This is a genomic window from Pseudomonas sp. lyk4-TYG-107, from assembly GCF_030209055.1.
GTDB classification, from domain to species: domain Bacteria; phylum Pseudomonadota; class Gammaproteobacteria; order Pseudomonadales; family Pseudomonadaceae; genus Aquipseudomonas; species Aquipseudomonas putida_A.
The window spans coordinates 109,258-166,928 of sequence record NZ_JARVST010000033.1; the positions used below are offsets into that span (position 1 = coordinate 109,258).

The 57,671-nt window shown below is 59.9% G+C and carries 39 protein-coding genes (1 of these 39 running past the window's edge); 16 read left to right on the top strand and 23 right to left on the bottom strand.

Annotation, left to right across the window (positions count from 1 at the left end; translation table 11 throughout):
* The first annotated feature begins 221 nt into the window (after positions 1-221).
* On the top strand, positions 222-1,346 hold the full coding sequence (locus QRN61_RS25620; protein WP_285376081.1) for a GNAT family N-acetyltransferase: 1,125 nt from the start codon (positions 222-224) through the stop codon (positions 1,344-1,346).
* Positions 1,347-1,504: 158 nt separating this feature from the next.
* On the opposite strand, the gene aqpZ is transcribed toward QRN61_RS25620, so the two are convergent.
* The 5 genes from aqpZ to QRN61_RS25645 all read right to left on the bottom strand — a co-directional run bounded on the left by aqpZ (position 1,505) and on the right by QRN61_RS25645 (position 6,720).
* Positions 1,505-2,200: an aquaporin Z gene (aqpZ, locus tag QRN61_RS25625; RefSeq protein WP_027614546.1), complete on the bottom strand. Its 696-nt coding sequence runs from the start codon at positions 2,198-2,200 to the stop codon at positions 1,505-1,507.
* Positions 2,201-2,490: 290 nt separating this feature from the next.
* Positions 2,491-4,323, bottom strand: coding sequence for an ABC transporter ATP-binding protein (locus QRN61_RS25630; RefSeq protein WP_285376082.1), 1,833 nt, complete (start codon positions 4,321-4,323; stop codon positions 2,491-2,493).
* A gap of 88 nt (positions 4,324-4,411) precedes the next feature.
* On the bottom strand, positions 4,412-4,975 hold the full coding sequence (locus QRN61_RS25635) for a peptidylprolyl isomerase (protein WP_027614548.1): 564 nt from the start codon (positions 4,973-4,975) through the stop codon (positions 4,412-4,414).
* Positions 4,976-4,978: 3 nt separating this feature from the next.
* Complete coding sequence (locus QRN61_RS25640) at positions 4,979-5,782, bottom strand: alpha/beta fold hydrolase (RefSeq protein WP_285376084.1); 804 nt, start codon at positions 5,780-5,782, stop codon at positions 4,979-4,981.
* A 14-nt stretch (positions 5,783-5,796) separates the two neighbouring features.
* On the bottom strand, positions 5,797-6,720 hold the full coding sequence (locus QRN61_RS25645; RefSeq protein ID WP_027614550.1) for a PA3225 family LysR-type transcriptional regulator: 924 nt from the start codon (positions 6,718-6,720) through the stop codon (positions 5,797-5,799).
* Between the two features lie 49 nt (positions 6,721-6,769).
* Between QRN61_RS25645 and QRN61_RS25650 the strand changes: the two genes are divergently transcribed.
* From QRN61_RS25650 to QRN61_RS25660, 3 genes are all read left to right on the top strand, one after another.
* Positions 6,770-7,084 (top strand): 3-phosphoglycerate kinase, encoded by a 315-nt coding sequence (locus QRN61_RS25650; protein ID WP_202369388.1) that lies wholly within the window; start codon positions 6,770-6,772, stop codon positions 7,082-7,084.
* A 230-nt stretch (positions 7,085-7,314) separates the two neighbouring features.
* Positions 7,315-7,914 carry an FMN-dependent NADH-azoreductase gene (locus tag QRN61_RS25655; protein WP_096796629.1) on the top strand — a complete coding sequence of 200 codons (600 nt, stop codon included), beginning with the start codon at positions 7,315-7,317 and terminating at the stop codon, positions 7,912-7,914.
* A 346-nt stretch (positions 7,915-8,260) separates the two neighbouring features.
* Entirely contained in the window at positions 8,261-9,127 is an 867-nt protein-coding gene (locus QRN61_RS25660; protein ID WP_285376085.1) for a carboxylate/amino acid/amine transporter, read from the top strand.
* A gap of 110 nt (positions 9,128-9,237) precedes the next feature.
* On the opposite strand, the gene QRN61_RS25665 is transcribed toward QRN61_RS25660, so the two are convergent.
* Complete coding sequence (locus QRN61_RS25665; protein WP_285376087.1) at positions 9,238-10,536, bottom strand: mechanosensitive ion channel family protein; 1,299 nt, start codon at positions 10,534-10,536, stop codon at positions 9,238-9,240.
* Positions 10,537-10,727: 191 nt separating this feature from the next.
* Between QRN61_RS25665 and QRN61_RS25670 the strand changes: the two genes are divergently transcribed.
* Positions 10,728-12,068: a DEAD/DEAH box helicase gene (locus tag QRN61_RS25670; RefSeq protein WP_041070247.1), complete on the top strand. Its 1,341-nt coding sequence runs from the start codon at positions 10,728-10,730 to the stop codon at positions 12,066-12,068.
* 62 nt (positions 12,069-12,130) lie between these two features.
* Here the strand turns inward: QRN61_RS25670 and QRN61_RS25675 are convergent, their stop codons facing one another.
* From QRN61_RS25675 to QRN61_RS25685, 3 genes are all read right to left on the bottom strand, one after another.
* Positions 12,131-12,730 (bottom strand): hypothetical protein, encoded by a 600-nt coding sequence (locus tag QRN61_RS25675; protein ID WP_285376091.1) that lies wholly within the window; start codon positions 12,728-12,730, stop codon positions 12,131-12,133.
* A gap of 12 nt (positions 12,731-12,742) precedes the next feature.
* Complete coding sequence (locus QRN61_RS25680) at positions 12,743-13,327, bottom strand: papain-like cysteine protease family protein (RefSeq protein WP_097086739.1); 585 nt, start codon at positions 13,325-13,327, stop codon at positions 12,743-12,745.
* Between the two features lie 262 nt (positions 13,328-13,589).
* On the bottom strand, positions 13,590-13,865 hold the full coding sequence (locus QRN61_RS25685; RefSeq protein WP_097086740.1) for a hypothetical protein: 276 nt from the start codon (positions 13,863-13,865) through the stop codon (positions 13,590-13,592).
* A gap of 444 nt (positions 13,866-14,309) precedes the next feature.
* Between QRN61_RS25685 and QRN61_RS25690 the strand changes: the two genes are divergently transcribed.
* Together QRN61_RS25690 and QRN61_RS25695 are read left to right on the top strand one after the other, a co-directional pair.
* A complete protein-coding gene (locus tag QRN61_RS25690; protein ID WP_285376094.1) occupies positions 14,310-27,686 on the top strand; it encodes a hemagglutinin repeat-containing protein in 13,377 nt (4,458 codons plus the stop codon).
* Positions 27,686-27,988, top strand: coding sequence for a hypothetical protein (locus QRN61_RS25695; protein WP_096797480.1), 303 nt, complete (start codon positions 27,686-27,688; stop codon positions 27,986-27,988). The genes QRN61_RS25690 and QRN61_RS25695 overlap by 1 nt, the downstream gene beginning before the upstream one ends.
* Positions 27,989-28,064: 76 nt before the next feature.
* On the opposite strand, the gene QRN61_RS25700 is transcribed toward QRN61_RS25695, so the two are convergent.
* A complete protein-coding gene (locus QRN61_RS25700; RefSeq protein WP_183781720.1) occupies positions 28,065-28,799 on the bottom strand; it encodes a DUF899 domain-containing protein in 735 nt (244 codons plus the stop codon).
* A gap of 176 nt (positions 28,800-28,975) precedes the next feature.
* Between QRN61_RS25700 and QRN61_RS25705 the strand changes: the two genes are divergently transcribed.
* A complete protein-coding gene (locus tag QRN61_RS25705; RefSeq protein WP_096797478.1) occupies positions 28,976-29,368 on the top strand; it encodes a transcriptional regulator in 393 nt (130 codons plus the stop codon).
* Between the two features lie 113 nt (positions 29,369-29,481).
* Here the strand turns inward: QRN61_RS25705 and QRN61_RS25710 are convergent, their stop codons facing one another.
* From QRN61_RS25710 to QRN61_RS25720, 3 genes are all read right to left on the bottom strand, one after another.
* A complete protein-coding gene (locus QRN61_RS25710; protein WP_285376099.1) occupies positions 29,482-30,351 on the bottom strand; it encodes a DUF6279 family lipoprotein in 870 nt (289 codons plus the stop codon).
* 71 nt (positions 30,352-30,422) lie between these two features.
* Positions 30,423-31,142, bottom strand: coding sequence for a TorF family putative porin (locus tag QRN61_RS25715; protein WP_027614565.1), 720 nt, complete (start codon positions 31,140-31,142; stop codon positions 30,423-30,425).
* 206 nt (positions 31,143-31,348) lie between these two features.
* The gene (locus QRN61_RS25720; protein ID WP_016985943.1) at positions 31,349-31,537 is read right to left on the bottom strand and encodes a PFL_1563 family small protein; all 189 of its coding nucleotides are present in this window, start codon (positions 31,535-31,537) and stop codon (positions 31,349-31,351) included.
* A gap of 350 nt (positions 31,538-31,887) precedes the next feature.
* Between QRN61_RS25720 and QRN61_RS25725 the strand changes: the two genes are divergently transcribed.
* The 3 genes from QRN61_RS25725 (at position 31,888) to QRN61_RS25735 (ending at position 34,348) form a co-directional block, all read left to right on the top strand.
* On the top strand, positions 31,888-32,724 hold the full coding sequence (locus QRN61_RS25725; protein ID WP_103369203.1) for a CvfB family protein: 837 nt from the start codon (positions 31,888-31,890) through the stop codon (positions 32,722-32,724).
* Between the two features lie 45 nt (positions 32,725-32,769).
* A complete protein-coding gene (locus QRN61_RS25730) occupies positions 32,770-33,174 on the top strand; it encodes a DUF2177 family protein (protein ID WP_103369204.1) in 405 nt (134 codons plus the stop codon).
* Positions 33,175-33,415: 241 nt separating this feature from the next.
* Positions 33,416-34,348, top strand: coding sequence for a DMT family transporter (locus tag QRN61_RS25735; RefSeq protein WP_123586846.1), 933 nt, complete (start codon positions 33,416-33,418; stop codon positions 34,346-34,348).
* Here the strand turns inward: QRN61_RS25735 and QRN61_RS25740 are convergent.
* Complete coding sequence (locus QRN61_RS25740) at positions 34,293-35,474, bottom strand: MFS transporter (protein WP_285376103.1); 1,182 nt, start codon at positions 35,472-35,474, stop codon at positions 34,293-34,295. The two genes, QRN61_RS25735 and QRN61_RS25740, sit on opposite strands and share 56 nt — an antisense overlap.
* A gap of 104 nt (positions 35,475-35,578) precedes the next feature.
* Here QRN61_RS25740 and ptrR point away from each other — a divergent pair, with 104 nt between their 5' ends.
* Entirely contained in the window at positions 35,579-36,472 is an 894-nt protein-coding gene (gene ptrR / locus QRN61_RS25745; protein WP_097090493.1) for a putrescine utilization regulator PtrR, read from the top strand.
* A gap of 142 nt (positions 36,473-36,614) precedes the next feature.
* Positions 36,615-36,743 carry a PA1414 family protein gene (locus QRN61_RS25750; protein ID WP_003184145.1) on the top strand — a complete coding sequence of 43 codons (129 nt, stop codon included), beginning with the start codon at positions 36,615-36,617 and terminating at the stop codon, positions 36,741-36,743.
* Between the two features lie 86 nt (positions 36,744-36,829).
* Here the strand turns inward: QRN61_RS25750 and QRN61_RS25755 are convergent, their stop codons facing one another.
* The 6 genes from QRN61_RS25755 to speB form a co-directional block, all read right to left on the bottom strand.
* Positions 36,830-37,078, bottom strand: a complete 249-nt coding sequence (locus tag QRN61_RS25755; RefSeq protein WP_097090492.1) for a phosphopantetheine-containing protein — start codon at positions 37,076-37,078, stop codon at positions 36,830-36,832.
* 42 nt (positions 37,079-37,120) lie between these two features.
* Positions 37,121-37,846: an MBL fold metallo-hydrolase gene (locus tag QRN61_RS25760; RefSeq protein WP_285376104.1), complete on the bottom strand. Its 726-nt coding sequence runs from the start codon at positions 37,844-37,846 to the stop codon at positions 37,121-37,123.
* A gap of 86 nt (positions 37,847-37,932) precedes the next feature.
* Positions 37,933-39,312, bottom strand: coding sequence for a sodium:solute symporter family protein (locus QRN61_RS25765; protein WP_115987990.1), 1,380 nt, complete (start codon positions 39,310-39,312; stop codon positions 37,933-37,935).
* Positions 39,313-39,474: 162 nt separating this feature from the next.
* Positions 39,475-40,977, bottom strand: coding sequence for a purine-cytosine permease family protein (locus QRN61_RS25770; RefSeq protein WP_285376108.1), 1,503 nt, complete (start codon positions 40,975-40,977; stop codon positions 39,475-39,477).
* 56 nt (positions 40,978-41,033) lie between these two features.
* On the bottom strand, positions 41,034-41,456 hold the full coding sequence (locus tag QRN61_RS25775; RefSeq protein WP_027614575.1) for a YybH family protein: 423 nt from the start codon (positions 41,454-41,456) through the stop codon (positions 41,034-41,036).
* A 10-nt stretch (positions 41,457-41,466) separates the two neighbouring features.
* Complete coding sequence (gene speB / locus QRN61_RS25780; RefSeq protein ID WP_003222717.1) at positions 41,467-42,417, bottom strand: agmatinase; 951 nt, start codon at positions 42,415-42,417, stop codon at positions 41,467-41,469.
* Between the two features lie 358 nt (positions 42,418-42,775).
* Here speB and QRN61_RS25785 point away from each other — a divergent pair, with 358 nt between their 5' ends.
* Both QRN61_RS25785 and QRN61_RS25790 read left to right on the top strand, forming a co-directional pair.
* Complete coding sequence (locus tag QRN61_RS25785) at positions 42,776-43,669, top strand: LysR family transcriptional regulator (RefSeq protein ID WP_007956593.1); 894 nt, start codon at positions 42,776-42,778, stop codon at positions 43,667-43,669.
* A gap of 5 nt (positions 43,670-43,674) precedes the next feature.
* On the top strand, positions 43,675-44,271 hold the full coding sequence (locus QRN61_RS25790; protein WP_097090487.1) for a tRNA-uridine aminocarboxypropyltransferase: 597 nt from the start codon (positions 43,675-43,677) through the stop codon (positions 44,269-44,271).
* A 144-nt stretch (positions 44,272-44,415) separates the two neighbouring features.
* Here the strand turns inward: QRN61_RS25790 and QRN61_RS25795 are convergent, their stop codons facing one another.
* The 3 genes from QRN61_RS25795 to QRN61_RS25805 form a co-directional block, all read right to left on the bottom strand.
* Positions 44,416-45,777 carry an HlyD family type I secretion periplasmic adaptor subunit gene (locus tag QRN61_RS25795; RefSeq protein WP_285376112.1) on the bottom strand — a complete coding sequence of 454 codons (1,362 nt, stop codon included), beginning with the start codon at positions 45,775-45,777 and terminating at the stop codon, positions 44,416-44,418.
* A 195-nt stretch (positions 45,778-45,972) separates the two neighbouring features.
* Positions 45,973-48,135: a type I secretion system permease/ATPase gene (locus tag QRN61_RS25800; RefSeq protein WP_285376115.1), complete on the bottom strand. Its 2,163-nt coding sequence runs from the start codon at positions 48,133-48,135 to the stop codon at positions 45,973-45,975.
* 157 nt (positions 48,136-48,292) lie between these two features.
* Positions 48,293-49,651 (bottom strand): TolC family outer membrane protein, encoded by a 1,359-nt coding sequence (locus tag QRN61_RS25805; protein WP_007962570.1) that lies wholly within the window; start codon positions 49,649-49,651, stop codon positions 48,293-48,295.
* 531 nt (positions 49,652-50,182) lie between these two features.
* On the opposite strand from QRN61_RS25805, the gene QRN61_RS25810 reads away from it, so the two are divergent.
* Positions 50,183-57,671, top strand: partial view of a retention module-containing protein gene (locus QRN61_RS25810; RefSeq protein ID WP_285376118.1) — the 5' portion only. Its footprint extends 1,118 nt past the window's final position; only the first 7,489 of its 8,607 coding nucleotides appear in the window; it begins with the start codon at positions 50,183-50,185; its stop codon lies off the right edge, out of view.

Here is a 57,671-nt window from a genome sequence, read left to right on the forward strand (position 1 = left end):
GTCGGAAAACAGTGTCCGGGTAGACCCCGGCGCTCTAAAAACAGGAGCGAGTATCGCGATGGTTTATGACAGAGCAGTGGCTAAGTGATGTCATGTCGATGACGATACAAAGTCCTCGTGAACTATTGAGCTAGAGCACTGTCGTCCGATTGCTCGTGTGCAAAGGGCAGCGATAAGCGATACTCGCGGGGCTTTGAAGCCCGGAAGTGGAGAGTCAGTTGATGCCGTTGCAACGCCTGCAAAGCCTGTCAGAAATCGCCCCGGCGACATGGGACGCGCTGGTGCCCGAGAACCAGCCGTTTTTGCGCCATGCGTTCCTCAGCGCACTGGAAGACAGCGGTAGCGTCGGACCCCATACCGGCTGGCAGCCCGAGCATCTGCTGCACGTTGAAGGCGGTCGGTTGATCGCCGCGCTGCCCAGTTATCGCAAGTGGCATTCCTACGGCGAGTACGTGTTCGATCACGGCTGGGCCGATGCCTGCGCCCGGGCCGGCATCGATTACTATCCCAAACTGCTGACGGCGGTGCCGTTCAGCCCGGTCAGCGGACCACGCTTGCTGGCCGCCCGGGTCGAGGACGGTTTCGAACTGCTCAAGAGCCTGCCGGGTTATCTGGAAATCGAGGAGCTTTCCAGCGCGCACATCAATTTCACCGACCCGTTCACCGATGCCGCCATGGCCGAGCAGCCGGGCTGGCTGCAACGTATCGGCTGTCAGTATCACTGGCAGAATCGCGGTTATCGGGACTTCCAGGATTTTCTCGACGCGCTCAGTTCGCGCAAGCGCAAGCAAATGCGTAAAGAGCGCGAGCAAGTGGCGGGGCAGGGCTTCGAATTCGAATGGCTGGAAGGGCGTGAGCTGGACGAGGCGCAATGGGATTTTGTCTACGCCTGCTATGCCAACACCTACGCCGTGCGCCGCCAGGCGCCGTACCTGACGCGCGAGTTTTTCAGTCTGCTGGCTGCGCGGATGCCGGAGGCGATTCGGGTGGTCTTCGCCAGACAGGGTTCACGGCCGGTGGCGATGGCCTTCAGTCTGGTCGGGGGCGACAGCTTCTATGGGCGCTATTGGGGCTGTCTGGCCGAGTTTGACCGGCTGCATTTCGAGACGTGTTTCTATCAGGGCATGGACTATGCGATTGCTCAGGGGTATCAGCGCTTTGATGCCGGCGCTCAGGGCGAGCACAAGCTGATTCGCGGCTTTGAACCGGTGATCACCCACTCGTGGCACTACCTGCGTCATCCCGGTCTGAAAGCCGCAGTCAAAGACTTCCTGCAACAGGAACGTGCTGGCGTCCTTGCGTACGCCGAGGAAGCCAGAACAGCCTTGCCATACCGCCAGGCCTGAGCTTGCCTTTAAACGGGGCCGACATCGATTCTCGGGCGTGGTTGATTTATTACTGTGGGAGGGGGCTTGCTCCCGAATGCGGTGTGTCAGTACGGTAGCTATGACTGACACGACGCCTTCGGGAGCAAGCCCCCTCCCACAGGGGATTTCCAGTGGGTTCAGGATTGCTCTTTGCCCAGCCAGCGATAAATCGTCCCGCCCACTATCGCGCCAATCAGCGGCGCGACCCAGAACATCCACAACTGCGCGATCGCCCAGCCGCCGACCATCAGCGCCGGCCCGGTGCTACGAGCCGGGTTGACCGAAGTGTTGGTGACCGGAATCGAGATCAGGTGAATCAGCGTCAGCCCCAGGCCGATGGCAATCGGTGCGAGGCCCGCCGGGGCGCGTTTGTCGGTGGCGCCGAGGATGATGATCACGAACATCCCGGTCATCACCAGCTCGGTGACAAAGCCTGCCGCCATCGAGTATTTGCCGGGCGAGTGCTCGCCGTACCCATTGGACGCCAGACCTGCTGCGATGTCGAAACCTTCCTTGCCGCTGGCGATGTAGTAGAGCAGCGCGGCGGCGAGTATCCCGCCGAGCACCTGGGCGATGATGTAGGCGGGTAGCTCTTTTGCTGGAAACCGTCCGCCGACCACCAACCCGACCGATACCGCCGGATTGAGATGACATCCGCTGATGTGGCCGATGGCGAACGCCATGGTCAGCACCGTCAGACCAAACGCCAGGGCCACCCCCAGCACTCCGATGCCCAGAGGCGAAGACGCGGCGAGCACCGCACTGCCACAACCACCCAGAACCAGCCAGAACGTACCCAACAACTCAGTAACTGAACGTTTGAACAGAGACATGAGAGAGTCCTTGATAGGCGTGCTATCGAGACTGTATCGAGTTGTGCTTCCCTGCAGATTTACGACAGGTTCCGTGCTGGAACCTTGGCTGAGTACAGCACGCTTTGGATGGATTTCCAGCAGCCATCAAAAAACCGCCAGAGCCCGTGGTTAGAGGGCTGTGGCGGTTCTCAATATATTGTGGGAGGGGGCTTGCTCCCGAATGCGGTGTGTCAGACAAATGTTCGGTACTGACACCCCGCTTTCGGGAGCAAGCCCCCTCCCACATTGGAGTTGTATTGATTCAATGATCAATCGATCCCGACAAATCCCCCGGTCTGGTGCGCCCATAACCGCGCATACAATCCGCGATGCGCCAGCAGTTCGGCGTGGGTACCGCTCTCGGCGATCTTGCCGTTTTCCAGCACTACCAGCCGATCCATGCGAGCGATGGTCGAGAGACGGTGAGCAATGGCGATCACGGTTTTGCCTTGCATCAGGGTTTCCAGGCTTTCCTGGATCGCCGCTTCGACTTCCGAGTCGAGTGCCGAGGTTGCTTCGTCCATGATCAGGATCGGCGCGTCCTTGAGCAGCACCCGGGCAATCGCGATGCGCTGACGCTGGCCGCCGGACAGTTTCACCCCGCGTTCGCCGACGTGCGCGTCGAAACCGGTACGGCCCTCAGCGTCCGACAGCAGCGGAATGAACTCGTCGGCGCGAGCCTTGTGCACCGCGTCCCAGAGCTCGGCGTCGGTGGCGTCAGGCTTGCCATACAGCAAGTTGTCGCGGATCGAGCGGTGCAGCAGGGAGGTGTCCTGCGTGATCATGCCGATGCGTGCGCGCAGGCTTTCCTGGCCGACTTCGGCGATGTTCTGCCCGTCGATCAGAATGCGTCCGCCCTCTACGTCATACAGGCGCAGTAGCAGGTTGACCAAGGTCGATTTGCCAGCGCCGGACGGTCCGATCAGACCGATTTTCTCGCCGGGTTTAATGGTCAGATTGAGGTCGCCGATGATGCCTTTCTTCTTGCCGTAGTGAAAATCCACGTGCTCGAAACGCACTTCGCCACGAGCCACGGCCAGCGGTTTGGCCTGCTCGCGATCAGTGACGCTGACCGGTTGCGAGATGGTCTGCAGACCGTCCTGCACCATGCCGATGTTTTCGAAGATGCCGGTGACTACCCACATGATCCAGCCGGACATATTGACGATACGAATCACCAGACCAGTGGCCAGGGCGATCGCGCCGACGCTGATCAGCGACTGCGTCCACAGCCACAGCGCCAGCGCGGTGGTGCCAACGATCAGCAGACCGTTCATGGTGGTGATCGCCACGTCCATGCTGGTCACCACGCGGCCGGCCATCTGCGCCTTGACCGTCTGTTCTTCGATGGCTTCCTTGGCGTAGTGCTGTTCGAAGTTGGTGTGGGCGAACAGCTTGAGGGTGGCGATGTTGGTGTAGCCGTCGACGATCCGTCCCATCAGTTTCGAGCGCGCGTCGGAAGCTTCCACCGAACGCTCTTTCACCCGTGGCACGAAGTAATACAGCGCACCGATGTAGGCGACGATCCACGTCAGCAGCGGGATCATCAGGCGCCAGTCGGCTTCGGCGAACAGCACCAGCGAACTGATCGCGTAGATCACCACGTGCCACAGCGCATCCACCGCTTGCACCGCCGAATCGCGCAGCGAGTTGCCGGTCTGCATGATGCGTTGGGCGATGCGCCCGGCGAAGTCGTTCTGGAAGAAATTCAGGCTCTGCTTGAGCACGTAACTGTGGTTCTGCCAGCGGATCATGCTGGTCATCCCCGGGCTCAGGGTCTGATGCACCAGCAGATCGTGCAGGCCGAAAAAGATCGGCCGCAGCACCAGCGCAACCACCACCATCCACGTCAGTTCGAGGGCGTGGTCGCTGAAGAAATTAGGGTTGGGCGTGCCTTGGGCCAGGTCGATGATGCGGCTCAGGTAGCTGAACAGCGCCACTTCGATCAACGCGGCAAACAGGCCGACGACGAGCAGGGCGGCAAAACTCGGCCAGACCTGCTTCAGGTAATAGGTATAGAAGGGCCAGACACGATCCGGCGGGGACGCCGTGGGGGCGTCGCGGAATATGTCGATCAGTTGTTCGAAACGGCGATAGAGCATCAGATAACCGCCCGGATCTCGGGCTCTCCTTTTATCGGTGTGAGCGGCGTGGCGTCAGGCCAGCGCCGCTCGAAACGCCCTGTACAGCTTAGTCGATGACTTTGGCCGACTTGATGATCACAGGGTCGACAGGCACGTTTTGCATGCCCTGTTTGGTGGTGGTCTGCGAGTTGACGATGATGTCGACCACGTCCATGCCTTTGACCACTTTGGCGAATACCGCGTAACCGGCATCACGGCCCGGATCGAGGAAGGCGTTGTCGGCGACGTTGATGAAGAACTGGCTGGTGGCCGAATCAGGGTTGGAGGTACGGGCCATCGACAAGGTGCCGCGAACGTTGTGCAGGCCATTGCTGGCTTCGTTCTTGATCGGTGCCTTGGTCTCTTTCTGTTGCATCTGCTGGGTGAAACCGCCGCCCTGAGCCATGAAACCCGGGATCACGCGATGGAAAATGGTGTTGGTGTAAAAGCCGCTGTTGACGTAATCCAGAAAGTTTTTGGTACTGATTGGCGCCTTGACCGGATCCAGTTCGATTTCGATCTGGCCGTTGGTGGTGTCCAGCAGCACGTGCGGTGCTTTTGCAGGCGTGGCAGCCATCAGGTTGGCAGCAAACAGCACGGTGCCGGCGGCGAGGGCGAGTTTTTTCAACATGGGTCAGTAATCCTGAGATTGAGTATCGGCTGTGGCAAGGAACGCCAGCAGCGTTTGGTTAAAGCGTTCGGGTTGATCGAGCGGGGTGGCGTGGCGCGAATCGGCGATGACCACCAGCCGCGCATCGGGCAGCAGTTTTACATAGGTTTCTTTCAGTGCCACCGGTGTGTAGTCACGGTCGGCAGTCACGATGAGCGTTGGACAGGTCACCCGGGAAAGTCGTTCCTGAACGCCCCAGCCAACAATCGCATCGAAGCTGGCGAGATAAGCACGTTTGTCGTTTTTTGCCCAGCGTTCGGCCATTTCCTGCCGCAGATCAGCTTGTTCAGGCTTGGGAAAAAGTTTGCCGCCCAGCGCCTTGCCGATGGTCGCCAGACTCAGCACGCGCATCAGGCTCCAGCGCTTGAACCACTGCCAGTAATCGTCGCGGCTGCGGAGTTTGACCTCGGGGGCGCTGTTGACGATGGTCAGGCTTTTCAGCATTTGCGGCTGATCGACGCCGAACTGAAAGCCGATCATCCCGCCCATCGACAGCCCGACGTAATGCACCGGGCCGAGTTTCAGGTGTTCGATCAATGCCAGCAGATCGGCGCTGAACCCGGCGATGCTGTAGCGCTCGCGAGGTTTGTCCGAGCGACCGTGACCACGTATATCCGGAACGATCACCCGGTAGTGCGCCGACAGCACCGGGATCTGCATTTCCCAGTCCAGGGTGCTCGAACCCAGTCCGTGAACCAGTAGCAACGGGGTGCCGTGGCCATATTCCTCGTAGTGCAGGTTGCAACCTTCATGTTCGAAATAGGCCATCGGTGAACTCCGTGTCAGGCTTGCTCGGGGGCGGCGAACGGTGCGTCAAGCGGCAAAGTGTCGAAGGTGCGCAACAGTTCGATGAGGATTTGTGTGGCCGGGCCCAGCGGTTTGTCCTTGTTCGAATATAGATAGAAGCTCGGGTTGCGGCTGCCGCCCTGATCCAACGGTAGCAGCTTGAGCGTGCCTTCCTTCAATTCCCGTTCGATCATGTGTCGTGGCAGCCAGGCAAAGCCCAGGCCGCTGCTGACGAACGTGGCCGCAGTGGCGAGGCTGCCGACGGTCCAGCGCTGTTCGGCGCCGAGCCAGCCGACGTCGCGTGGTTGCTGGCGGCCGGAGTCGCGAATCACCACCTGCATCTGGGTTTCCAGGTCCTGGAAGCTCAGTTCGCGGTTGAGCCGATGCAGCGCGTGATCAGGGTGGGCGACCGCGACAAATTCGACGTCGCTCAATTCCGCGCCGAGGTAGCCGGGGATGCTCAGGCCGGTGATTGCCAGATCGGCCACGCCTTCGAGCAAGACCTCTTCGACCCCCGACAACACCTCCTCGCGCAGACGCACGCGGCAGCCGCGACTCTGCGGCATAAACGCGGTCAGCGCGCGCACGATGCGTGCGCTCGGGTAAGCCGCATCGACCACCAGCCGCACCTCAGCTTCCCAACCTTGCTCCATGTGGTGGGCGAGGTCTTCCAGTTGGCTGGCCTGTTTCACCAGTTGTCGCGAGCGGCGCAGCAGTACGCCGCCGGCTTCGGTGAGCACCGCTTTACGCCCGTCGATGCGCAGCAACGGCACGCCGAGCTGGTCCTGCATGCGGGCGACGGTATAACTCACCGACGATTGCGAACGGTGCAGAACCTCGGCGGCCTGGGCGAAACCACCGTGGTCGACCACGGCCTGCAATGTCCGCCATTGATCAAGGGTCACGCGGGGCGCTTTCATCAATAGCTCCTCTTGTCCTAAGCTGGCCGTCCCTCATGGAGACTGGCGAATGAAAAAATTCTGTTGTGTGGTGCTCGCGTTGCTGCCGCTGACTGCGTTTGCTTACCCGATCGATGTGCAGAAGAACCTCAATGGCTTGAAGATCGACTACGAGACCTTCGACACCGACAAAGACATCGGCTCCATCCGGGTCGCCAACTACGGTGATGTCGACGCGACCTGCAAAGTCGTTTTCAACAATGGTCCGGAAGCACCGCGTACGCGCAACATCGAAATCCCGGCCCGCAAGCATACGAATGCCACGGCCAAGTTTTCCCGCGAGATCATCAGGCTGCGCATCGACCTGAGCTGCAGCCCGAAATAACGGCAATCCCCTGTGGGAGTGAGCCTGCTCGCGATTGCGGTGTGTCAGTTAAATCCTGATGTACCTGACACACCGCAATCGCGAGCAGGCTCACTCCTACAGGGGTACAAACTGCATCTAAACGAATTATTCGATGCTTTGCAGCAATTATTTGCGCTTTTTCATCGATACGACCCTGTTTAACCTTCACTCCATCGACCTACAACATTCTCGGATGGAGACTACACACCATGTCCCGCGTTCTGATCATCGAAAGCAGCGCCCGCCAGCAAGATTCGGTTTCCCGTCAACTGACCCAGACCTTCATCGGTCAGTGGAAAGCGGCGCATCCCAACGATCAGATCACCGTGCGTGACCTCGCCGTGAACCCCGTTCCACACCTGGACGCCAACCTGCTGGGCGGCTGGATGAAGCCTGCCGAGCAGCGCAACGCCAGCGAACAATCGTCGCTGGAGCGCTCCAACGAATTGACCGACGAGCTGCTCGCTGCCGACGTACTGGTGATGGCAGCGCCGATGTACAACTTCGCGATCCCGAGCACCCTCAAGGCCTGGCTCGACCACGTGCTGCGTGCCGGCGTGACCTTCAAGTACACCGAAACCGGCCCGCAAGGCCTGCTCAGCGGCAAACGTGCCTACGTGCTGACCGCTCGCGGCGGCATCTACGCCGGCGGCCCGGCCGACCATCAGGAACCGTACCTGCGTCAGGTCATGGGTTTCATCGGCATCCACGACGTGACCTTCATTCACGCCGAAGGCATGAACCTGGGCGGCGACTTCCAGGAGAAGGGCCTGAATCAGGCCAACGCCAAACTGTCCCAGGTCGCTTGATATGTTAATCGCCAGATAATCGCCGCTTGTTTAAGTGACCTGGCGCAACCCCTTCAAGGCTCTACGCGCATCGAACCTCCCTTTGCACTTGTTGCTCCTGAGTGCTGTAGCCCGATTGAACGCTTTAGCGAGATCGGGCTTTTTTTTGCCTGTGTTTTTTGAACAACACAAAACTCCTTGTGGGAGCGAGCCTGCTCGCGAAAGCGGTGCATCAGACAAGTATCTGCCGTCTGACACTCCGCCTTCGCGAGCAGGCTCGCTCCCACAGGGGGATTTTGTGTTTCGGGCTATTCGCAGTGAGACCAGAAAACCGCTATCGTCGCCGCCATTCGAAACAGAGGCGACCATGGGCTATCTACTTTTTGTCACGCTGATCCAGGCGTTTTCCTTCAGTCTGATCGGCGAATACCTCGCCGGGCATGTCGACAGCTACTTTGCAGTGCTGGTGCGCGTGGTGCTGGCCGGGCTGGTGTTCATTCCGTTGACCCGCTGGCGCTCGGTGGAGCCTTCGTTCATGCGCGGCATGCTGCTGATCGGCGCGTTGCAGTTCGGCATCACCTACGTTTGCCTGTACCTGAGCTTCCGTGTACTGACGGTGCCGGAGGTGTTGCTGTTCACGATCCTCACGCCGCTGCACGTGACGCTGATCGAAGATGCGCTGAACCGCCGCTTCAATCCGTGGGCGCTGGTGGCCGCGTTGGTAGCGGTGGGCGGTGCGGCGGTGATTCGTTTTGACCGGATCAACCCGGATTTCTTCATGGGCTTTTTGCTGCTGCAACTGGCCAACTTCACCTACGCCGCAGGGCAGGTGATGTACAAGCATCTGGTGGCAAAACACCCGAGCGATCTGCCGCATTACCGGCGTTTCGGCTTCTTCTACCTCGGCGCACTGGCAGTGGTGTTGCCGGCATTCCTGCTGTTTGGTAAAGCCAACTTTCTGCCGGAAGCACCGCTGCAATGGGGCGTGTTGCTGTTCCTCGGATTGGTCTCGACGGCGCTGGGGATGTACTGGTGGAACAAGGGCGCGTGCATGGTCAACGGCGGCACGCTGGCGGTGATGAACAACCTGCATGTGCCAGTGGGCTTGCTGCTGAATCTGCTGATCTGGAATCAGCATGAGGAACTGGGACGGTTGTTGCTGGGCGGGAGTGTGATTCTGGCGGCGGTGTGGATCAGCCGGTTGGGCATCCGCAAATCCCAAGCCACCGCATAACCCCTGTGGGAGCGGGCTTGCTCGCGAAAGCGGTGTGTCATTCAACGATTATGTTGACTGACCTGACGCCTTCGCGAGCAAGCCCGCTCCCACAGTTTTGATCGGTGGCGTTACATGAGGTGTTTCTGCGGCTCGGGAATGCTCGCCGCCCCCAACACCGCCGGCAACAACCCGGTCCGCAAATCCCCGCCACTCGGCTGCTGATACAGGCTCAAGCCAAACTCCGGCAGCACCGCCAGCAGATAATCGAAAATATCCCCCTGAATCCGCTCGTAATCGGCCCACACCGTGGTGGTGGTGAAGCAGTAGATTTCCAGTGGAATGCCCTGCGCCGTGGTCTGCATCTGGCGCACCATGCAGGTCATGTTCGGCTGCACCTCCGGGAGACTCTTCAAATACGCCAGCGCATAAGCGCGGAAGGTGCCGATGTTGGTCATGCGCCGGCGGTTGGCCGACATCGCCGCGACGTTTCCTTGCGCCTCGTTCCACGCCTTGAGTTCGGCTTTCTTGCGGCCCATGTAGCCGGTCAGCAGGTGCACTTGGCTCAACTTCTCTTCTTCATCGTCACGAATGAAGCGCACGCCGCTGGCGTCGATGAACAGGCTGCGCTTGATCCGTCGCCCGCCGGACTGTTGCATGCCGCGCCAGTTGCGGAACGACTCGGACATCAGGCGCCAGGTCGGGATCGAAACGATGGTCTTGTCGAAGTTCTGCACCTTGACCGTGTGCAGGGTGATGTCGACCACGTCGCCATCGGCACCGACTTGCGGCATCTCGATCCAGTCGCCGACTCGCAGCATGTCGTTGCTGGTCAGTTGCACGCTGGCAACGAACGACAGCAACGTGTCCTTGTAGACCAACAGAATCACCGCCGACATCGCACCCAGACCGGAGAGCAGCAACAGCGGCGAACGGTCGATGAGGGTGGCGACGATGATGATTGCGCCAAACACGTACAAGACCATTTTCGCCAGTTGCACATAGCCCTTGATCGAGCGGGTGCGGGCGTGTTCGGTGCGGGCGTAGATGTCCAGCAGCGCATTGAGCAGGGCACTGACCGATAGCAGCAGGAACAGAATGGTGAACGACAGCGCCACGTTGCCGAGAAAGGTCATCGCGGTTTTGCTCAGTTCCGGCACCAAGTGCAGGCCGAACTGGATCACCAGCGACGGCGTCATCTGCGCCAGACGTTGAAACACCTTGTTGTGGCGAAAGTCGTTGATCCAGTGCAGGGCTGGCTGACGCCCGAGCATGCGGCTGGCATGCAGGATCAGATAGCGTGCCACTCGTCCGAGCACCAGCGCGATCACCAATAGCAGCATCAGCGCCAGGCCGGATTGCAGGAATGGGTGCTTTTCGAGGGCACCCCAGAGGTCTTGGGCGTTGAGCCAGAGCTGTTTGAAATCCATGTGAGCAACGATTCTTCTGTAAGACGCGATGGGCGATTAGAGCATTTAAGACGCTGTGTATTACCGTTGGAGACAAATCGAGCAACAAAAAAGCCACTGATTACGCCCGTTTGTATAAAGAAACTCGGCCTGAGCGCTCGAAACCGGTAACCTATGCAGCTGTTTTTTTGCATATCTTCGAGGTAGCACCCGTGTTTTCCCAATTCGCCCTGCACGAACGCCTGCTCAAAGCCGTGGCCGAGCTGAAATTTGTCGAGCCAACGCCTGTGCAAGCAGCGGCCATTCCGCTGGCGCTCCAGGGGCGTGACCTGCGGGTGACGGCGCAAACCGGTAGCGGCAAGACCGCCGCTTTTGTCCTGCCGATCCTCAATCGCCTGATCGGCCCGGCGAAGATCCGCGTCAGCATCAAGACCCTGATCCTGCTGCCGACCCGCGAACTGGCCCAGCAGACCCTGAAAGAAGTTGAACGCTTCTCGCAGTTCACCTTCATCAAGTCCGGCCTGATCACCGGCGGTGAAGACTTCAAGGTGCAGGCCGCGATGCTGCGCAAGGTGCCGGACATCCTGATCGGTACGCCGGGCCGGATGATCGAGCAACTCAACGCCGGCAACCTCGACCTCAAAGAAGTCGAAGTGCTGGTGCTCGACGAAGCCGACCGCATGCTCGACATGGGTTTCGCTGAAGACGTGCAACGTCTGGTCGACGAATGCCCGAACCGTCAGCAGACCATGCTGTTCTCCGCCACCACCGGTGGTTCCGGCCTGCGCGAGATGATCGCCAAGGTGCTGAACAACCCTGAGCACCTGCAGCTCAACGCGGTCAGCCAGCTGAACTCGACCACCCGCCAGCAGATCATCACCGCCGACCACAATCAGCACAAAGAACAGATCGTCAACTGGCTGCTGGCCAACGAGACCTACCAGAAGGCCATCGTCTTCACCAACACCCGGGCCATGGCCGACCGCATCTATGGCCGCCTCGTGGCTCAGGAATACAAGGCGTTCGTGCTGCACGGCGAGAAAGACCAGAAGGATCGCAAACTGGCGATCGATCGTCTGAAGCAGGGCGGCGTGAAGATTCTGGTCGCTACCGACGTCGCGGCCCGTGGTCTGGACGTTGATGGCCTGGATCTGGTGATCAACTTCGACATGCCACGCAGCGGCGACGAATACGTGCACCGCATCGGTCGTACCGGCCGCGCAGGCAACGACGGTCTGGCGATCTCGCTGATCTGCCACGGCGACTGGAACCTGATGTCGAGCATCGAGCGCTACCTCAAGCAGAGCTTCGAGCGCCGCACCATCAAGGAAGTCAAAGGCACCTACGGCGGGCCGAAAAAGGTCAAGGCCTCGGGCAAAGCCGTCGGCGTGAAGAAGAAAAAGACCGACGCCAAGGGCGACAAGAAGAAAACAGCCGCCAAGACCCCGACCAAGCGCAAGAGCGCCAACCGTCCGAAGCCGGATTCTCTGGTGAGCAGCGACGGCATGGCCCCGCTCAAGCGCCGCAAGCCGGCCGAGCCAGCGGCTGAGTAAGGCGTTTTCGCAGGCAATAAAAAACCCGGACAGTGTCCGGGTTTTTTTATGCGCAGGGTTTGTCAGTTCCCCAACTGTCCGCTGGTGTCCGCGTCAAAGCGCTGTCTGGCGCGATCGGCCGCCGGTTTGAGCTGCGCGAGCAACGCGGCTTCGCTGTACAGCCGCGAGTCGCCCAGCTCTTTCGGCGTCGGCTCGATCGGGATCAGTACATCTTCACCGTCAGCGTGCAGCCAGATCGCCACGACGTGCAGTGCCGAGACAAACAGCAGCCGCAGTTCAACGCTCTTGCCCTGCAATTGCGGCGCCTGTTCCGCCAGTTTCAACGCGCCCACGGTGTCGGCGGCCCGGGTGCCGTGGTTCAGCGAAGCGAACTCGACATGGCCACGCACCTCGGCCAGTTGCGCATCGGCAATGCTTACGCCGTCGGCAAACACCAGGTAATGCCAGTCGCCGATACGTGCGTCTTTCAGACCCTTGCCCTGGCTCAGATCGTCGAGTGTCAGCGAGTAGCCGCGGTAGGCTTCGCTGAGGCTGACTTTGGCCGGTGCCGCGTTGGCGAACTGGCGGTTGATGCCGAAGCCCTGGTTTTGCAGCGCGGCTTGCAGCACCGGACGCAAAGTCTGAACGCCGTTGGAAGGCGCCTTTGGATAAGTCAGTTGCATGATGTCGCCCTCCTAGTTTTTCGCGGTGAAGTAAGTGTGAGTCCAGTTGCCGCCGCCGTTGTACGAACCCGGGAAGGAGTTCAACGCGCGGGTCGAGTAACCGTAGATCGAGTCGGCGATCAGCACGTAGTTGCCGTTGGTGCCGTAGATCGCCAGGAAGTGCGCGCCACCACCGTACCAGGCACAACGCAGGCCGACCGGGCGGCCCATGTTGATCTGGTTCTGAATGGCCGACATCTGCAGCGAACCCTGATTCATCCCGTTATAGCTGCGGGTGGTTTGCAGGGCCGAATCCAGATAGCCGTAGACGTTGCACGGCCCCGGCTGGCTGCAGCAATTGCGGTCCAGTTGGGTGCTGGCGACGCCGCACTGGGTCCAGTTTCCAGTGCCGTAATAATTGCCGACCGAAGCGGAAACAGCGGCCCAGCACCAGTTGGTCTGAGTCTGTTTCTGCATCGTGAAGTTAAGGTTGGCAGCGGCCAGTGCCGCCGTTTGCGCAGTGGCTTCAACCTCGACCAGTTGCGGGTCGATCAGGTGGCCAACAAGGCACCTTGGCAGGCTCTCGCCGGTGAACGATGTTGCTTGAGTGGTTAACATTTTTTCAGTCCTCCATGAATGAAAACAAGCGTCCAGCTTGTGGTTGTGTTGCGGTATTGCCGAGCGATCGGTGGTTAACGGTTTTCATCTGCGATGAACGGTGCCGATCTCCTTGCTCGATGTAACCTTAGTCTGGATATGCGTTTGTGCAAGAAAATAAATGCACTAATGCATTTTCAAGATCAAAAGATCGCAGCCTTCGGCAGCTCCTACAGGGTCTGGTGTAGGAGCTGCCGCAGGCTGCGATCTTTTGATCTTGCTTTTAGCTGTCGGCTTTTTTCTCAGCCGAGTCCAGTTCCTTCAAGCGCTGATCAATCAACTGGCACTTGTCCGGCAGATCGGCGCTGGCCGTGCCCAAGTCCATCTTCTGCAACTCGGCATTGATTTCCTTGGCCTTGGCCGGATTCTGTTCGGTGAGCTTGGCCACTTCCTTGGCCAGTTGTTCGCGTTTGGCGGTGGCCTCTTCTGGTGTGCAGGCCCAGACCGGCAGGGCGCAGGCGAGAGTGGCGGCGAGGGTGAGCTTGAGCAGGGTTTTCATGGGGGCGGGCCTCCGTTCCGGTTAAGGCGGGTCAATCGGTGGAGGGTTTCGGGCGGTGAAAAGTTCAGTTCCAGTGTTTTTGACTCGCACAATTTGAGTGACCGAGCGGTCGCGATCTCCCCTGAAAAGTAGGCTTCTTGAGGAAAAGCCGTGGGCTAGAGAGGTTGCGTAAAAAGACGCTGTACGACTTATTGACGCCAGAATGATGGCAATCTACCATCGCGCCATCACATTGATATCAAATTGTGATTTCGAGGGATCGAACAAACTATTCGCCAGCGGTTCTGCGATCGTTTTTGCCACGCTTTGGACGTTCTGACCGAGGCGCGCATTTATCCCCCTTTTGCTTGTTCTCTCACTTGGCCCCGTGTTTTGGCCAGGCAGGGATCGCTTTGCCTGTTGATTACCCAGACCTCACTCGCCTGTCGCAACGAGAGCTCAAACATGGACGTTCGCCAATACGCCTTCCTCGCTGGTCAGCCTTCTGCTGACGTGAAAACCCGTGAGTCGTTTCTGGGCATGCCCAAGCGCGGGCTGGCGTTCCTGCTGGCGAACGTCATGTTCTGGCAACCGATGTGGGCGCAGGCCGACGGCATTGTCGTGGCCAACCCGAACACCGCGCTGGATCGGGCCGGCAATGGCGTGCCGATCATCAACATCGCCACGCCCAACGGCAGCGGGCTGTCGCACAACCAGTTCCACGATTACAACGTCGGCGCGCAGGGCGTCATCCTCAACAACGGCTCGACGCAAACCTCGAACACCCAGTTGGCCGGGCACATCATCGGCAACCCGAACCTGAAAAACAGCGGCTCGGCGCAAGCGATTCTCAACGAAGTCATCAGCGGCAACCCAAGCCAGTTGCGCGGTTACACCGAAGTGGCGGGGCAGTCGGCGCGGGTGATCGTGGCCAACCCCTACGGCATCACCTGCAACGGCTGCGGTTTCATCAATGCGCCACGGGTCACGTTGACCACCGGCAAACCGGTGCTGGACAACGGTCGCCTCGATCGCTTTCAGGTCGATCAAGGCTCGGTCGCCATCGAAGGCGCCGGGCTTAACGCAACCAATATCGACCGCTTCGAAATCATCACCCGCACCGCGAAGATCAACGCCGAGATCCAGGCGAAAAACCTGACCATCGTCGCCGGGCGTAACGACGTCAACGCTGAACATCTCAGCGCCACGGCCCGCGCCGACGACGGCAGCGCCAAACCGCAACTGGCGATTGACTCCTCGGCGCTGGGCGGGATGTATGCCGGGTCGATCAAACTGGTCGGCACCGAGGCCGGGGTCGGCGTGAAGCTCGACGGTAAACTGATCGCCAGCGGTGGCGATATCCAGCTTGATGCCAATGGTCAATTGAGCCTGGCCGATACCTCGGCGACAGGTGCGGTCAACGTCAAGGCGGCCAGTCTCGATGCGCGCGGCCCGGTGTATGCCGGCACCGCGCTCAATGTGCAGACCCAAGGCAATCTGACCAACCGCCAGACCCTGGCTGCCCGCGACAATATTGCCCTGAGTGCCGGTGGGCAATTGACCAACGCCGGAGTCATCGAGGCCGGGGTCAACGCCGACGGCAGCCGTAACGCCAACGGTGATCTGAGCCTGAGTGCGCAAAACCTCGACAACACTGGCAAAAGCCTCATCGCCGGCCGCAATCTGACAGTCAGCACTGCGCAAACCCTGAGCAACCAGGGCGGCACCCTCAGCGGACAAACCACGGCGATCACGGCGGGCACCCTGGACAACCGCAATAGCGGGCGCGTACTGAGCGGCGGCACGATGAACCTGAATGCCGCTCAAGTGCTGAACAACAAAGGCGTGATCAACAGCCAGACCAGACTGACCGGCAACATCGGTCAATTGATCAACCGCAATGGCGAACTCAGCGGCCAGACCGACGCGGTACTGACGGTCACTTCGCTGGATAACGTCGCCGGCGTGATGACCGCCGGGCAGTTGCTCGACATCACCGCCATCGGCGCGATCAACAACAGCAACGGCGGCCGGATCGGCGCCAAACAAGCGCTGACCCTGCGCGCACAGCAATTCGACAATAGCCAGCAAGGCCAGTTGACCAGTGAAGGCACGCTGACCACGCGCATCAGCGATCGCCTGGACAACCAGAACAAAGGCCTGATCCAGGCCAACGCAGCGATGGACCTGCAAGCCACGCGCCTGGATAACCGCGCCGGCAAGATTTCCAGCCTCAACACCCTGACGGTTACCAGCGCCAATACGGACAACCGCAGTGGCACGATTCGCGCTGATCAGGCGGCGAAACTGTTGATCGGTGAACTGGATAACGGCGACAAGGGCCGCGTTGAAAGCAAGACCACACTGACGTTCGAGGGCAACACGCTGGACAACCGCAATGGCGGTCTGCTCACCTCGACCGGTTTGCTGAGGCTCAAGGCCAACAATGTCATCAACGATGGCGGACGGATTTCCGGCAAGGGCGATGTCGACGCCAACATCGAAAGCCTGAACCAGCAGGGCGGTGAACTGGTTGCCGAAGGCAACCTGTTGCTGACCGGCAAGGCGCTGCAGAACCATCAGGACGGTCTCGTCGGGTCGCTCAAGACCCTGACGGTCAACGTCGACCAGATCGACAACCGCGGCGGCTCGCTCTCCAGCCAGCAGGACCTGCACATCAACGGGTCGCGCCTGGACAACAGCGACGGCGGCAAGGTGCTGTCCGACACCACGCTGGCGCTGAAAGTCGCGCAGATCATCAACGCCACTAACGGCCTGATTTTCAGCAAGGGCGCGAGCACGCTGAGCGGCACCGGGTTGAGTAACGTCGCAGGGCGGATCGTCAGTCAGAACAGTCTGGGGCTGACCTTCGACGGCGCGATGGATAACCAGCAAGGCCTGATCAGCAGTGAAGGGCAAATGATCCTCACCGCCGGCAGCCTCGACAATCGCTTGGGCAAACTGTCGAGCCTTGAAGCAATGGCGCTGACCGCCACCGGCGCGGTACTGAGCCAGGGCGGCCTGATCGTCTCGCAGAAAGGCCTGACCTTCAAAAGTGGCAGCCTGGATAACAGCGCCAACGGCATCATCAGCGCCAAGGCCGATTCGACGCTGACCACCGGCGAGTTGAAAAACCGTCAGAGCGGCAGTATCGCCACCGATGGCACGCTGTTGTTGACCGCCGGGCACCTGGACAACTCCGGGGGCACCATCGGTAGCCAGCAGAAACTTCAGGCTTCGCTGACCTCGCTGGAACAGGACGGCGGCGAGCTGTTCAGCAACAGCGACCTGACGCTGGACATGAACAACGGCCTGCTCAACAACCAGCGCGGCAATATCCATACGCCGGGCCAGTTGCTGCTGAAAAACCTCAAGGACGTCAACAACAGCGCCGGCGAAATCTCCGCCGCCAAGGCCTGGGCAGTCAACGCACAAAGCCTCAACAACGATGGCGGCAAATTGCTCAGCAATGAAAAGCTCAGCCTCACTATCGAGCGCGCCCTGAGCAACGTCAAAGGGGTGATTGCTTCCGCCAGCCTCGACAGTCGCAGCGCCAGTCTGAACAACAACAGCGGCGACATTCGCGTGCGGGGTGATGTCGATTTCAGCGTCACCGGAATGTTCGATAACCAGAACGGTGTGGTCATCGCCGACAACGGCCTGACGATTACCGCCGCCAGTCTGGATAACCGTCAGGAAGGCCTCATCGGTTCAACAAAAGCGCTGAAGCTCAGCGTCGACCGTATCGACAACCGCAGCGGCGAACTGTCGAGCAAGGCCGATGTGAGCCTGATCGGCGCCTGGCTCGACAACAGCGACAGCGGTTACATGCTCGCCGGCGGCAATCTGGCGCTGACGGTTAATGACGTCATCAACCGCAACAAGGGGCTGCTGTCCGGTGACAGCGGCTTGACCCTGACGGGCAAGACCCTGGAAAACAGCGGACGTCTGACCAGCCAGAAAGATATCGCAATCAACCTCTCTGCGGGGCTGAACAACGGGCAGGGCAGTGTCGTCGGTGAAGGGGCTCTGGCGATCAACGCCGACAGCCTCGACAACAACGCCGGCACGGTCTCCAGCGCTAAAGCGCTGACCATCGACACCCGTGGCGCCGTCAGTAACCAGGGCGGCAAACTGCTGACCGACACCGACCTGACGCTCAACAGCAGCGCGCTGGATAATCAGCAACAAGGCGCGATCAGTGGCAAAGGCAAACTGAGCATCACCACCGGCGACCTCAACAACAGCCAGGCCAGCATTTACTCCGCCGATCAACTGCACATCACGGCCGGCCAGGTGACCAACACCGCCGGCAGTCTCGGCGCGGCCAATTCGCTGGTGGCCAATGTTCGTGGTCTCGATCAGCAGGGCGGCAGGCTGTTCAGCAGCAATGCTGATGTCAGCGTCGATCTGAACGGCGGCGCGTTGAACAACCAGGGCGGCGTCATCAGTGCACCGGGTCAGTTGTTGTTGAATAATCTGGCTGACGTAAACAACCGTGGCGGCGAGATTTCCAGCGAGCAGGCTTTCGAACTGCTCGCCAAGTCATTGGATAACAGCGGCGGCCAACTGCTGAGCAATCAGAAACTCACCCTGCAGATCGACAACGCGCTGACCTCGATCAAAGGCAAGATCGCGGCGGCGGCGCTGCAGGTTCGCGCGGCGAGTCTGGATAACAGCGGCGAGGGTGTTTTGCTCAGTGACAGCGATATCGACGTCAAGGTCGATGGCCTGCTGAACAACCAGAACAAGGGCAGCATCAAGGCCGCGCAACAACTGACCCTCAACAGCACCGGCCTGAATAATCAGGGCGGCACGCTGGTGGGTGTTGCGGGCGTGGCGATCGATCTGGGCGCCACCGCACAGGATCTGAATAACCAGGACGGCCTGATCAGCAGCAAGGGTTTGCTGAGCATCGCCCACCTGCGTGACCTCAATAACCAGAACGGCGTGATCAACAGCAAAGGCGTGTTGAGCATCGATGCGCTGCGCAATCTGAATAACCAGAAGGGCGAGATTTCCAGCGTCAACAGCTTCAGTTTGAAAGGCAACAGCCTGGACAACCGTGGCGGCAACCTGATCAGCAACGATCAGCTGACCCTGACCGCTGCCGAGCTGAAAAACCAGGGTGGTCTGGTCTCCGGCTGGAACGGCGTGACTGTCACCGGCGGCACCCTCGACAACAGTCAGCAAGGCAGTGTTTCCAGTCTGCTCGGCAACACCAGCATCGACCTCAGTGGCGCGCTGACCAACCACAGCAACGGTGGCGTGGGCGCGAAGGGCGAGGTGAGCATCAAGGCCGCGAGCCTCGATAACAGCAACGGCACTCTCAGCAGTGGCGGCAAGCAGACGCTGACGCTGACCGGTGGCACGCTCAGTAATACTTCCGGCGGCTTGATCGAGAGCGGTGACACGCTGGATGTCCGCGCTGTAACGCTGGACAACAGCGGCGGCAGAATTACCGCGAAAAAAGCCCTGACCTTCACCGGCACGCAACTGAATAACAGCCATGGCAGCTTCGTTGGCGATGACAGCGTCAGCCTCGACCTGCTCGGCGCTCTGACCAACGTCAATGGCGCGTTGGGTAGCAACGGCCCACTGCTGATCAAACGCTCCGCCAGCGTCGACAACCGCGGCGGGCAACTGATTAGCCAGACCTTGCTGAACCTGCTCACCAGCGGTGATCTGAACAACAGCCAAAGCGGCACCGTGTCGGCCAACAGCCAACTGGATCTCACCGTTGGCGGCACTCTGCACAACGACACCGATGGCCTGATCTCCAGCCGCGATGCCGGGGTGCACCTCACCGCTGCGGCGCTGAACAACGCCAAGGGCGCTGTGCAAAGCATGACTGCACTGACCGTGAATGCGGGCAGCGGCGCCATCGACAACCAGGGCGGCAAGATCATCGCCCAGAACGGCGACCTGACCCTCACCGCCGCCAGCCTCGACAGCCGTGGCGGTGTGCTGTCGAGCCTCAAGGGTTTGCTGCAGACCCGCCTGACTGACGTGTTGCGCAACGGCCAGGGCGGCAAGATCGAAGGCAGCCGCCTCGATCTGCGCGCACTCGGTGGTATCTACAGCGACGGCGGGCGTATCGCCGCCAACAGCGGTGACATCCTGCTCGATGCCGGTGTCGGCACGCTCGACAACAGCGGCGGCGGGATCTACGCCCGGGGCAAGGTGAAAGCCACCGCCGGCTCGATGAGCAACAACGCCGGCCAGATCAGCGGCAATGGCATCGACCTGGGCGTCAACGGCAACCTCAGCAACCGCAGCGGCCTGATCGAAAGCGCTGGCACACTGACGATTCGCGCCGCCAACCTCGACAACCAGGGCGGCAAACTGCGCGCACTGGGCGCTGGCGGCAAAACCGATTTCCAGATCGGCAGCCTGTTCGACAACCGCAACGGTCTGGTGGAAACCGCCAACAACGACTTCAATCTCGCCACGCCGAGCCTGCTCAATGCCGGCGGCTCGATCACCCATGTCGGCGTCGGCGAATTCGGCATCTCGACCGCCAACGTCATGAACGCCGGCGGCTCGCTGGTGACCCTCGGCGGCCTGACGCTGAACGCGGACAGCTGGACCAACAGCAGTGTGATTCAGGCTGGGCGGTTGACCGTCAATGTCGGCAATTTTGTGCAGACTGCGAGCGGCCAGTTGCTCGCTTCCAATCAACTGGTGGGGCGTGGTGGTAACTGGACGAATGAAGGCTTGATTGCCAGCGATGGCAGCGTCGATATCCAGCTGAGTGGCAATTACGGCGGCAACGGGCGCACGAGCAGTCTGGGCGATCTGCAACTCGACGCCTCCACCCTCAACCTGAACAGCGCTACGAGTATCGCGGCCGGAGGCAATACGACCGTAGGCGCACGCGGAGGCCTGGCGATCGTCAACAACTATGGCCGGCTCAGCGCTGCCAATAATCTGATCCTCAATGGCGGCACCGTTAACAACTACGGCACGCTCGCAGGCGCGTCGGGTATGAAACTGACGGCATCATCACTGCTCAACGATCAGGGCGGGTTCCTGTTCAGCGGTGGCGACATGAAGCTTCGCGTGGGCAGCCTCAGCAACAAGAAATCCGATGTTTACAGCCTTGGCGGAATTGACATCGCACGGGACGATGCCGGTAATCGCGCGGCAACGGTGGAGAATCTTTCCGGGACGATGGAGAGCACCGGCGACTTCTCGATCAAGGCCGACTCGATTGTTAACCGTAGAGATCAGTTCAAGACGGTTTCCGAGATGTACTCGTCGGATATTGGAGTGCGTTGCTATTCGTGTGATCAGATCCCGCTTAACTGGACAGATCTGCAAGGAGGCAAACTACCGTCTCACCTGGTCTGGGAGCAAAAGTTCAAGGTAAGCATTTCGGAGGGGGAAAGTTCCAAAGCCGCGTCCATAACTGCCGGAAAAAACTTTGATGCTGTGGGCGGCTCGTTCCTGAATTCGAACTCGTCGATCGCCGCTTCTGGAAACATCAACGTCAACGTGGCCAACTTCGAGAATTCGGGTACTGCCACTGGTGATTACGTTTCCCGCAAATACGTCAATGGCGGGCTCTCCGTTGCCCAGTGGAACGAAGTCGTTGCGTACAACATGTACAACGACGCGGACTACAACAAGGATCTGCACTTCTGGAATGCCAACGAAGATGACTCACGGGTAGTTTCCAAGGTCGTCAGATATGGTGCCAAGGGTGAGGCTGATAACTGGTTCCAGACGTTCGGCTCGACCATCATTTCTTTGAATAAACAGAGTCAGGCCGTCAAGTTCGGAGATTCTCTCTATTCCTCGGGAGTCAGAACGGAAGCTCCAGACTTCATAAAGAATGCCGTGTTCAATGAAAAGATTGTCACCTCCGACCCTTCAGGATTCGCCTCGGCGATCATCCAGGCCGCCGGCAATGTCACCATCAACGCCAGCAACAAAATCAGCAACGGTGTTGAAAAGGCCTACAGCTCAGGCGCCGCCGGCACCTCTCGCAACGCCAATACCGGCGCTGGCGGCACCGGTAAAACCACCGTCATCAGCCTCAACAGCCAACTGCCACCGGACTTGGCACAACAACAGGTCAACCCGCTGACATTACCCGGCTTCAGCCTGCCGGTCGGTGACAACGGCATGTTCCGCCTGAGCGGCAAAGGTGGTAGCGAACAATCCTCGGTGCCCGCTCCGTCCTGGACCATCGGTACGCTGTCCGGCGAGTCGACCCGTCATACGGCCGGCATGCCCGCTCGGCCGTCCACCCAGTTCCAGTTCGACAACAACGACCCGGTGTCGATAAAAAAACGCGATCTGGCGCTGAGCGATGCCGCGTCGTTGAATCTTAACGACAGAACGGCTCAGTTCAACGTGGGTGCAACCGCCGCTGACGGTCCAGTCGGTGTGCTGGTTCCTGCTCGGGGCAACCCCGCCTTTGATGTACCACGCGTACAAGGCTTGCCCGACACCAGCGTGCGCTCCAATCCGCACAAATACCTGATCGAGACCAACCCGGTACTCACCGACCTGAAGAAATTCGAGAGCTCGGATTACCTGTTGCAAAAACTCGGCTACGACCCGGACATCAGCGCCAAGCGTTTGGGTGACGGTTTCTTCGAACAGCGGATGATCCAGCAAGCGGTCGTCGAGCGTACGGGACAGCGTTTCATCGACGGCCAGACCTCCGACGAAGCGATGTTCAAGTACCTGATGAACAACGCCATCGCCAGCAAGGATCAGCTCAACCTGTCGATGGGCGTCACGCTGACTGCACAACAAGTGGCGGCACTGACCCACGACATCGTCTGGCTCGAAGAGCACGAAGTGAATGGTGAGAAAGTGCTGGTGCCGGTGCTGTATCTGGCTCAGGCGAATAACCGGTTGGCGCCAAACGGGGCGTTGATTCAGGGCAACGATGTGACGTTGATTGCCGGTGGCGATCTGGACAACGCCGGTACGTTGCGAGCCTCCAATAACCTTTCGGCGGAGGCTGGCAATAACCTCACCAACACCGGACTGATCGAAGCCGGTGAACGCCTCACGCTCAAGGCCGGTAACGATATCATCAACAAGTCCGGCGGCATCATCTCCGGCAAGGACGTCAGCCTGACCGCCACCAACGGCAGTGTGATCAACCAGCGCGACGTGACCGGCTTCGACCTCACCGGACGCGGCAACGTGTTGCACCGTGACTACCTGGACAACGCCGCCCGGATCGAGGCAGCCAACGACCTGACAATCAAGTCCGGCAAAGACATCAACAACATCGGTGGCGTTCTGCAGAGCGGCCGGGATATGACGCTCGATGCTGATCGCGATGTGAACATCACCTCGGTGCAGAATCGCAGCACCGATGCACGGGGTAGCAATTTCCTCAATCAGACGATCACTCAGCACGGCGCTGAAGTGAAGTCCGGGCGGGATCTGTCGATCAGTGCTGATCGGGATGTGGCGGTTGTGGCCAGTCGGCTGGATGCCAAGCTGGATCTCAAAGTCGATGCCGGCCATGACATCGTTATCACCTCGGCGGCCGATGAAAGTGACTACGTCGCGCGTAGCAAGAAGCGCGCTAATGAGACTCACAGCATCACGCAACAATCCTCCGTACTGAACGCCGGGCGCGATATTGCGCTGAGCGCGGGTAATGATCTGGGCATCATCGCCAGTCGGATCAAGGCCGAAGAAGATGTCAGCCTGAAGGCCGTTCAGGACATCACCATCGCCTCTGCCCAGGATGAAAGCTCTACCTATAACTACAGGAAGAAAAAGGGATCGTTCGGCCGCAGCAAAACTAGCGAAAGCGCGACTTACGACAGCACCAACGTGGCCTCGGTCGTAGAGTCCGGCCGCGACCTGACCGTGAACGCGAAGCTGTCGGACAAGGGCGGTGTTTCTCTCGAGGGGGGGCGCGATCTCACCGTGATCGGTAGTCAGTTGAAGGCCGGTAACAATCTGGTCCTGGGTGCGCTGAATGATATCTCGGTGCTCTCGGGTACTGATGAACACAGTGATTTCAGCAAGACAACCAAGAAAGGCTCCTTTGGCCTCTCAAAAAGTGGCAAAAGTGCCGTCAACACCAGCAGCACCCAAATCGCCAGCGAGTTGCAAGCGGGCAATGACGTCGTTATTGCTTCGGGTAAAGACGTCCTCGTGCAGGCCAGCGCTGTTACTGCAGGCAACGATGCCGAGCTCCGCGCCGGTCTGGTGGATGATACGGGTGACATCAATCTGATATCGGCCAACGACACCCATTACAACCGAAGTGAAGCCTACAAAAAGAAAACCGGTCTCTCGGTCTCGGGTGGCTTTCTGTCTCTCACCTCCGCCAAGGAAGCGGGGCGGCAGGGCGACGGTAATACCAGTGTGGGCAGCCTGGTCAGTGCCGGGCGTGACACGATCCTCAGCGCCGAGCGCGATATCAATGTTTTGGGTAGCGGTATCGATGCCGGCCGTCACGTCAGCATGGACGCGGGCCGGGACGTCAACGTCATGGCCGCTGCCAATGAAAGTGCCGAGCAAGCGTGGTCGAAGTCCAAACAGACGGGGATCGGCTTTTCCAGTGATGACAATGGCGTGGGCGTCTTTGTCGGCGTCGATGGGCTCAAGGAAAAAAATCGACGTGAACAGCAGAGCGGCGCTGCCAGCCAGATCAGTGCAGGTCAGGATCTGACCATCAACGCCAAGCGCGATATCAACCAGATCGGCTCGGATCTGGCGGCCAATAACGATATCGAACTGAATGCCGACCGCAATATCAACATCGACGCCGGCCGTGAAACCCTGTTGGTGGAGCAGCAGCGCGAAACCGAGCGCAATGGCCTTGGCGTGCGCATCGACCACAACTATGGCCAGACGAAAGACGCCGTCAATGGTGCGGGTAAAGGTGAGGATAACGTCAGCAAGGGCTCAAGCACCCTCAAGGCTGTGGACGGCATCAGCCAGTTCCTGTCCGGACCGACAGCGGACGTCAAGTTCGGTAACAGTAAACAGAGCAGCAGTCAGCAAACTATCGAGCAAAGCAACCGATCTTCGACGCTGAATGCAGGCCACGATCTGAGCCTGAATGCGAAGAATGATGTAACGGTAAAGGGATCGAAATTCCAGGCAGGACGCGACATCAACGTCGTCGGTCGTGATGTCACCTTCGATGTCGCCAAAGGCGCTGTCAGCCAGGACAGCACCCAGCGCGACAGCTGGGGCGGAATTCATGGCGGCACCAGTGGCGGCTTCAAGATCGGCATTGGTGGCAGCTATGGCGTAGCCACTGAAGACGGGACACGTGGCTCTTCTACGCCCACTCAACTGGGCGCCGGCCGGGATGTCAATTTGCAAGCTGACCACGATCTCAATCTGATCGGCACACAGGTCACCGCCCGCCGGGATATCGAACTCAACGCCTTCAACGATCTGAACATTCGTTCGGCACAGAACGACAGCGACAGCACAAGTAACCGGCACAACGGTGGCGGTGAAGTGGGGCTGGTCTTTGGTTCCGAGGGTGTTGGTGTCTACGCCAGTGTCAGCATGGGCAAAGGCAATCTGGAGCGCGAGGGCGAGCGGCAGCAAGAGGCTTACCTCTACGCCGGAGACCGGTTGGGCTTCACCAGCGGCAAGGACACCAATATCGCCGGCGCAACACTGCGGGGCGATGAGGTCAATGGTCGCGTGGGTGGTGACCTCAATGTGTCTTCTGTAGCCGACACCGGAAAGGTGAAGGGCAAAGAGTTTGATATCAGCGTTACTGCCACTTTTGGTCCGGGCGCCGGGGTCAGCGGTTCGGTGGGCTATGGCCAGACGGCGGGCAGGACGAACTGGATCGAACAACAAACCACCATCACCGGCAAAAACAAGGTTGATATCCGCACCGAAAATCACACCCAACTGGACGGTGCGCTGATCGCTGCCGACAACGGCAATCTGAAACTGGATACCGGCACTCTGGGCTTCAGTGATATTGCCGGTTCAGACAAGGAACACGGCTACTACCTGAACGTCGGCGGTAGTTACACGGCGGGTAAAGGCAGTGGCGCTCAGGACGCCAGCCAGACGGGCAAAGGCAAGGAAGGCGAAAACGGCTGGAGCGTCAGTGGCTGGAAGTACGACAAGGATCGCGAGCAGATTGTGCGAGGCACCGTCGGGGCCGGGGAAATTGTGGTTCGCCAGGACGCCGAGACCGGCAAGGATTCGACTGTCGGGTTGAACCGTGATGTCGACAAGGGCTACGAAATTACCAAGGACAAGGAGTCTCGTACCGATCTGTACGTGAGTAAGTCCTCGCTTGAAGCTGTAGCGGATCCTTCCGGTACCTTGAAAGCCTGGGCAGAAAAAATAGAGAGCTACGGCGACGCTACACAAGGCTCCTTTGAGGCAGCACTCAAGCTGATTACCGGCCCGGTCAACATGGTCGGCCAGGCCTGGACCGATCTTCAGGCACAGCGGGTATCGCTGGATGACGTACCTGCTTCGGCGCGCGACAGGCTGGGTGACGATCTAGCCTTGGATATCGCCAAAAATCTGGTTCGAAATGGCAAGGATCCGGGCGATGTCAATAACCTGAAGAAGGAAGACATCGTTGCTATCAAAGAATACGCGAAGGTATTTGCCGCATTTTCTTCGGCGCAAGCGGCCTGCGAAGCGTCGGGAGAGTGTGCCAAGGGTGATACCCCACCGAATAATTGGGATTCTGTTCATTACCAGGATACTGACAAAAAAAATCTACAGACCTGGTTGGGAAGCTCGGCACCGGGTACTCCGGGGGCTGTGCTGTTATTGCGCGCTGACAAGTTGCAGACTTATCTGGACGGTCTGCCCAAAGAGCAGGCCCAGTTGCTGGCTTTGGGTATCCAGGCGGCCATGGGGCCGGCAAAAGCTGCTATCGGTCTTGCAGGCAATGTCCTGATCAACAAGTTGTTCGGCGACAAAATTGAGGCGATGAAAGATAACCTGGCTAAATCCCTGGCCAGTGAACTAAGCGGTGAGGCCAAGGACGGCCTGGTGGAAAACGATAACCGCCTCAAGAAAATGTTTGAGTTAGGTGCAAACTCTCGTGATGGCGGTGACGCCTATGTACGAGGCGCGGCGACGCTACTGAACATTGCCTTGGGCACCGCAACCAACATGGCAGGTAGCGTCACGGGCAAGGTCTTCAGTGTCGTCGGTGGCAAAGGGACGACCGGCGGGAAAGTCTCTGATCCGATTACGATCGATCCGAAGCATCCCGACTGGGCGAAAGAGTTTGGTGATACGCCGGGCAAAGGATGGGTAGACGGGCCGACGACCAAGCCTCCTGTAGCTTCTGGGCATGGCGATGCCGCGAAGCCTCATGTCGAGGCCGTGGTGAAGGTCGAGACTGCCAAGTCAGTCAAAGGCAGTCATGAATATGAACTGCTTAACAACCCTGCTGCCAGAAGCCCCAACACCCGGTATGAGCTGGATAATGGCAATACCTTTACGACCAACAGTAAGGGTATGGTAGAAGAGTTGACGTTCACCCCGACCAAAGAGAAGGTGCCTCGGGATTCCAGGCAGACGGAGGCTGGTAAAGAAGGCCGTGACACTGACGTGGGCGGGCACGTTCAGGCGTGTAGCAATGGCGGGACATGCGATAAATACAATCTTTTTCCTCAGGACAAGAATTTCAACAATTCAGCCTACAAAGTGTTTTATGAGAATAGAGTGAAGGAAGCGCTCGACGATCCATCAAAAACAGTGGGTGTAACAACCGTCAGGTTCGTGCGTGAAGACCCAGGCTCAGTCCGTCCTGACGCGATGAGAGTTACTTACATAGTTGATGGGAAGGCTAAAACCGTAGTCTTTAAAAACGAGCCTCATCAAATTCCGGAGGTTATATAGTGATTACTGAAGATATAAAAATCGTCCAGGAAATTTTCCAGGAAGTCGAAGCCGGTATCGTTCATGGCTACGATGCATTCAGCTACGGCGTGGAATTGGGGGAGGGATACATTGAGACGGAACTAGGCGTTGAGAAAGACGGCGTGGAGGACTGGAACGTCGAGACCGACATAAATGACGCGAAAATTCTGCGTCTTGTAGGCGAGTTACAGGCTAACGCAGACAAGCGCGGTGAACCATGGAAGTCATTTGTCCTGTCTTATCGTGAAGGCGAACAGGTCAAAACAAAATTCAACTACTAAACGGTGATGCGTATTCCAGGCATCCAGGATGCAGCGGGCGGTATTGCCGGCCGCTGCCTTTCCTTTGATTTGCTGATTATCTCTGGTGGCAGCAACTCGAGGCTTTTTCATTTTCATACCGATCATGATGCCGCACCCACTCCATGATCTCGTCCTCATTCCTGCCCTTGGGCGTGAGGTCGAGGTAGTTGTAGGCGCCCACCAACATGTCCAGACCGCGGGCATAGGTTGAGTAGGTGTGGAAAATGTCGCCCTTTGCATCACGATAAAACACGCTCAGCCCCGGCATTTCTTCCTCGGCACTATCAGTCTTTTCGTAGTTGTACGTAGCCTTTCCTGCAGCAACATCTTCAGCGCGGGCGCAAACACCAAAGTCGTAGTTGAAATCGGAACCGTCTGACGACACCCAGTCGAATTTCCAGCCCATACGCCGCTTGAAGGCCTGGAACTGTTCAAACGGGGCGTGGGAGACCGCGACCATTGCGATGTCGTGGTGGGCCAGGTGCAGATTGGCGCCGTCGATGTGGTCGGACAGGAACGAGCAGCCCTGACAGCCTTCCTCCCAGTCCTTGGCGAACATGAAGTGGTAAACGATCAACTGGCTGTGCTTGCCGAACAGGTCGGCCAGCTTCAGTTCGCCGTTTGGGCCGTGAAATTGGTAGTCCTTGTCGACTTTGACCCAGGGCAACGCGCGGCGCTTGGCGCTGAGGCGGTCGCGTTCCTTGGTGAAGGCCTTTTCTTCGGCCAGATGTTGTTTGCGCGCAGCGAGCCATTCTTCGCGCGATACCACCGGATGATTCTCGACGTTCATGATGATTTCTCCTGCGGGGGTTGAAACCGTCTTTGTCAGACTAGTCGTTTAACCCTCGATCAATTCGACAGACCGCCGGTCGGTCGCCGCGGAAAATGGCGCTGAACGGCTGCGATGCGTCCGGGTCACAACCTATGACAGCGCCCCAAATCACGCGCACCGGAGGTTGAATCAGGATGACGACTTATAACTGGGATTTGATTGAACGCCTGCTGCATGAAGTGCAGAACAGTGCAGGCGAAAGTTTCGCGCCGCGAAAATATGCCGAGGACTATGCGGCGCAGAAAGCCAGTGCAGGCGAGCCGATCGAGAATCTGGATCACCTGAAAACGGTGGCTTGCGAATATGAAGGCTTGTTGCTCGATCGTGGATTTATCGAACCGCGCCCGGATCATATGGGCAGTACCGGCAGCAATTTCATTCTGACGCCACGCGGATCAAGCCTGCTGAGCCTGATCGACAGCAGCATTCCCGGCAATGATCATCCGCGGCAGGTGTTGGACGAGCAGGAAGATGCGCTGGATGAAGCGACGTTTGATGAGGTGGCTTCCAAAGCGCAGATTGCCTGACAGCCTTTGTGGGAGCGGGCTTGCTCGCGAATGCGGCGTGTCATTAACCATTTACGTGTCTGATACACCGCATTCGCGAGCAAGCCCGCTCCCACTTTGTTTTTTGCATAGCCTTAAGGTTTTTGTGCGGCCTTGAGGCATTTGAGGTCGTTGAAATCTTTACGCACCCCTTCGATTTTCTTGAGCAACCGCTGACGCTGCTGCGGCGTACTTTCGGCCATCAGATCCACCGCCAGCGAGCGCGCTTGCGCTTCGGTGTTGGCGTAAGCCTTCTGGTAATCCGATGTCCATAAACGCTCGCGGTTGACCAGAAGTGTCTCGATTCGTTGTGGGAATTCGGCACTTTTACGCTGGGCAACGGCGTGACTGAACTGCTGCTGCCAATGTGCGCGGTTGGCGATCCATTGAGTGTTCTGATCGCCCAGAGCGGTCGACCAAGCCATCACCCGTTGTTCCTGAGTGGCGCTCAACGGGCCAAGCCAATCGGTCAGACGCTTGTCCATGCGCGCGCCGCGCTCGGCGATCTGCTGCGCCAGTGGCGGTTTGACATATTCCTTTTCCCGTTTGCGCAGATCCTTGGCGAACGCGTCGTTCATCTCGGCGACTTGCTTGTCGTCCAGCCCTTGCAGCAGCTCGATGGCCGACGGTGTGATCTGCCGTGCAGTTTCGGCAATGGCTTTTTTCGCTTCCTCGGTTCGTGCTTGCAGCGCAGCGTCGGTCACCTGATTGCTTTCGACCATTGCCTGCAAGCGATCCAGCCAGTCGAGGTAGCCCGGCAATTGCGTGGTGCAGTGCCAGTTCAGGTGCTCCTTGAGGCGATCGTTGAACCAGTCTTTTTGCTCGCTGGTCATGTCCAGATAGTCGCCAAGCGTCCATGGAATGATCACGTCGAGATTGCGGTAGGCCAGGCCGACGCGGCTGCAGGCGCCGAGGGCGAGGGTGAAGATCAGCAGGGTGGCGAGGTGTTTGAACCAGCGAGACATGAGCGAATCCTTGCGAGAGCCTGACGTCTGATTCTCATGTGAACGCAGGAAGCTCCCGGCAGTTCAGCCGATCAATAGAATGCGCGCTCGGCCTTGAGCGTCACCAACCCGTCACACTGACTGTTGTGCCCCGAGTACGCCGAGCATTCGCTGCCGCTGAGGTTGGAATTGCTGTAGATCAGATCGAGATCGACGCCCATGAACGGTCGGGAAAACTTCACCGACCAATCGGTAAAACTGCTGACATAACCACCGTCCACCGACACCGGCGTGTTCAGTTGGTGGGTGGTGTATTTCATGCTGATCCCGATGCCGAACGGCTGATTGCCGCCGAGGTCGGCGAACAGCGTGTTGTTCTGTTTGTCCGGGTCGTTGCTCACGGCGACGCCGAAGCGGCTGCCGAGCAGGGTCAGGCCGCCGAACAGCTCCTGACTGTCGAGGGTGTCTACTTTGGGATAGCTGTAATGGATCATCCCGACTTCGTAGCCGAGGGTCTGATCGAAAGGTTGTTTAAAGCCGATGTAGGAGTCGATTTCGAGGTTCTTGCCCGGGGTCAGGCCCATGCTCGGTGCGTACTGGCCGACATACAAACCGCTGTCGTGGCTCAGATCGAGGCCGCCGTGAAACGAGCCGACGGCTGACGGCTTGACCAGTCCCTGAGCCATGCTGCGGCTGGGCGTGGTGCCGAGTTTGAGGTCGAAGTCGCCGAGCTCGCGCTGGAAAATTTGCGCGTGCGCCGATGAGCAGGCCATAAGGCCCACAAACAATAAACAGAAAGTTGATTTGAGCATGCGTCACTCCATGAACAGCGAGGGCAGGGCTTGGCCTGCTGAAACGCTTGATCCAGACGCGTGCAAGGATACCGGCGAATGCTCGGCAATGATGGCCGTTCGTCGATTTTCAAAAGATTTGGTTAAACAGAAGGAGGGTGTAACGCGGGTGCCAGTCCAGACGCTTCGAAGCTCAAAGCGTCTCAGGACGGGTGTATTACCGGGTGTTACTTCTTGCCCAGGCTGATCTGCTTGGACGGACCGAACGTCTGGCCGCTGACGCCTTTGGCAATTTGCTGGATTTCGCCGCCGGACTTGAGGAACGCTGCGATCTGATCGTTGATCGATTCGCTGGTTTCAACGGCTGGAGCTGGCTTTGCTTTGCTGGTGGATGCTTTTACACGCATGGCGGCCATTAACCTGTAGAAAAGTAACTCGGCCAGGCATCGTACAGGAATAACTTGACAATTGCTTGATAAATATCCCCGGGAATAACTGAGCGCGTGGGTGGATTATTCTCGATTAATTATCCGAAATATTCCCCTAAGCCACTGTTTTGAATAACAACATTTATTCTTCATTGGCGCAAATGTCCGCCGTGAAACGGCGCTGCAGGCTACGCGCTGGTCTGACGAATGGCGAGCCGTCCGCGCCAAACCCAGGGAAATCAAGGTGTCCGCAGATTTTCTACGGCAGGCTGCTTGCCCAGCGAACGAGACCGGCAAAACCGGGTAGAATGCCGCCCACGCAATGAGGGTTTTGGAAAATGGCTTTAGTCGGGCGTTACAACAGTTTGCAAGTGGTTAAACACACTAACTTCGGTTTATATCTGGACGGCGGTGCCGACGGCGAAATTCTTTTGCCCAACCGTTATATCCCTAAAGATATTCCCAGCGAAGATGAAGACTGGCTCAACGTTTTTATTTATCTGGACAGCGATGACAAACTTATCGCTACCACTGAAAAACCAAAAGTTCAGGTCGGCGAATTTGCCAGTCTGAAAGTTGTTGAAATCAACAGCATCGGCGTGTTCCTCGATTGGGGTCTGCCGAAGGATCTGTTGCTGCCGTATTCCGAAGAGAAGCGGCAGATGACCGCTGGTGAATATTGCGTGGTGCACGTCTACCTCGACAAACACACCCGCCGCATCACCGCCACCGCACGTCTGGATCGCTACCTCGACAAGACCCCGGCCAATTACAGTGCCGGGCAGGAAGTTGATCTGCTGGTGGCCGAAGCCACCGACATGGGCTTCAAGGCGATCATCAACAACAAGCACTGGGGCTTGATCCACAAGAATGAAATCTTCAAGTTCATGCGGTCCGGCATGCGAGAGAAGGGTTACATCAAGGAAGTGCGCGCCGACGGCAAGATCAGCCTCAGCCTGCAACCGGTGGGTCAGGAAGCGGCGAGCAGCCTGAGCTCGAAGATCCTCGCCAAGTTGCGTGAAAACAATGGCACGCTGGCCGTCAGCGACAAGAGCGATCCGGCGTTGATCAGCAGTCTGTTCGGTGTCAGCAAGGGCAACTTCAAGAAGGCCATCGGTTCGCTGTACAAGGAAGGCAAGATCGTCATTCATGCCGATCGCATTGAACTAACCTGAGCCTTGCGGGGCCCATGTTGCATGGGGTCACTTGAGGTCGGGTAAATGAAAAAGCCGTTGCTTGCTTATATCGCCACTCTGCTGGCGTTTCTGTTGCTCGACGGTATCTGGCTCGGCGTGCTGATGGCGCCAACCTACCGCGAACTGCTCGGTTCGCTGATGCTCGAAAAACCGCTGCTGGTTCCGGCAGCGGTTTTTTATTGCCTGTATGTTTTTGGCTGCGTGGTGTTTGTAGTCTTGCCGGCACAGAGCTGGCAACGTGCGGCAAAGATGGGCGCGCTGCTGGGGCTGGTGGCGTATGGCACGTATGACCTGACCAATTGGGCGACATTGCGCGGGTGGTCGGTGCAGGTGAGTTTGCTGGATTGGGCGTGGGGGACGTTTGCTACTGCTGTGGCGTGTACGGTCGGCTTTTTGGCGGCAAAGCGATTTGTGAAGTCAGCCCCGTAATCTTTGTTGTCTGGGGCGACGCCTTCGCGAGCAAGCCCGCTCCCACAGGGGGAATGCGATCATCCTGTGGGAGCGGGCTTGCTGGCGAATGGCGGCGCAGCCGACAACCATTCGCCGCTGCCGCAACAGACAAACAAAATGTCTTTTCCAGACGGTTTTTTCTGTCCGACTGATTGATAATCCCGACACAGATTTCTGACCATTGGATGGCTGCCATGTTGTGTGTGTTCGAGGTGTTGCGGTGAGTGTCGAGCGGCGCAATGCCGATGGGTTTGCCTTGCAGGTGATGATCGGCCTCTGCCTGATCTGGGGCGTGCAGCAAGTGATGATCAAGTGGGCCGCGCCCGACATCGCGCCGGTGATGCAGGCGGCCGGGCGTTCGGGGATTTCCGCGTTGCTGGTGGGTTTGCTGCTGTGCTGGAAGGGCGGTTGGGATCAGGTGGGCAACACCTGGCGTGGAGGGCTGCTGGCCGGTGCGCTGTTCGGTCTGGAGTTCTTCTTCATCGCCGAAGGTCTGCAACTGACCACCGCCGCGCACATGTCGGTGTTCCTCTACACCGCACCGATTTTCACCGCACTCGGCGTGCATTTCCTGCTGGCGAGTGAACGCCTGCGACCTTTGCAATGGCTGGGGATTCTGCTCGCGTTCGTCGGTATCGCCATTGCCTTCGCCGGCGGCGTGTCGTGGGACAACCTCGACCGGCGCATGCTGCTGGGCGATGCGTTCGGGGTCATTGCCGGTGCCTGCTGGGGCGCGACCACTGTGGTGGTGCGCGCTTCGCGGCTATCGGAAGCGCCGGTGACGTTGACTCTGTTCTATCAACTGATCGTCGGCTTCGTCGGCCTGCTGTTGATCGCGCTGTTCAGCGGCCAGATCAGCCACGTCAGCCTGACCACCGTGGCGGTGGCCAGCGTACTGTTCCAGGGCCTGGTGGTGTCGTTCTTCAGTTACCTGACCTGGTTCTGGCTGCTGCGCCGCTATCTGGCGGCTAACCTTGCGGTGTTTTCGTTCATGACGCCGTTGTTCGGCGTCACGTTCGGCGTGGTGCTGCTTGGTGAAGAGTTGAGCGTGAACTTCGTCATTGGCGCGGTGCTGGTGTTGCTTGGCATCACCTTTGTCAGCGCTGAGCAGTGGGTGCGTCGGCGTTTGCGCAAAGCCCTCGGCCAGCACTGACCGATTGCAGCGCAAGCCCGCCGGCAATCAGCAGACCGCTGCCGGCAATGATCAGTGCCGGTTGCAGACCACCGCTGAAATGGCTGCTCAGCGCCGCCAGCAACGGCCCGCTGAGCTGGCCGACGGCGAAGCATGCGGTCAGCAGTCCGGCGTTGCGCTGAGTTGTGTGCGGCGCCAGTTCTCGCGAGCGTTGCATCACCAGTTGCATGCAAGCGAGGAACGGCATGCCACACAACACCACCCCCAGCGCCAGACCATAAGCGCTGCCCAATAGACAGGCGAAGACCCCGAGCGCCTGCAACCACAGGGTGGCGGTCAGCCAGTGCCGTGTGGTGTTCGGATCGTGACGACGCAGGCTCACCAATAGCACGCCAATCGCTGCGCCGAGACCGAAACACGGCCAGAACAGATCGGCCTGCCATTGCCCGTGAAATTGCGCGTTGGCCATTTGCGAGAGAAACGTGGCCGGAATGATGTAACCCACGCCATACAGCGCATACACCGCCGCCAGTCGCGGGATACCGCGATTCGAATGGTTGACGTTGAGGGTGGCTACCGGTGTGTGCAGGCCCGGTTGCGGCAGGATCCGCACGATCCCCAGCAACATCACCAGCGCCACGGCGGCATAGATCAGCCACAAGGTGGCAGAGGTCTGATTCAGCAGATGTGAGAACAGTGCCAGCAACCCGGTCAGAAAAATTCCCAGTCCGGGACCGGCAAATACCAGTGCCCCCAGCCGTGGCCGGCCTGCCGCCGCTGCCAGTGGTTGACTCAGCGCCGTAATCATCACCAGCACCCAGGCACTCGCCACCCCGGTGCCGAAGCGCAGCAGCAAATGCGCCCAGAAACCGTTGGCCCAGAACGACGCCAGGGTCAGCAGCACACACAGCCACAAACCGCCATGCAACCGGCGCTGCACTTGCTGCGGACGGTGGGCGAACATCGCGTCCACTGCACCCAGCAGATAGCCGAGGTAGTTGGCCGCAGCAATCAGACCGGCGGCCGTCAGGTCGACCTGGCCTTCGCTGAGCAAGTGCGGCAATTGCGGGGTGAGGGCGAAACGCCCGATGCCCATGGCCATCATCAGGGCGACGAAACAGGCGGATAAGCGAATCAGTGGCGACATGGTTGGGATTCCTTTGAAGGAGCAATGACCGTCAGGCTAGAAGCGATTGACTTTCTTTAAAATTGAATAATAGTGAGAAACTTGTTCTGTTATGGAGAAAGGTTGTGGAGTTCAGCCAATTGCGGATCTTTCAGGCAGTCGCCGAGGAAGGTTCGATCACCCGCGCAGCAGAACGCCTGCACCGAGTGCCGTCCAACCTGTCGACCCGACTCAAGCAACTGGAAGAGCAATTGGGCGTCGAACTTTTCGTTCGTGAGCGTCAGCGTTTGCAGTTGTCGCCTGCGGGAAAAGTCCTGCTGGACTACACCGGCAAGCTGTTCGCCTTGCGCGATCAGGCCAGTGCGGCGGTGATGGGCGGGCAGCCGGCCGGGGATTTTGTCCTCGGCACGCTGTACAGCACTGCGGCGATCCATTTGCCGGCGTTGCTGGCGCGCTATCACAAGCAATACCCGGCGGTGAATCTGCAAGTGCAGTCTGGGCCCAGCGGCGAGTTGCTCGAAGGTCTGGTCTCCGGGCGTCTTGATGCGGCGTTGGTGGACGGCCCGCCACAACTGGCGGGGATCGACGGCGTGCCGCTGTGCGACGAGCGTCTTGTGCTGATCAGCGAAGCCGACCATCCGCCGATCCGCAGCGCCAAGGAGGTCGAGGGCAGGGCGGTATTCACCTTTCGTCATGGTTGCGCCTACCGCGCGCGGCTGGAGGCGTGGTTCGTTCACTATCAGGCGGCGATGGGCCGGGCGATGGAGATCGAGTCCTATCAGGGCATGCTCGCCTGCGTGATTGCCGGCAGCGGTGTGGCATTGATGTCGGAGTCGATGCTCGCCAGTCTGCCGGGGCGCGAGAGCGTTGCAGTGCACCCGTTGGCCGAACCGTTTGCCAGTGCGACAACATGGCTCATGTGGCGCAAGGGCATGGTCGGGGCCAACCTCAATGCCTGGATTGAACAGCAGCAAGCGCTCTATCCCGTGGCATCGAGTGAATCCCGGCAGACGGCGTGAACCAACCAATCGTAATTCTGTTCAATTCAGTAACAGATCATTGCGGATTTGACCGAGCATTGCGTAGGACTTCGGACTATTATCAGTGCGAAGCGGCCTCAGAATTCCGGCCGCTCAGCACTACCCTGAAGGGGGCATGACGATGAAAGAGAAAATTCAGAACTGGCTGCACGATTTGGGTGTTGCCCTCGGCTTGATCGAACCGCCTCTGCAACCCGTACCGATCCGCACCGATGACGAACAGCGCCGGCGTCAGCCTCGCCGGCGGTAGTGCCTGATTAACGATCAAAAGATCGCAGCCTTCGGCAGCTCCTACAGAAAAGTGTAGGAGCTGCCGAAGGCTGCGATCTTTTGCTTTCAGTGTCGCCCGATCTCCAGCAAAAACCGGCTCAAGTCCTTCGCAGTCTTCGCGGTCTTGAGCATGTGATCCTCTTCGGCAGTAAACGCCGTCAGTCCGAACTCATCTTCCAGATGAAAGATCAGATCCTCGATATCCGCCTTCTCCAGCCCTAACTGCACCAGACTGGTGTCGTCGTTGAATTCGCGGGAGTCCAGCAGGCGCTGAATGTATCGGTGCACCGCAGCACGCACGGCAGCTCTTCTCATGGCAGAGGTATTCGTGGTTGTTTCGACTGATTACAGCAGGCCTCAAGCGTGCCCGCGCAGCCATTCGTCAATCATCGAACGTAAATGCCCGCCGGAAAAACTGCCGAAATGCCCGCCATGCACGGTGCGGATCGGCAGCGCCTGCAAACGCCGCAGACTGGCCGCGTAATCCTGCAGATTGGAGTGGTAGGCGTCCTCGATCAACGGCCCGTCGTAAATGATGTCGCCGCTGAACAACGTTTCGGTCGCCGCTTCATACAGGCTGATCCCGCCCGGTGAATGCCCCGGCGTGTGCAGCACCTGCAAGGTGCGATTGCCCAGATCCAGCACATCGCCATCCTCAACAAAACCGGTGGCCGGCGCGGCCTTCACCCGGTATTCGGCGTAGCACAGCGGGCAGTCCGGGTGCGCGTCGAACATGTCTTCGCCGACGAAGGCCCGGCTCAGGTCATTCTCGCCGTCCGGCGCGGCGAGGATGTCGGCCTCGGCAGGATGCACCAGGCGCTCGGCGAATTCGTGATGCCCGGCGATGTGGTCGAAGTGGCAGTGGCTGGCGACGGCCACCAGCGGTCGCTCGGTAATCCACGGCAACTGCTCGCGCAGGCTGACCAGCCCCGAGCCGCTGTCGAGCAACAAGTCTTTGTCGCGCCCCTGCACGTGCCACAAATTGCAGCGGTAGAACGGGCGGATATACGGCTCATGGATCAACCGAATGCCATCGCTCAAGTGCTGAACTTCGAACCACTGATCGCGCGAAACGATCTTCATATTCACTTTTCTCCAGACGTAAAAAAACGGGTGTGGCAACCGACGCCACACCCGTCGAAGAAAGCATCAAGTCGTTACATCAAAGCTTAGATCGCACTCGCCACCGTCGCCGGGCGAGGGGAGACCAGGCTGACCACCACAAAGCTGATCAGACCCACAGCCAGGCTGTAGTAGATCGGCGTGTTCGCATCCAGACCATCCTTGAACATGAACAGCAGCGCGGTAGCAAAGCCCAGGCCCATGCTGGCGATGGCGCCGGCGGTGGTCGCACGTTTCCAGAAGATCGCACCGATCAGCGGAATCAGCATGCCGCCCACCAGCAGGTTGTAGGCCAGGGTCAGGGCGCTGATCACGTCATTCACCACCAGCGCGATGCCCAGTACCACAACACCAGTCAGCAAGGTGAACAGACGGTTGATCGCCAGACTCGACTGTTTGCCGCCGCGCAGTTTCGGCAGCAGGTCTTCGGTCAGCGTGGTGGCAGCGGCGAGCAGGCCGGCGCTGGCGGTGGACATCATCGCCGCCAGTGCAGCAGCGATCACCAGACCACGAATGCCGTCCGGCAGCGACAGTTTGACGATGGCGGCGAAGGCGTTGTTGACGTTGTCCAGATCCGGAATCAGTACGTGCGCGGCCATGCCGATCAGCGCGCAGGCCAGGCCGTAGAGGATGCAGTAGATACCGGCGATGCTGCCGGCGTACTGGGCGACTTTGGCGGTCTTGACGGTGAACACCCGTTGCCAGATGTCCTGACCGATCAGGATGCCGAAGAAGTAGATCATGAAGTAGGTGATGATCGTGTCCCAACCGATGGTGGTGAAGTTGAACGCCGCTGCCGGCAGCTTCAGCACCAGTTCGTCCCAGCCGCCGACGCGGTACAGGCAGATCGGCAACAGGATGAACATCAGGCCCACGGTCTTGATGATGAACTGGACGATGTCGGTCAGGGTCAGCGACCACATGCCGCCGATCGCCGAGTAGATCACCACCACGCCACCGCCGAGCAGTACCGAGATCCAGAATGGCAGGCCGAACAGCACTTGCAGCACGGTGCCGATCGCCAGGATCGAGGTCACGCCGATCATCAGCGCGTAGGCCAGCATGATCGCCGCGCTTGCCGAGCGGGCCATCGGGTTATAGCGTTTTTCCAGGACCTGGGTAACGGTGTAGATCTTCAGTTTCAGCAGCGGTTTGGCGAGAAACAGGTTCAGCGCGACGATGCCGCAACCCAGCGCCGCACACAGCCAGAAACCGGAGATGCCATGCACGTAACCCAGGCGCACGGTGCCGACGGTGGACGCGCCACCCAGTACGGTCGCGGCCATGGTGCCCATGTACAGGCTTGGGCCCAGGTTACGCCCGGCGACCAGAAAGTCCTCGTTGGTCTTGGCCTTGCGCATGCCGTAGTAGCCGAGCAACAGCATGCCGGCGGCGTAGATGAGGACGACGAATAAATCCAAAGCCATGATGGCGTGTCTCCGATTGTCTTTTTTATGGTGAAACAAATTTGGTTCGGGGTGCTGCTCACTGTGGGAGCGAGCCTGCTCGCGAAGGCGTCGGCACATTCAACAAAGAAGTGACTGACAGATTGCTTTCGCGAGCAGGCTCGCTCCCACAGGGGATTTGCGTCAGGCGGCCTGACGCAGTTGAGGTTTTACTGCGGCTTCACGCCGGGCATCCTTGGGCCCGAACACCTCCCGCGGTTCCGGGAACAGGCTCAGCAGCGTCAGATACACCACCGACGCCAGGCCCAGGGTCACCGGCAGGCTGATGTCGATACCACCGGCCAGCTCACCCAGCGGGCCGACGAATTGTCCCGGCAGGTTGACGAAGCACAGGCCGACCGCCGCGCTCGGGATCCATGCGCCCAGACCACGCCAGTTCCAGCCGTGATTGAACCAGTAGCGTCCGCCTTGCTCGCCACGAGTGAACACTTGCAGGTCATCCGGGCAGTAGAAGCCGCGACGCACCAGCAGGCCGATGATCATGATCACCATCCACGGGGTGGTGCAGGTAATGATCAGCACGGCGAAGGTCGACACGCTTTGCACCAGATTCGCCGCGAAGCGCCCGATGAAGATGAAGGCAATCGACAGCACGCCGATCAGCAGCGTGGCTTTCACGCGTGACAGCACCCGTGGAAACACGCTGGACATGTCCAGCCCGGTGCCATACAGCGAGGTGGTGCCGGTGGACATGCCGCCGATCACCGCAATCAGGCACACCGGCAGGAAGAACCAGCTCGGCGATACCGCCAGCAGGCCGCCCACATAGTTGTTCGCCGCGATGTAGTCCGGCGCCTTGATCGCGACGATGGTCGCGGTGCTCAGGCCGAACAGGAACGGGATGAACGTGGCGATCTGCGACAGCACCACAGCGGCCATGATCCGCTGCTTGGAGGTGTCACGCGGGATGTAGCGCGACCAGTCGCCGAGGAACGCACCGAAGGAAATCGGGTTGCTCATCGCGACCAGCGCCGCGCCGATGAACGCCGCCCAGAAGCCCGGTTGACCGAGGTTCACCGTGCCGGCGTAGTTGACGTCGAAAGGACCGGCGAAGGCGAAGATGCCCAGCAGGAACAACAGGCTGGCGCTCCACACCGCGATCTTGTTCACCCACAGCAGAAAGCGGAAGCCGTAGATGCACACGGTCAGCACCAGAATCGCGAACAGGCCGTAGGCCAGGCCCAGGGTCAGGTCGGTTTCCGGCAGACCGATCAGGCGTTTCGCGCCGCCGATCAACGCATCCCCCGAACTCCACACCGAGAGCGAGAAAAACGCGATGGCGGTCAACAGCGACAGGAACGAACCGACGATCCGCCCGTGCACGCCGAAGTGCGCCCCGGAGGACACGGCATTGTTGGTGCCGTTGAGCGGGCCGAACAGGCCCATCGGGGCGAGGATCAGCGAACCGAGCAGCACGCCCGACACAATCGCCCAGACACCGGCCTGAAACGACAGACCGAACAGCACCGGGAAACTGCCGAGCACGGCGGTGGCAAAGGTATTGGAACCCCCGAAGATCATCCGGAACAAGTCCGTCGGGCCTGCGGTGCGTTCGTGGTCCGGGATCTTTTCGACCCCGTGGGTTTCAATTTGCGTAAGGCTTTGGTCGTTGTTGTTGTTATTCATGATCTGCTCCGATCATAAAGGCGCGCCTCATCGTGTGTGAGGCGTCACCTGTTTGGCTAAGGGGATGGCAGCCCTTCCGGCATTGCGGACAAATGTTCGTGGCAGGCCAGCCAATGGCCTTGTTGTTCTAGGCTCGACGCTTGTTTCTTGAAAACAATCGTCTCGCGCTCCTGGCTGAAATGTTGCTCCCCTTGCATGCGCAGCTCGGTGGCCACGTCATGGATAAACACCGCCACGTCACCTTGCAGGCTGACGAAGGCGTTGCTCGAAGTGCACGACAGCACTTCAAAGCCATCCTCGGCACGCCAGCTGTCCCACAAGGCCTGATAGGCATCGCGCGACAGCAGCGGCTGTTCGAGGGTGTAAAACACGAAACTTGCATCGGCGCTGAACGCGCCGAAATAAGCCTCGCGATCGTTACGAGCGAAGGCGGATACCAGATCGGCAGCCGCTTTCAACACCTGATCACGTTCGTTCATGGCCGAACCCTCAGCGGTGAACCACGCCAGGCAGTACGCAGAGCATTTCGTACAGCAGGTTGGCGGCCAGCAGCGAGGTGTTGCCGGTGGTGTCGTAAGCCGGCGAGACTTCTACCAGATCGCAGCCGATCAGGTCGAGGCCCTGGCAGCCGCGTACGATTTCAATCGCCTGAATGGTCGTCAGACCACCGATTTCCGGGGTGCCGGTGCCGGGCGCCCAGGCCGGGTCGATACCGTCGATGTCGAAGCTCAGGTACACCGGGCCGCCGCCGACTTTCTCGCGCACTTCGGCCATCAGCGGCGCCAGCGATTTGTGCCAGCATTCTTCGGCCTGCACCACGCGGAAACCCTGATCGCGGCTCCAGTTGAAGTCGTCAGCGGTGTAGCCCTGTGCGCGCAGACCAATCTGCACCACGCGGTCGCAGTCCAGAAGACCTTCTTCGACGGCGCGACGGAAGGTCGTGCCGTGGGCGATCTTCTCGCCGAACATGTGATCGTTGACGTCAGCGTGGGCATCGATGTGCACCAGACCGACCTTGCCGTGCTTCTTGTGAATCGCCCGCAGGATCGGCAGGGTGATGGTGTGGTCGCCACCCAGGGTCATCGGGATCACGTTGTGCTCGAGGATGTTGTCGTAGGCTTCTTCGATGATGCGCACGGCGTCGAGCAGGTTGAAGGTGTTGATCGCCACGTCACCGATGTCGGCAACCGACAGCGAGTCGAACGGCGCAGCGCCGGTGGCCATGTTGTACGGGCGGATCATCACCGATTCGGTGCGGATGTCGCGCGGCCCGAAGCGGGTGCCGGGGCGCAGCGAAGTACCGATGTCCAGTGGCACGCCAACGAAGGCAGCGTCCAGGCCGGCAGCGGTCGGTACATGGGGGAGTCGGAGCATGGTGGCGATGCCGCCGAAGCGCGGCATTTCGTTGCCGCCCAGTGGTTGGTGAAGAATCTTGTCCACGGGTAGGGCCTCATCGTCTTTGTTTTATTTATGTCGGCGCACCGTTGAGCACAGGTTCGGACGCCGCTGTGGGGCCGATTCTGCGAAATGTAGTGCGGGGGAAGAATCGCTACGGGCAAAAACTTAGTTCAGATTTTTCTAAACTAATGGTGAGGCGCGGGATAGACTTCCCGAACCCGTACTGATACCCCTGTGGCGAGGGGATTTATCCCCGATCGGCTGCGCAGCAGTCGTAAACTCGTTGCTCGCGACTTCCCGGATGGATCGATTTGCAGGCTTGGGGCGGCTTCGCCACCCATCGGGGATAAATCCCCTCACCACAAAGTCATCAGCGTTCGACAGATGTTTGGAGAGCCGCATGGCCAACGCTTTACCCGACCTGAAACTATTGCGCATCTTCGTCAGCGTGGTCCGCCATCAGGGCTTTGCCAATGCGCAGCAGGAACTCAACCTGTCGACCTCGGCGATCAGCACTTACATGAGCCAGCTTGAAGCGGCGCTCGGTCTGGTGCTGTGCCATCGCGGGCGCGGTGGGTTCAGCCTGACCAGCAAGGGTGAGCTGTTCCATCAGGAAACCCTGCGCCTGCTCGCCGAACTCGAAGGTTTCGAGCAATACGCCGCGGCGCTCAAGGGCGAACTGCGCGGCACGCTCAACCTCGGGGTGATCGACTCCACTGTCAGCGATAAGGCCTTGCCGTTCGCCGAAGCCATCGGTGCCTACAGTCAGGAACACCCGGCGGTGCATTTGCATCTGTCGGTGATGAGCCCGTACGAATTGCAGCTCGGCGTGCAGGACAATCGACTCGATCTTGCCATCGGTGCGTTTTCCACGCGCATGAGCGGTCTGGTGTACATGCCACTGTACCGCGAGCAGCACTGGCTGTATTGCAGCAGCCGGCATCCGCTGTTCAACGAACGGCGGATCCCCGAGCAGGTCATCACCCAGCAACGCATGGTCGGCCGTGGTTACTGGAGCCAGGCAGAGCTGGCACGGCACGGTTTCAAGCACAGCGCGGCGACCGTGGAAAGTATGGAGGCGCAGCTGATTCTGGTGCTGTCCGGCGCCTACATCGGTTACTTGCCAGAACATTACGCCCAGGCCTGGGCCGACAAGGGCGACCTGCGCGTGTTGCTGCCGGCGACCTTCGGTTATCAGGCGCCGTTTTCGATGATCATGCGCCGTGGCCGCAGCCGCGAGCCGCTGATCCAGACCTTCCGTGATTTGCTCAAAGCACAGCTCAATCAGGCATAAGAACCATGTCCAGACCCCAATGCCCGCGCTGCCTGCGCCCACAAAGCCACTGCCTGTGCTCGCTGATTCCGCGCCTCGACAGCCGCACCCGCGTTCTGCTGTTGCAGCATCCGAGCGAGGTCAATCACGCGCTCAACACCGCGCGACTGGCAGCGCTGGGTTTGACCAATGCCGAGTTGATTGTCGGTGAAGTGTTCGAGGATTTACCGGCGCTGTTGAGTCAGCCGGGGTATCAGGCGCGGTTGCTGTTTCCCGCTGACGATGCGCAGCCGATGCAGGCTTACCGCGAATCCGATCAACCGTTGTTGCTGGTGGTGCCGGACGGCACCTGGCGCAAGGCGCGCAAGATGCTCCACCTCAATCCGCTATTGGCTGCGTTGCCACGGGTGACGCTGGCGCAGTGCGGGGTGTCGCGCTACCGGTTGCGCAAGGCACCGGGGCCGGGGGCGTTGTCGACCATCGAGGCGATTGTGCAGGCGCTGGAAACTCTGGAAGCGCCGACGACGTTTGCGCCGTTGCTCAAGCCGTTCGAGGCGTTGATCGAGGGGCAGATTGCGGCGATGGGGGAGGAGGTCTACCAGCGAAATCATGGAGAAAAATAGTTGTTGTCTGGCCTGGCCCCATCGCTGGCAAGCCAGCTCCCACAGTGTCCGTGTCGAACACAAAATCTGTGAACACCTCAGAACCTGTGGGAGCTGGCTTGCCAGCGATGAGGCCAGCCAATTCACCACAAAATCCAGACATTTCTACCGCTCCCGCATCGCCTCGGTCCGGGCTTTGAGCACTGGTTTGAGCAGGTAATCCAGCACACTTTTCTCCCCGGTAATAATGTCCACCGTCGCCACCATCCCCGGGATGATCAGCAGCGGTTTCACGTCCCCGCCCAAATGGTTTTTATCGGTGCGCACCTGAATCAGGTAGAAGCTGTTGCCCTTGTCATCGGTGATGGTGTCGGCGCCGATCAGTTCCAGTTTTGCGCTCAGCCCGCCGTAGATCGTGTAGTCATAGGCACTGAACTTGACCATGGCTTTCTGGCCCGGATGGAGGAACGCGACGTCTTGCGGACGCACCTTGGCTTCGATCAGCAGGTTGTCTTCCAGCGGCACGATTTCCACCATGTCGCTGCCCGGCTGCACCACGCCGCCGATGGTGTTGATCTTGAGTTGCTTGATCACCCCGTGCACTGGCGAAGTCACGGTGGTGCGGCTGACGCGGTCGTCGATGGCGATGCTCGACGCGGTGATTTTCGACAGGTCGGTGCGCTTCTGATTGAGGTCCTTGGCGGCGTCGGAACGGAAAGTCTGTTCCGATTCGTCGATCTTGCTCTTGATCTCGTTGATTGCCGATTCCGCCCTTGGGATGGCCAGGGTCGTTGCGTTCAGTGAGCCGCGAATTTCCACCGCGCTGCGTTTCAGTCGCAGGATCTCCACCGGCGACACCGCACCGGTGCCGACCAGTGGCGCCGACATGTTCATCTCTTGCTGCAGCAGCGCCAGGCTGGAACTGTACTGGCCTTGCTTGGAGCGGAATTCCGCCAGCTCCTGAGTCTTCTGCCGCAGCTGTTCGGTGAGGGTGCGTTGTTCGCTGGCCAGACGCCGTTGGCGCTGGTCGTAGAGTGCCCGTTCGTCTTCGGCGACCTGTGGCGCTTTGGCGATCACCTCGTCAGACAGTTTGAACGGACGGCCCTCGGCTTCGGCGGAAAGGCGTTCGACTTGCGCGGTCAGGGCGTAACGATCGGCCTCGCTCTCACCCTTGTTCGACAGGAAGCGTGTGTCATCCAGGCGCAGCAACTTGTCGCCCTTGTTCACCATCTGTCCTTCACGGACAAAAATCTCGGTGACGATCCCGCCCTCCAGGTTCTGGATCACCTGGACCTTGCTTGACGGAATCGCCTTGCCTTCGCCCATGGTCACTTCTTCCAGCACGGCGAACTTGGCCCAGACCAGCGCACTGATCAGCAGCGCCGCTGCGAGCCACACGGTGATCCGCGACCAGCGCGGCGAATCCTGCAACGAAGCGCCGGCGGTTTCCGGCATGAACTCGGCCTCGGCGCTTTTGCCGAAACTGTCGAAGTAGCCGCGTGATTTGCTATCTGAAGATGCAGACATGGGGCGATACCCCTCAGTTAGGAAACATCAAACCGCACAACCCATGCGTCGCCCGGAACACTTACTTGTGGTGAGGGGATTTATCCCCGATAGGGTGCGAAGCGCCCTCAGAGTCTTTGGGGCTGCTGCGCAGCCCATCGGGGATAAATCCCCTCGCCACAGGTTTTGTGAGAGCCATGAGTTATGTGCACGCATCTAAACCGCCGCCGAGCCGACGCGGCCCTTGCGCAGTGCATCGATGACCGCTTCTTTCGGACCGTCGGCGACGACCCGGCCGTTGTCCAGTACCAGCAGCCGATCCACCAGGCTCAGCATCGAGGTGCGGTGGGTGACCAGCAGCAATGTCTTGCCTTGCACCCAGCCGTGGAGCTTCTGGCGCAGCAGGTCTTCGCTGCTGTTGTCCATGGCGCTGGTGGGTTCATCGAGCAGCATGATCGGTGGGTCGAGTAACAATGCTCTGGCGAGTAAAACTGCCTGGCGCTGGCCGCCGGAAAGTAGCTGGCCGCGTTCGCCTACCGGCCGGTCGAAGCCTTGCGGATGCTGCCGCGCCAGCTCGGTGACGCCGGTCAGTTCAGCGACTTCGAGCATGCGTGAATCGCTGATGTAGCGGGCGCCGAGGGTCAGGTTGTCGCGCAGGCTGCCGGCCAATAGCGGCAGGTCATGGGCGACGTAACCGATCTGCTGGCGCAGGTCGGCGACATCCAGTTGCCGCAGGTCGAGACCGTCGAGCAGCAACTGGCCTTCCTCGGGTTCATAGAAGCCCATCACCAGCCGCGCCAGGGTGCTTTTGCCCGAGCCGCTGCGGCCGATGATGCCGATTCGCTCGCCGGGTTTCATGCTGAAGCTGACGTTGCTCAGCGCCGGCGCATTCTGGCCGTTGTAGTGAAAGGTCACGCCGCTGACGTCCAGCGCGCCTTGCAGCTGTGTGCGTTCCAGCGGCCGCTGCTTGCCGTCGCGCTCCTGTGGCAGGCCCATCAGCGCGTCGGTGCTTTTCATGGTCAGTTGCGCTTGCTGGTAGCGGGTGATCAGCCCGGCGATCTGCCCCAGCGGCGCGAGCACCCGGCTGCCGAGCATGTAGCTGGCCACCAGCGCACCGACGCTGAGGTTGCCGGCGATGATGCTGTAGACCCCGGCGACGATCGTCGCCATCCCGGAAAACTGCTGGATGAACAGCGTGCCGTTGGTCGCCAGCGCCGAGAGGTTGCGTGCGTGGCTGTCGAGGCGGGTGAGGGCGCCGTGGGTGCTTTCCCATTTGTGCTGGCGCTCGCTTTCGGCGCTGCAGGCCTTGAGGGTTTCCAGGCCGCCGAGGGTTTCGATCAGCAGCGCCTGCCGTTCGGCACCCAGGCTGAGGCTTTTCTGCACGGTGTCACGCAGGCGCACCTGAATCGCCAGAGCAAATATGATCGTGATTGGAAACGCCAGCAGCGGAATCACCACCAGCCAGCCACCGAGCAGACCGATCACCACCAGCATCAACACCACGAACGGCAGGTCGATCAGGCTGGTCAGGGTCACGGCGGTGAGGAATTCGCGCAGGCCCTGAAAGTCATGAATGCTCTGGGCGAAACCGCCGATGGTTGCCGGCCGTGCCTTCATCGCCATACCGGTGATGCGTTCAAATAAAGTCGCGGAAAGGATCACATCGGTTTTCTTCCCGGCGGTATCCAGCAGGTGCGCGCGCACCACCCGCAGCACCAGTTCGAAACCGGTGCCGATCAGCAGGCCGATCGCCAACACCCACAGGGTCGACGTGGCCTGATTCGGCACCACGCGGTCGTAGGTCTGCATGACGAACAGCGGCACCATCAGGCCTAAAAGGTTGATCAGAAAGCTGGCGAGGATCGCATCGCTGTACAGCCATTTCGACAGATTGAGAGTGTCGCGAAACCAGGCATGCACTCGCGGCACCAGCGGTGAACGCAAGTCTTCAAGTTCGTGGCGCGGCCGGGCGAACAAGGCCTGGCCGCTGTAGTGTTCGGCGAGTTCTTCGCGCTCGACCCATTGCTCGCCGCCATCGGCTTCGCTGGGCAGGATCAGCGCCTTGCCGTCGTCGGCGAAACGCCGCAGGACGGCGGTGCGCCCATCCTTGAGCAGCAACAGAATCGGCAGATTCAGCGCGGAAATATCCTTCAGTTCGCGGCGCAACAAGCGCGCCTGCAAACCGGCCCGGGCCGCCGCACGGGGCAGCAGATCCAGGCTCAGACGTTGCTTGTTCAGGGGCAGCCCGGCACTCAGGCTTGCACGACTGACCGTCGCGCCGTGGAGTTTGCAGAGGATCAGCAGACCGTCGAGTAACGGGTCATCGAAGCTCAGCCGCGGATCAATCCCGGAGTGTCCGCCTTCGGCCATGCTGGTCATATTGATCGCCCCTGTAATGACTGGTCCAACCTGTGGCGAGGGGATTTATCCCCGATGGCTGCGCAGCAGCCCCATGGAACTCATTGCTGCTCAAATCTTTGGGGTCACTGCGCAACCCAGCGGGAGCAAGCTCCCTCGCCACAAAGGGTCGTGGGACTTACTTCAGCTCAGGCAGGCGTGCTTCGTTTTTGACTTCGGTCGCCGCAATGGCATCCGCCGGCAGCACCACCCGTTGCTTGCTCAGCAACTGGCCCATGTTCGCCAGCACGCGGTACATCGAATATTCCTCGGTGTAGCGGATTTCGGTGTAGCGGCGGTTGGCGTTGTAAAGCTCGTTTTCACTGTCGAGCAAGTCGAGCAGGGTGCGTTGGCCGAGGCCGAACTGATCCTGATACGCCGCACGTACACGTTTGGTGGTCTCGGCGTATTCACGGGCGGTCGGGGTCTGTTTGTTCGCGTTGACCATGGCGTTCCACGCCAGGTGAATGTTCTCGTTCAACTGACGCAAGGCGTTGTTGCGGATGTCCATCGCCTGATTGATCTGGTGCGCATCGGAGGCCAGACGAGCCTTGTCGCTGCCACCACGGAACAGGTTGTAATTCATGATCACGCCGACGCGCCATTCGTTGTCGTGGCCTTCATCGCCTTGCACGTTGTTGTTCGCACCCACCGCCGCTTCGGCGTCGAAACGCGGGTAGAACGGCGACTTGGCGACTTCGTACTGGCTCTCGGCCGACTGCACGTCCGCCTGCGCGGATTTCAGGTACGGGTTGTTCTCGACCATGCTCTGCTGGGCTTCCGGCAGGCTGGTGGGGATTTCGCCGCGAGTCGACGGTGGTGCTTCCAGTTCATCGGGCATGCGCCCGACCACGGCGTAGAAATTCGATTCGGCGTCGGCCAGATCGACTTCGGCGGTGTCGAGGTTGTTCTGCGCCAGCGCCTTACGGGCCACCGACTGATCGGAGTCGGCGGTGCTGCCGATGCCGCGCTGGGTGCGCAGGCCGATCTGATCGTTGACGCGCAAGTGCGCTTGCAGGTTGTTCCGGGCCAGCGTCACCAGTTCACGGCGCTTGAGCACTTCGAGGTAGACCTCGATGGTACGCAGCGCCAGATCCTGAGCGGTGCCTTGCGCGTAGTAAGCGCGCGAGTTGGAAACGCCCTTGGTGCGCTCGACCTCGTTGGCGGTGTTGAAGCCGTCGAAGATCATTTGCCGCAGCCGTAGCTCCGACTGGGTGTAATTGAGGATTTCGGTGTGGTGATTACCGAAAGCCCGGGTATTGGTGTTGTCGCTGTAACCGCGCCCGTAAGCGGCATTCAGATCGACGGACGGATAGAAGCCACCCTTGGCCACTTTCACCTGTTCATCGGCGGACAGTTTGGCGTCCACGCGCGAGGCGAGGTCCGGGTGGGTGGCGATGGTGCTTTGAATCGCTTCGGTCAGATTCATGGCCTGGGCTTGGGAAGTGCAAGCCATGGCCAGCAAAACCGCGCTGCAGAGGGGGGTTAAAACGCGCATGGGGTGCATCTCCCTGGTCCTGATGGTGCGTTACTGTCGCCAAATATTTGACGATAATTTGAGGTGTAAGCGTTTCACTCTTGTAACAACAGAGCTAAGAACATCCTGAAGCGTAGCTAAGAAAAAATTTTCATAAGGCTTATGCCGAAAAAAACTTATGCGCTTGGCGAAAACCAGCACATTGTTCAGATCGAAAGCCTTTGTTTCATGCGCTTTAGGGAGCACAAAAAGGCTTGAGGAAAGTTCCATTCACTTTGCGACATACGGCGAAGTACTGCTGAAGGGGAGGGACGCGTAGCGGCAGATGAGCGACAGATTTTTGTCACTCGGGTGATTCACCACCGTTACGTAGCGTTAGTGGGTTCGCTGCATTGATCAGGATTCTGAAGTGCTTGAAAGCACTGAAGTTTCCTCGTTTGCGCAACCTGCGAAACGAACTGTCGAGGTCCGAGCGTCGCCCCGACAACCCGATTGAGCCATGGGCTGCTTCGCGAACCAGTGCCGACGGTGGTCGGCAGCGGAGGAATTCACATGGCAACGCTCATCGGGACAGTCACTAAAGTCATTGGTCAGGTTTTTGCGCAGGGCACCGACGGCACGCGCCGCGCCCTGGTCGAGGGCGACCGCTTGTTTGCCGGCGATCAAGTGATCACCGGCGCAGAAGGTGCCGTCGCCATTCATCTGCAAAATGGCCACGAGTTGACCCTGGGCCGCGACAGCAGCATGACCATGTCCGGGCAGCTGCTGGCCAATCAGGCGGTGCACATTGATTCCCCTGAAGCGCTGACGCCGAGCGAAGCGCAACTGACCGATGTCGAGCAGATTCAGAAAGCCATCGCCGCCGGCGAAGACCCGACCAAAGCGGCAGAGGCCACCGCCGCCGGCCCGAATGCACCGGGCGGCGCGCCAGGTGAGCTGGGTGGCGGCCACAGTTTTGTGCTGCTGACGGAAGTCGGTGGGCGCGTGGATCCGGTGATCGGCTTCCCGACCGCCGGTTTCAACGGCATCCCCGAGTTTCCCGAAGAGCGGCATAACGCAGTCATCGACAATGGCGACAACACGCCGATCGTGCCGCCGCCGATCAACAACCTGGTGACCCTCAGTGGCCTTGCCGTGCCTGGCGGTGAGCTGACCCTCAACGAAGCCAACCTGCCTGCCGGCTCCTCTGCCAACCCCGGCGCGCTGACCCAGAGCGGCAGCTTCACGGTGTCGGCGCCGGACGGTCTGAGCAGCCTGAACATCGGCGGTATCAACGTGATCAGCGCTGGTGTGGCGGCCGGTTTCCCGCAGTCGATCACCACACAACTGGGCAACACCCTGACCATCACCGGGTATAACGCCAGCACCGGCGTAGTCAGCTACAGCTACACCCTCAACGGCAACGATGCCCATCCGGCCGGTGACGGCGCCAACAGCCTCAGTGAACATTTCACGGTGACCGCAAGCGACAGCAATGGCGACAGCGCCACCGGCTCGCTCGACGTCAACATCATTGATGACGTGCCCAAAGCGGCGAATGACAGCAACGCCAACACCGCCTCGGAAACCCAGTTGACCTTGACCGGCAACGTCCTGACCAACGACGTGCAAGGCGCCGACCGCGTGCCCACCGGCCCGGTCACTGCCGGCACCTTTACCGGCACTTTCGGCACCCTCGTATTGAATGCCAATGGCACATACACCTACACCCTGAACACCAGCGACGCAGACTTCAAAGCGCTGCACGGTGGCGGCAATGGCACCGAGACTTTCACCTACACCCTCACCGATTCGGACGGCGATACCAGCACTGCGAATCTGGTTCTGCAGATTCACAACAACGACGATCCGGTGGTGATCAACGGGTTGAACGTTGAAGGTGGCGAGCTGACGGTTTATGAAAAAAACCTCGGCACCGGCAGCGAGCCGGATTCCAGCGCGCTGACCCAGAGCGGCACGTTTACCATCACGGCGCTCGACGGCGTCACCACGCTGACGGTGGGCGGCATCGCCGTCGTCACTAACGGCGTGGCCGAGGGCTTCCCGCAATCGGTGACTACACCGCTGGGCAGCACGCTGACCATCACCGGTTTCAATGCCACCACCGGTGTTGTGAGTTACAGCTACACCCTGGTCGACAACGAGGCACACCCAACCGCCAATGGCGCCAACAATTTGCCTGAGCAGTTCGCCGTCACCGTCGTGGACGACAACGGCACGACTGCCAATGCAACGCTTGATGTGAACGTGATCGACGACCTGCCTAAAGCAATCGATGACAGCAACACTGGCACCGCTTCGGAAACTCAGTTGACCCTGACCGGTAACGTACTGACCAACGACGTACAAGGCGCCGACCGCGTACCCACCGGTCCAGTCACCGCCGGCACCTTCACCGGCACCTACGGCACCCTCGAACTGCACACCGACGGCACTTACACCTACACGCTGAACACTACCGACGCCGACTTCAAAAACCTGCACGGCGGTGGCAACGGCACCGAGACTTTCACCTACACCATCACCGATTCGGACGGCGATACCAGCACTGCGAACCTTGTTCTGCAGATCCACAACAACGACGATCCGGTGGTCATCAGTGGCCTGGATGTGAACGGCGGCGAACTCACCGTTTACGAAAAAAATCTCAGCACCGGCAGCGCGCCGGACTCAACCGCGTTGACCCAGAGCGGCACGTTCACCATCACCGCTCTGGACGGCGTCACCACGCTGACCGTCGGCGGCATCGCCGTGGTCACCAACGGCGTGGCCGCAGGCTTCCCGCAATCGGTCACTACACCGCTGGGCAGCACGCTGACCATCACCGGTTTCAACGCCACTACGGGTGTTGTGAGTTACAGCTACACGTTGATCGACAACGAGGCACACCCAACCGCCAACGGCGCAAACAACTTGCCCGAGCAGTTCGCCGTAACGGTAGTGGATGACAATGGCACCACCGCCAACGCGACCCTCGATGTGAACATCATCGACGACCTGCCAAAAGCGCTGAACGATTCCAACGCCAACACCGCGTCAGAGACCAATCTGACCCTCACCGGCAATGTCCTGACCAACGACGTGCAAGGCGCCGACCGCGTACCCACCGGTCCAGTCACCGCCGGTACGTTCACCGGCACCTACGGCATCCTGGAACTACACACCGGCGGCACCTACACCTACACGCTGAACACCACCGACGCCGACTTCAAAAACCTGCACGGTGGCGGCAATGGCACCGAAACCTTCACCTACACCATCACCGATTCGGACGGCGATACCAGCACCGCCAACCTCGTCCTGCAGATCCACAACAACGACGATCCGGTGATCATCAACGGGCTCGACGTCAATGGCGGTGAACTCACCGTCTACGAGAAAAATCTCACTGACGGCAGCGCACCGGATTCCACTGCGTTGACCCAAAGCGGCACGTTCACCATCACTGCGCTGGACGGCGTGACGACCCTGACCGTCGGTGGCATCGCCGTGGTCACCAACGGTGTAGCCGCAGGCTTCCCGCAATCGGTCACCACACCGCTGGGCAGCACGTTGACCATCAACGGATTCAACGCGACCACCGGTGTCGTCAGCTACAGCTACACCCTGGTCGACAACGAGGCACACCCGACCGCCAACGGCGCCAACAATCTGCCTGAACAGTTCGCCGTCACCGTAGTGGACGACAACGGCACCACCGCTAACGCAACCCTCGATGTGAACATCATCGATGACCTGCCAAAAGCCGTGAACGACAGCAACGCCAACACCGCGTCTGAAAGTCAGTTGATCCTGACCGGCAACGTCCTCACCAACGACGTGCAAGGCGCCGACCGCGTACCCACCGGCCCGGTCACCGCCGGTACGTTCACTGGCACCTATGGCACGCTGGAACTGCACACCGACGGCACCTACACCTACACGCTGAACACCAACGACGCCGACTTCAAAAACCTGCACGGCGGCGGCAACGGCACCGAAAATTTCACCTACACCCTCACTGATTCCGACGGCGATACCAGCACTGCCAACCTCGTCCTGCAGATCCACAACAACGACGATCCGGTGATCCTCAACGGTCTCGACGTGAATGGCGGCGAACTCACCGTCTACGAAAAAAACCTCAGCGACGGCACCAGTCCCGATGCATCGGCGCTGACTCAGAGCGGTACCTTCACCGTGACCGCGCTCGACGGTCTGCAAACCCTGACCGTGGGCGGCATCAACGTCGTCACCGGTGGTGTGGCCGCAGGCTTCCCGCAATCAACCGTCACGCCGCTGGGCAGCACGCTGACCATCACCGGCTACAACCCGGCGACCGGCGTGGTCAGCTACAGCTACACCCTGGTCGATAACGAAACCCATCCGAACGGCAACGGCGCCAACAGCATCAGCGAGAACTTCAACGTGGTGGCGACTGACACTGACGGCAGCACCGCCAGCGGCCAGATCAACGTCAACATCATCGATGACCTGCCGAGCGCGCATGCCGATGCCGCGTCGGTGGCGGAGGGCGGCACCGTCAGCGGCAACGTGCTCGACAATGACATCGGCGGCGCCGACGGCCCGGCGGTGACCGGCGCGGTAGTCGGTGTGCGAGCCGGCTCCGACACATCCACCTCGGCCATCGGCGGCCTCAACAGCAACATCAATGGCACCTACGGTTACCTGACGCTGGACGCCAACGGCAACGCGGTCTATCACAGCAACCCCAATGCCGTGAACGGCCCCGGTGCGGTGGATGTGTTCACCTACACCGTGCGCGATTCCGATGGCGATGAAAGCACCACCACCATCACCATCGATGTCGCCAACAGCAAGCTGTATGCGACCAGCGACACCGACGTCACCGTCTACGAAAAAGCCCTCGACCTGACCAAGGACGGCGCCGATCTGGCCCCCGGTACGGTCACCGGCAGCGACCCGACCAATACGGGTGAAACCGCCTCCGGCACACTGGTCGGTTCGGTCACCGGTGCGGTCGGCGCCATCAGCTATGCGCTGGTCGGCAGTGCCACCGGCAATTACGGGCAGATCGTGCTCAACCCCAACGGCACTTACACCTACACCCTGACCTCGCCCGCGACCACCACACCACATGCCGACGACGGGGCCAATACCCTGACTGAAACCTTCACCTATCAGGCCACCGATTCGCTGGGCAATGTGGTCACCAGCACCATCGTTGTCAGCATTGTCGATGACGTGCCCAAGGCGATGAACGACAGCAACGCCACCAGTGCCTCGGAAACCCAGCTGACCCTGACCGGCAACGTGCTGAGCAACGACGTGCAGGGCGCGGACGTGGTCGCCACCGGACCGAATGCCGGGCCGATCACCGCCGGTACCTTCACCGGGACTTACGGCACGCTGGTGCTCAATGCCAACGGCACTTACACCTACACGCTCAACCCGGCTGACGCCGACTTCAAAGCGCTGCACGGCGGTGGAAACGGCACCGAGACATTCACCTACACCCTCACCGATGCTGACGGCGATACCAGCACCGCGAACCTGGTGCTGAACATCCACAACAACGACGATCCGGTGGTGCTCAACGGCCTCGACGTCAATGGCGGCGAACTCACCGTCTACGAGAAAAACCTCAGTGACGGCACCAGCCCCGATACTCCGGCGCTGACCCAGAGCGGTACGTTCACCGTCACGGCCCTGGATGGCCTGCAAACCCTCACTGTCGGTGGCATTGCCGTCGTGACCAACGGGGTCGCCGCAGGCTTCCCGCAATCGGTGGTGTCGCCGCTGGGCAGTACGTTCACCGTCACCGGTTACAACCCGGCGACCGGCGTGGTCAGTTACAGCTACACCCTGGTGGATAACGAAAATCACCCGACCGGCAACGGCGCCAACAGCCTCACCGAAAACTTCAACGTGGTCGCGACTGACACCGATGGCAGCACCGCCAGCGGCCAGATCAACGTCAACATCATCGATGACCTGCCGACCGCCAAGGCCGACACCGGCTCGGTGGCGGAGGGCGGCACGGTCAATATCAGCGTGCTCGGCAACGACGTCACTGGCGCCGATGGCGCAGCGGCGGGCGGGGCAGTGGTCGGCGTGCGTGCCGGCAGCAATACCGCGACCTCGGCGATCGGCGGCCTCAACAGCAACATCAACGGCACCTACGGCTACCTGACCCTGGACGCGGCGGGTAACGCCATCTACCACAGCAACCCGAACTCGGTGAGCCCACCGGGCGCCACCGACACGTTCACCTATACCATCCGCGACGGTGACGGCGACGAAAGCACCACCACCATCACCATCAACGTCGCCGACAGCAAACTGATTGCGTCGGTCGATCAGGACGTGACGGTCTACGAAAAAGCCCTCGACCTGACCAAGGACGGCCAAGACCTGGCCCCCGGCACGGTCACCGGCAGCGACCCGAGCAACACCGGCGAAACCGCCACCGGCACACTGGTCGGTGCGGTCACTGGCGGCAGCGGGGCGCTCACCTACACCCTGGTCGGCAGCGCCACCGGCACTTACGGGCAGATCCAGCTCAACGCCGACGGCACTTACACTTACACCCTGACCTCGGCACCGAAAACCACGCCGAACGCCAACGACGGCGCCAACACCCTGAGCGAAAGTTTTACCTACAAAGCCACCGATGCGCTGGGCAACAGCACCACCAGCACGATTGTGGTCAACATCGTCGATGACGTGCCCAAAGCCGTGGCGTCGGATCGTTCGGTGGCGGCGGTGGAGATCGATTCCAACCTGCTGATCGTCCTCGACATCTCCGGCAGTATGGCCGACGCCTCCGGTGTACCGGGGCTGTCACGGCTGGCGCTGGCCAAGCAGGCCATCAGTGCCTTGCTCGACAAGTACGATGATCTTGGCGATGTGAAGGTACAACTCGTCACCTTCAGCAGTAATGCCACTGACCGGACTTCGGTGTGGGTCGATGTGGCGACGGCCAAGTCCATACTCGCTGGCCTCACCGCCGGTGGCGGTACCAACTACGACGCTGCCGTGGCGGTGATGCAGACCGCGTTCAACACCTCGGGCAAACTCACCGGGGCGCAGAACGTCGGCTACTTCTTCTCCGACGGCAAACCCAACGAAGGCGACATCAACGCTGCCGACGAAGCCGCGCTGAAAAACTTCCTCGATGCCAACAACATCAAGAACTACGCCATCGGTCTGGGCAGCGGCGTGAGCAACGCCAACCTCGATCCGCTGGCCTATGACGGCATCAGCCACACCAACACTAACGCGGTGGTGGTCACAGATCTCAATCAGCTCAACTCGGTGCTCTCGGGCACCGTCGAAGGCGCGCCGGTCACCGGTTCGCTGCTGGGCGAGGGCGGTACCTTCGGCGCCGATGGCGGTTTCATCAAATCCATCGTGGTCGACGGCACCACCTACACCTATGACCCGCGCGCCAACAGCGGCCAGGGTTCGCTGACCGCAAGCGGCGGCACCAACCACGGCACCTTCAACACCGTGAACAACACGATCAGCATCGCCACCAACAACAGCGGCACGCTGGTGATCAACCTGGACACCGGTGACTACAGCTACACCTCGCAAAAAACCACGACCACGGTGATCACCGAGAACATCGGCTTCACCCTCAGCGATAACGACGGCGACCTTGCCAGCTCGACGCTGACGGTGAAAGTGATCCCCAATTCGCCACCGGTGGCGACGGACGACCACGTCATCACCAACGTGCTGTCGAGCAACATCACCGTGCCGGGCGAATTGTTGCTGGACAACGACACCGATCCGGACGGCGACACGCTCAACGCTTCGCCGACCAGCTTCAACACCGGATGGGTGGCCAAGGGCGCGGACTTCACCGGCACCGGCGCGATCAACTTCGCCGGCACCGGCAACACCGCCGCCAACCAAAACCTGGCCGACGTACGCGCTGCATTCGCCGCCAACACCGCCGCGATGACCGCAGTGCTGGTGGTCAGCGGTTACCTCGGTGCGGTGACCAATGCCAATGCCAACGATGAGGACCTGATCACCGTCAAACTGAAACAGGGCGAAACGCTGAACCTGG

What these genes read in the sequence shown, in the direction of transcription:
- QRN61_RS25705 (WP_096797478.1), top strand. Translation starts at nt 28,976, where the DNA reads ATGACGACTTATAACTGGGATTTGATTGAACGCCTGCTGCATGAAGTG.
- QRN61_RS25720 (WP_016985943.1), bottom strand. Translation starts at nt 31,537, where the DNA reads ATGGCCGCCATGCGTGTAAAAGCATCCACCAGCAAAGCAAAGCCAGCT.
- QRN61_RS25730 (WP_103369204.1), top strand. Translation starts at nt 32,770, where the DNA reads ATGAAAAAGCCGTTGCTTGCTTATATCGCCACTCTGCTGGCGTTTCTG.
- QRN61_RS25620 (WP_285376081.1), top strand. Translation starts at nt 222, where the DNA reads ATGCCGTTGCAACGCCTGCAAAGCCTGTCAGAAATCGCCCCGGCGACA.
- QRN61_RS25800 (WP_285376115.1), bottom strand. Translation starts at nt 48,135, where the DNA reads ATGACCAGCATGGCCGAAGGCGGACACTCCGGGATTGATCCGCGGCTG.
- QRN61_RS25635 (WP_027614548.1), bottom strand. Translation starts at nt 4,975, where the DNA reads ATGTTGAAAAAACTCGCCCTCGCCGCCGGCACCGTGCTGTTTGCTGCC.
- QRN61_RS25765 (WP_115987990.1), bottom strand. Translation starts at nt 39,312, where the DNA reads ATGGCTTTGGATTTATTCGTCGTCCTCATCTACGCCGCCGGCATGCTG.
- QRN61_RS25710 (WP_285376099.1), bottom strand. Translation starts at nt 30,351, where the DNA reads ATGTCTCGCTGGTTCAAACACCTCGCCACCCTGCTGATCTTCACCCTC.
- aqpZ (WP_027614546.1), bottom strand. Translation starts at nt 2,200, where the DNA reads ATGTCTCTGTTCAAACGTTCAGTTACTGAGTTGTTGGGTACGTTCTGG.
- QRN61_RS25760 (WP_285376104.1), bottom strand. Translation starts at nt 37,846, where the DNA reads ATGAAGATCGTTTCGCGCGATCAGTGGTTCGAAGTTCAGCACTTGAGC.
- QRN61_RS25655 (WP_096796629.1), top strand. Translation starts at nt 7,315, where the DNA reads ATGTCCCGCGTTCTGATCATCGAAAGCAGCGCCCGCCAGCAAGATTCG.
- QRN61_RS25725 (WP_103369203.1), top strand. Translation starts at nt 31,888, where the DNA reads ATGGCTTTAGTCGGGCGTTACAACAGTTTGCAAGTGGTTAAACACACT.
- QRN61_RS25675 (WP_285376091.1), bottom strand. Translation starts at nt 12,730, where the DNA reads ATGCAACTGACTTATCCAAAGGCGCCTTCCAACGGCGTTCAGACTTTG.
- QRN61_RS25685 (WP_097086740.1), bottom strand. Translation starts at nt 13,865, where the DNA reads ATGAAAACCCTGCTCAAGCTCACCCTCGCCGCCACTCTCGCCTGCGCC.
- QRN61_RS25715 (WP_027614565.1), bottom strand. Translation starts at nt 31,142, where the DNA reads ATGCTCAAATCAACTTTCTGTTTATTGTTTGTGGGCCTTATGGCCTGC.
- QRN61_RS25770 (WP_285376108.1), bottom strand. Translation starts at nt 40,977, where the DNA reads ATGAATAACAACAACAACGACCAAAGCCTTACGCAAATTGAAACCCAC.
- QRN61_RS25645 (WP_027614550.1), bottom strand. Translation starts at nt 6,720, where the DNA reads ATGAAAGCGCCCCGCGTGACCCTTGATCAATGGCGGACATTGCAGGCC.
- QRN61_RS25805 (WP_007962570.1), bottom strand. Translation starts at nt 49,651, where the DNA reads ATGCGCGTTTTAACCCCCCTCTGCAGCGCGGTTTTGCTGGCCATGGCT.
- QRN61_RS25680 (WP_097086739.1), bottom strand. Translation starts at nt 13,327, where the DNA reads ATGTTAACCACTCAAGCAACATCGTTCACCGGCGAGAGCCTGCCAAGG.
- QRN61_RS25650 (WP_202369388.1), top strand. Translation starts at nt 6,770, where the DNA reads ATGAAAAAATTCTGTTGTGTGGTGCTCGCGTTGCTGCCGCTGACTGCG.
- QRN61_RS25750 (WP_003184145.1), top strand. Translation starts at nt 36,615, where the DNA reads ATGAAAGAGAAAATTCAGAACTGGCTGCACGATTTGGGTGTTGCCCTC.
- QRN61_RS25740 (WP_285376103.1), bottom strand. Translation starts at nt 35,474, where the DNA reads ATGTCGCCACTGATTCGCTTATCCGCCTGTTTCGTCGCCCTGATGATG.
- QRN61_RS25775 (WP_027614575.1), bottom strand. Translation starts at nt 41,456, where the DNA reads ATGAACGAACGTGATCAGGTGTTGAAAGCGGCTGCCGATCTGGTATCC.
- QRN61_RS25665 (WP_285376087.1), bottom strand. Translation starts at nt 10,536, where the DNA reads ATGGATTTCAAACAGCTCTGGCTCAACGCCCAAGACCTCTGGGGTGCC.
- QRN61_RS25630 (WP_285376082.1), bottom strand. Translation starts at nt 4,323, where the DNA reads ATGCTCTATCGCCGTTTCGAACAACTGATCGACATATTCCGCGACGCC.
- QRN61_RS25700 (WP_183781720.1), bottom strand. Translation starts at nt 28,799, where the DNA reads ATGAACGTCGAGAATCATCCGGTGGTATCGCGCGAAGAATGGCTCGCT.
- QRN61_RS25755 (WP_097090492.1), bottom strand. Translation starts at nt 37,078, where the DNA reads ATGAGAAGAGCTGCCGTGCGTGCTGCGGTGCACCGATACATTCAGCGC.
- QRN61_RS25790 (WP_097090487.1), top strand. Translation starts at nt 43,675, where the DNA reads ATGTCCAGACCCCAATGCCCGCGCTGCCTGCGCCCACAAAGCCACTGC.
- QRN61_RS25660 (WP_285376085.1), top strand. Translation starts at nt 8,261, where the DNA reads ATGGGCTATCTACTTTTTGTCACGCTGATCCAGGCGTTTTCCTTCAGT.
- QRN61_RS25785 (WP_007956593.1), top strand. Translation starts at nt 42,776, where the DNA reads ATGGCCAACGCTTTACCCGACCTGAAACTATTGCGCATCTTCGTCAGC.
- QRN61_RS25690 (WP_285376094.1), top strand. Translation starts at nt 14,310, where the DNA reads ATGGACGTTCGCCAATACGCCTTCCTCGCTGGTCAGCCTTCTGCTGAC.
- QRN61_RS25640 (WP_285376084.1), bottom strand. Translation starts at nt 5,782, where the DNA reads ATGGCCTATTTCGAACATGAAGGTTGCAACCTGCACTACGAGGAATAT.
- QRN61_RS25795 (WP_285376112.1), bottom strand. Translation starts at nt 45,777, where the DNA reads ATGTCTGCATCTTCAGATAGCAAATCACGCGGCTACTTCGACAGTTTC.